The organism is Pseudotamlana haliotis, from assembly GCF_008806375.1.
GTDB lineage: Bacteria > Bacteroidota > Bacteroidia > Flavobacteriales > Flavobacteriaceae > Pseudotamlana > Pseudotamlana haliotis.
Map to the genome: position 1 here is coordinate 323,049 of NZ_WAAT01000050.1, position 55,892 is coordinate 378,940.

38 protein-coding genes (1 of these 38 only partly in view) are annotated in these 55,892 nt (G+C 35.4%); 26 read left to right on the plus strand and 12 right to left on the minus strand.

Annotated elements, in window-relative coordinates:
- The 4 genes from F6U93_RS12745 to F6U93_RS12760 form a co-directional block, all read left to right on the plus strand.
- Positions 1 to 750, plus strand: partial view of a YbbR-like domain-containing protein gene (locus F6U93_RS12745; RefSeq protein WP_150940415.1) — the 3' portion only. 210 nt of this gene lie to the left of the window's left edge; only the last 750 of its 960 coding nucleotides appear in the window; its start codon lies off the left edge, out of view; it ends in the stop codon at positions 748 to 750.
- On the plus strand, positions 747 to 1,337 hold the full coding sequence (gene coaE, locus F6U93_RS12750) for a dephospho-CoA kinase (RefSeq protein WP_150940417.1): 591 nt from the start codon (positions 747 to 749) through the stop codon (positions 1,335 to 1,337). The genes F6U93_RS12745 and coaE overlap by 4 nt, the downstream gene beginning before the upstream one ends.
- A gap of 63 nt (positions 1,338 to 1,400) precedes the next feature.
- Positions 1,401 to 2,969 carry a sensor histidine kinase gene (locus F6U93_RS12755; RefSeq protein ID WP_225312695.1) on the plus strand — a complete coding sequence of 523 codons (1,569 nt, stop codon included), beginning with the start codon at positions 1,401 to 1,403 and terminating at the stop codon, positions 2,967 to 2,969.
- 4 nt (positions 2,970 to 2,973) lie between these two features.
- Positions 2,974 to 3,678, plus strand: coding sequence for a response regulator transcription factor (locus tag F6U93_RS12760; protein ID WP_150940419.1), 705 nt, complete (start codon positions 2,974 to 2,976; stop codon positions 3,676 to 3,678).
- A gap of 472 nt (positions 3,679 to 4,150) precedes the next feature.
- On the opposite strand, the gene F6U93_RS12765 is transcribed toward F6U93_RS12760, so the two are convergent.
- A complete protein-coding gene (locus F6U93_RS12765) occupies positions 4,151 to 8,086 on the minus strand; it encodes a hybrid sensor histidine kinase/response regulator transcription factor (RefSeq protein ID WP_191963511.1) in 3,936 nt (1,311 codons plus the stop codon).
- A gap of 150 nt (positions 8,087 to 8,236) precedes the next feature.
- Here F6U93_RS12765 and F6U93_RS12770 point away from each other — a divergent pair, with 150 nt between their 5' ends.
- Together F6U93_RS12770 and F6U93_RS12775 are read left to right on the plus strand one after the other, a co-directional pair.
- On the plus strand, positions 8,237 to 10,681 hold the full coding sequence (locus F6U93_RS12770; RefSeq protein ID WP_150940422.1) for a helix-turn-helix domain-containing protein: 2,445 nt from the start codon (positions 8,237 to 8,239) through the stop codon (positions 10,679 to 10,681).
- A gap of 71 nt (positions 10,682 to 10,752) precedes the next feature.
- Positions 10,753 to 11,253: a hypothetical protein gene (locus F6U93_RS12775; protein ID WP_150940424.1), complete on the plus strand. Its 501-nt coding sequence runs from the start codon at positions 10,753 to 10,755 to the stop codon at positions 11,251 to 11,253.
- Here the strand turns inward: F6U93_RS12775 and F6U93_RS12780 are convergent, their stop codons facing one another.
- From F6U93_RS12780 to panB, 6 genes are all read right to left on the minus strand, one after another.
- Positions 11,254 to 11,484 carry a DUF6095 family protein gene (locus tag F6U93_RS12780; protein ID WP_225312697.1) on the minus strand — a complete coding sequence of 77 codons (231 nt, stop codon included), beginning with the start codon at positions 11,482 to 11,484 and terminating at the stop codon, positions 11,254 to 11,256.
- Positions 11,471 to 12,292 carry an N-acetylmuramic acid 6-phosphate etherase gene (gene murQ / locus F6U93_RS12785; RefSeq protein WP_150940427.1) on the minus strand — a complete coding sequence of 274 codons (822 nt, stop codon included), beginning with the start codon at positions 12,290 to 12,292 and terminating at the stop codon, positions 11,471 to 11,473. The genes F6U93_RS12780 and murQ overlap by 14 nt, the downstream gene beginning before the upstream one ends.
- Positions 12,293 to 12,456: 164 nt before the next feature.
- Positions 12,457 to 14,667, minus strand: a complete 2,211-nt coding sequence (locus F6U93_RS12790) for an NADP-dependent isocitrate dehydrogenase (RefSeq protein ID WP_150940429.1) — start codon at positions 14,665 to 14,667, stop codon at positions 12,457 to 12,459.
- A gap of 796 nt (positions 14,668 to 15,463) precedes the next feature.
- A complete protein-coding gene (rplS, locus tag F6U93_RS12795; protein ID WP_150940500.1) occupies positions 15,464 to 15,814 on the minus strand; it encodes a 50S ribosomal protein L19 in 351 nt (116 codons plus the stop codon).
- Positions 15,815 to 16,680: 866 nt separating this feature from the next.
- Positions 16,681 to 17,385: an RluA family pseudouridine synthase gene (locus F6U93_RS12800; RefSeq protein ID WP_150940431.1), complete on the minus strand. Its 705-nt coding sequence runs from the start codon at positions 17,383 to 17,385 to the stop codon at positions 16,681 to 16,683.
- A gap of 154 nt (positions 17,386 to 17,539) precedes the next feature.
- The gene (gene panB, locus F6U93_RS12805) at positions 17,540 to 18,358 is read right to left on the minus strand and encodes a 3-methyl-2-oxobutanoate hydroxymethyltransferase (protein WP_150940433.1); all 819 of its coding nucleotides are present in this window, start codon (positions 18,356 to 18,358) and stop codon (positions 17,540 to 17,542) included.
- A gap of 48 nt (positions 18,359 to 18,406) precedes the next feature.
- On the opposite strand from panB, the gene F6U93_RS14675 reads away from it, so the two are divergent.
- Positions 18,407 to 18,568, plus strand: a complete 162-nt coding sequence (locus F6U93_RS14675) for a hypothetical protein (RefSeq protein WP_191963512.1) — start codon at positions 18,407 to 18,409, stop codon at positions 18,566 to 18,568.
- Here the strand turns inward: F6U93_RS14675 and F6U93_RS12810 are convergent.
- Both F6U93_RS12810 and F6U93_RS12815 read right to left on the minus strand, forming a co-directional pair.
- Positions 18,565 to 19,986, minus strand: a complete 1,422-nt coding sequence (locus F6U93_RS12810; protein ID WP_150940435.1) for an L-serine ammonia-lyase — start codon at positions 19,984 to 19,986, stop codon at positions 18,565 to 18,567. The two genes, F6U93_RS14675 and F6U93_RS12810, sit on opposite strands and share 4 nt — an antisense overlap.
- A gap of 150 nt (positions 19,987 to 20,136) precedes the next feature.
- Positions 20,137 to 23,991, minus strand: a complete 3,855-nt coding sequence (locus F6U93_RS12815) for a T9SS type A sorting domain-containing protein (RefSeq protein ID WP_150940437.1) — start codon at positions 23,989 to 23,991, stop codon at positions 20,137 to 20,139.
- Positions 23,992 to 24,231: 240 nt separating this feature from the next.
- On the opposite strand from F6U93_RS12815, the gene F6U93_RS12820 reads away from it, so the two are divergent.
- From F6U93_RS12820 to F6U93_RS12830, 3 genes are all read left to right on the plus strand, one after another.
- Entirely contained in the window at positions 24,232 to 25,773 is a 1,542-nt protein-coding gene (locus F6U93_RS12820) for a DUF5458 family protein (RefSeq protein WP_225312700.1), read from the plus strand.
- Between the two features lie 246 nt (positions 25,774 to 26,019).
- Positions 26,020 to 26,667 (plus strand): TetR family transcriptional regulator C-terminal domain-containing protein, encoded by a 648-nt coding sequence (locus F6U93_RS12825; RefSeq protein ID WP_150940439.1) that lies wholly within the window; start codon positions 26,020 to 26,022, stop codon positions 26,665 to 26,667.
- 17 nt (positions 26,668 to 26,684) lie between these two features.
- On the plus strand, positions 26,685 to 27,989 hold the full coding sequence (locus F6U93_RS12830; RefSeq protein WP_150940441.1) for an ABC1 kinase family protein: 1,305 nt from the start codon (positions 26,685 to 26,687) through the stop codon (positions 27,987 to 27,989).
- 170 nt (positions 27,990 to 28,159) lie between these two features.
- Here the strand turns inward: F6U93_RS12830 and F6U93_RS12835 are convergent, their stop codons facing one another.
- The 3 genes from F6U93_RS12835 to F6U93_RS12845 are packed head-to-tail and all read right to left on the minus strand — an operon-like array spanning position 28,160 to position 35,257.
- Positions 28,160 to 29,602: a DUF5689 domain-containing protein gene (locus F6U93_RS12835; RefSeq protein ID WP_150940443.1), complete on the minus strand. Its 1,443-nt coding sequence runs from the start codon at positions 29,600 to 29,602 to the stop codon at positions 28,160 to 28,162.
- Between the two features lie 12 nt (positions 29,603 to 29,614).
- Positions 29,615 to 32,734: a carboxypeptidase regulatory-like domain-containing protein gene (locus F6U93_RS12840; protein WP_150940445.1), complete on the minus strand. Its 3,120-nt coding sequence runs from the start codon at positions 32,732 to 32,734 to the stop codon at positions 29,615 to 29,617.
- A gap of 42 nt (positions 32,735 to 32,776) precedes the next feature.
- Positions 32,777 to 35,257 carry an AAA family ATPase gene (locus F6U93_RS12845; protein ID WP_225312702.1) on the minus strand — a complete coding sequence of 827 codons (2,481 nt, stop codon included), beginning with the start codon at positions 35,255 to 35,257 and terminating at the stop codon, positions 32,777 to 32,779.
- A 251-nt stretch (positions 35,258 to 35,508) separates the two neighbouring features.
- Here F6U93_RS12845 and tssD point away from each other — a divergent pair, with 251 nt between their 5' ends.
- The 16 genes from tssD to F6U93_RS12925 form a co-directional block, all read left to right on the plus strand.
- Positions 35,509 to 35,898 carry a type VI secretion system tube protein TssD gene (gene tssD, locus F6U93_RS12850; protein ID WP_150940447.1) on the plus strand — a complete coding sequence of 130 codons (390 nt, stop codon included), beginning with the start codon at positions 35,509 to 35,511 and terminating at the stop codon, positions 35,896 to 35,898.
- A 153-nt stretch (positions 35,899 to 36,051) separates the two neighbouring features.
- Positions 36,052 to 36,504 (plus strand): hypothetical protein, encoded by a 453-nt coding sequence (locus tag F6U93_RS12855; protein ID WP_150940449.1) that lies wholly within the window; start codon positions 36,052 to 36,054, stop codon positions 36,502 to 36,504.
- 12 nt (positions 36,505 to 36,516) lie between these two features.
- Positions 36,517 to 37,869, plus strand: a complete 1,353-nt coding sequence (locus tag F6U93_RS12860; RefSeq protein WP_150940450.1) for a DUF5458 family protein — start codon at positions 36,517 to 36,519, stop codon at positions 37,867 to 37,869.
- Between the two features lie 108 nt (positions 37,870 to 37,977).
- Positions 37,978 to 38,409, plus strand: a complete 432-nt coding sequence (locus F6U93_RS12865; RefSeq protein WP_150940452.1) for a GPW/gp25 family protein — start codon at positions 37,978 to 37,980, stop codon at positions 38,407 to 38,409.
- A 41-nt stretch (positions 38,410 to 38,450) separates the two neighbouring features.
- Complete coding sequence (locus F6U93_RS12870) at positions 38,451 to 40,253, plus strand: type VI secretion system baseplate subunit TssF (RefSeq protein ID WP_150940454.1); 1,803 nt, start codon at positions 38,451 to 38,453, stop codon at positions 40,251 to 40,253.
- Positions 40,254 to 40,266: 13 nt separating this feature from the next.
- Complete coding sequence (locus tag F6U93_RS12875) at positions 40,267 to 41,259, plus strand: PKD domain-containing protein (protein ID WP_150940456.1); 993 nt, start codon at positions 40,267 to 40,269, stop codon at positions 41,257 to 41,259.
- 2 nt (positions 41,260 to 41,261) lie between these two features.
- Positions 41,262 to 42,410 carry a hypothetical protein gene (locus F6U93_RS12880; RefSeq protein WP_150940458.1) on the plus strand — a complete coding sequence of 383 codons (1,149 nt, stop codon included), beginning with the start codon at positions 41,262 to 41,264 and terminating at the stop codon, positions 42,408 to 42,410.
- A 31-nt stretch (positions 42,411 to 42,441) separates the two neighbouring features.
- Entirely contained in the window at positions 42,442 to 42,951 is a 510-nt protein-coding gene (gene tssO, locus F6U93_RS12885) for a type VI secretion system TssO (protein WP_150940460.1), read from the plus strand.
- 29 nt (positions 42,952 to 42,980) lie between these two features.
- Positions 42,981 to 44,807 (plus strand): type VI secretion system Vgr family protein, encoded by a 1,827-nt coding sequence (locus F6U93_RS12890; RefSeq protein ID WP_150940462.1) that lies wholly within the window; start codon positions 42,981 to 42,983, stop codon positions 44,805 to 44,807.
- 255 nt (positions 44,808 to 45,062) lie between these two features.
- On the plus strand, positions 45,063 to 45,659 hold the full coding sequence (gene nrfH / locus F6U93_RS12895) for a cytochrome c nitrite reductase small subunit (protein WP_150940464.1): 597 nt from the start codon (positions 45,063 to 45,065) through the stop codon (positions 45,657 to 45,659).
- Between the two features lie 14 nt (positions 45,660 to 45,673).
- Complete coding sequence (gene nrfA / locus F6U93_RS12900; protein WP_150940466.1) at positions 45,674 to 47,170, plus strand: ammonia-forming cytochrome c nitrite reductase; 1,497 nt, start codon at positions 45,674 to 45,676, stop codon at positions 47,168 to 47,170.
- 257 nt (positions 47,171 to 47,427) lie between these two features.
- Entirely contained in the window at positions 47,428 to 50,559 is a 3,132-nt protein-coding gene (gene ccsA, locus F6U93_RS12905) for a cytochrome c biogenesis protein (protein ID WP_225312704.1), read from the plus strand.
- A gap of 166 nt (positions 50,560 to 50,725) precedes the next feature.
- The gene (locus F6U93_RS12910) at positions 50,726 to 51,169 is read left to right on the plus strand and encodes a hypothetical protein (protein WP_150940468.1); all 444 of its coding nucleotides are present in this window, start codon (positions 50,726 to 50,728) and stop codon (positions 51,167 to 51,169) included.
- Between the two features lie 372 nt (positions 51,170 to 51,541).
- Positions 51,542 to 52,858 carry a hypothetical protein gene (locus F6U93_RS12915; protein WP_150940470.1) on the plus strand — a complete coding sequence of 439 codons (1,317 nt, stop codon included), beginning with the start codon at positions 51,542 to 51,544 and terminating at the stop codon, positions 52,856 to 52,858.
- Positions 52,859 to 53,078: 220 nt separating this feature from the next.
- Positions 53,079 to 54,548, plus strand: coding sequence for a T9SS type B sorting domain-containing protein (locus F6U93_RS12920; RefSeq protein WP_150940472.1), 1,470 nt, complete (start codon positions 53,079 to 53,081; stop codon positions 54,546 to 54,548).
- A 1-nt stretch (position 54,549) separates the two neighbouring features.
- The coding region (locus F6U93_RS12925; protein ID WP_150940474.1) for a PorP/SprF family type IX secretion system membrane protein at positions 54,550 to 55,892 on the plus strand (1,343 nt) is incomplete at its 3' end.

Sequence of the window (55,892 nt, forward strand, 5' to 3'; positions counted from 1 at the left end):
TTAAAAACGCACGGATTTAGATGGATGAAGTACTATTTTACTGAACCTAAAGTCGTGGTAAATTTCACCAATGATGTGCGTAAAGAACCCGAGGTTTTTGTTTATAATAAAACCAAATCCTACTTAAAGAATACACAATTTGATAAGGAAGTTGAACTTTTAAGCATAGCACCCGAACGCATTGCTTTTAGGTATGGGGTTAATTTGGTAAAAAAGGTTCCTGTTAAGATAAAAGCAGACATCAATTATAGTTTAGGTTATAATGCTTCTACCGAACTTACTTTAGAACCAGACTCTGTGGTTGTGGTTGGAGCTGATATTTTGGTAAATAAAATTAACTTCTTAGAAACAGAGGCTAAAAAAATGAACAATGTGAGGTCTAATTTGAACGAGCGTTTATCATTAAAGCTTCCGAAAAATGTTTCAGATTTAGATTTTTCTGTGAAAGAAGTTGTTTTAAAAGGAACTGTTGAAAAATTTACAGAAGGGACCTTAAAAATTCCAGTTCGTGTTATTAATGCGCCTAAAGATATGGCTATTAATTATTTTCCAAAGGAAGTTAACGTGTCATATTATGTTAGTTTATCTGATTTTGAACGTATTTCTGAAAAAGATTTTGAAGTTATCTGTGATTTTAAAAAATTAAATACTGATCAATCTTTCCTTATTCCAGAGTTGAAAAAAGTGCCAAAAATCGCTAAACACTCCAAAATTAATCAGCAACGTATAGAATTTATTATAAAAAAATGATTGTAGTCGGACTTACAGGAGGCATAGGCACAGGGAAAACCACCGTGGCAAAAATGTTCAAGGATTTAGACGTTCCAGTCTATATTGCAGATGTAGAGGCTAAAATATTAATGGCCGAATCTACAATCATCAAAGAAGAATTAATTGAATTATTTGGAGAAAAAGCTTATCTTAATAACGCTCTAAATAAGGCATTTATAGCAGATATCATTTTTAACGACCAGTCTTATCTGGAAAAAATGAATGCTATTGTACACCCACGAGTTGCTGAACATTTTAAAACCTGGGCTACAAAACAGAATACCGCTTATGTGATTAAAGAAGTGGCTATATTATTTGAAAATGGAGGCCATAAGACCTGCGATTATGTGATTAGTGTTACGGCTCCTAAAGCATTGCGTATGGAACGCCTTTTAAAGCGTGATGATACGACCGTTGAAAAGATAGAGGCTATTATGAAGAATCAATGGCCTGAAGAAAGGAAGTGCGAACTTTCAGATTTTGTAGTTTTTAACACAGTTTTAGAAGAAACTAGAATGAAAGTCATAAAAATTAATGAAGAAATTTTAGCAAATCTTAAATTTTAACATTTTTGTTAATGTAAGGTTAAATGATAAGATTTTTAATGTTAAAATGTTAATTTTGACCGAATGAGTAAACGGATATTTATCTTACTAATCATACTGATGAGTTTATCCTTAATTGGTATCATTAGTATTCAGGCTTATTATATTAATGATTCTGTTAAGAATGAAAGGAATCGTTTTAAATCAAATGTGGTAACTGTTTTAAACAATGTATCCAACACGATTGAAGAAAACGAATTTGAAAAGTACTTTACAGAATACTTAAGCCTAGATAAAGAAAAGAAAGCAGATGAAGAGGCGGTATCGCAATTGTTAATTTATAGAAAAAATAACACGACCAAAGAAACACTCATTTATAAAAGTAATGTATTGCAGGAAGACTTTAAATTGTCTTCATCGCTCTTTGATATTGGCTTAGATAGCCTTGATATAACCAACATCATAGGAAGTTCAAGTACTGAAATTTATAGTAATAGTGAATCGACAGATCGCGAATTGAAAAGTCCGATTTCAAAAATTATTAGAAGTGGTACCATTGATGAAGCTCAAAAATTAAGTTTTGAAAAGAATTTTAAGGAAGTCCTAAAAAGAAAACCTGTACATAAAAGAGTTTCAGAGGAAGAGATTAGAGCTTTATTAGCTGAAAAACTTGAGAAGTATGGTATAGGAATCGATTTTGAATTTGCCATTTATGGTAATGATTTAGCTACCAAGGTACATAGTGATAATTTTGAGTATCACGAAGACGCTACTTTTGGAGTTCCTATATTTTATGATGAAAATAACCGTAGCCTTTACAGGTTATTAGTGAATTTTCCAGATGATAGAAAGTTTATCCTATCGGGTGTTTTAGGTATGATTTCTTTATCGGTCGTGTTTACGCTAATTATAATTTTGGCTTCTGGTCTAGCGCTTTACCAACTCGTGAAACAACGTAAAATTTCGGAAATTAAAACCGATTTTATTAATAATATGACGCATGAGTTTAAAACGCCTATAGCAACCATCAATTTAGCATTAGATGCGATTAAGAATCCTAAAATCATAGATGATAAAGAAAAGGTGGTAAGATACCTTTCTATGATTAAGGAAGAAAACAAACGCATGCATGCTCAGGTTGAAAATGTATTAAGAATTTCGAAATTAGAGAAAAATGAGCTTAATATTAATAAAGATAGAGTTGATTTACACGACCTTGTTGAAGATGCGCTTACGCATGTTGAGTTAATTGTTGAAGATAGACAAGGTTATATTAAAACGTTTTTAAATGCTGAAAAAACCTCGGTTTTAGCCAATGAAACGCATTTTACAAACGTAATAGTCAATATGCTGGATAATGCTATAAAGTATTCTCCGGAAGCGCCACAAATAGAGGTGTATACTGAAAATGTAGGCACCAACGTATTATTAAAAGTGAAAGATCACGGTAGCGGTATGAGTAAAGCAGCCGCGAAGAAAGTGTTTGAAAAATTTTATAGAGAACACACCGGAAATATACATAACGTAAAAGGTCATGGCTTAGGTCTGGCTTATGTTAAAAGAATTGTTGAAGACCATCAAGGTCATGTATCAGTAGAAAGTGAAAAAGACAAGGGAAGCACATTTACCATTAAGCTTCCGTTAATATCGTAATATCATGGAAGAGCAAAAAAAGAGAATATTATTAGTTGAAGACGATCCTAATTTTGGAACAGTTCTTAAAGATTATTTAATGATGAATGATTACGAAGTTACACATGCCAAAAATGGTATGGAAGGTTTCGAAAAATTCAAAAAAGATGATTTTGATTTGTGTATCTTAGATGTTATGATGCCTTATAAGGATGGCTTTACATTAGCCAAAGAGATAAGAGAAAAAAACACTGATGTGCCAATCATTTTCTTAACGGCTAAAACCATGAAGGAAGATGTTTTAAAAGGATATAAAGTGGGTGCTGATGATTACCTAAACAAACCTTTTGATAGTGAAGTATTGCTTATGAAAATTAAGGCAATCATTCAACGTAAGGCTACAGAAACCATTTCTGATAGTAAACAGTTTGAATTTAAAATTGGTGATTTCGATTTAAATTCTAAATTACGATTTTTAAAATTTCAAGGAGGTGACCCTGTAAAACTATCACCTAAAGAAAACGAATTGTTACGTTTATTAGCCTTGCATGAAAACGATCTAATGCCTCGTGAATTGGCACTAACCAAAATATGGCGTGATGACAATTATTTTACATCACGTAGTATGGACGTTTATATTGCAAAACTACGTAAGTACTTAAAATTAGATGAAAAAGTAGAAATACTTAACATACACGGTGAAGGTTTTAGGTTAGTTGTGAATAGCTAAAAATTTGATTCCGTTTCAATATAAAAAATCCAGCTTTATGCTGGATTTTTTTTGCAGAGAGACATAACCTAATATAGGTTTTTCAACACTATTTTTTTAATGATATCTTGGGGTTAAATAGTGATAATAGACAGTATGTTTTTGTATTAGCCTTGTGTTTTTTTTGTTTTTGACAAAACCAAAAGTAATGAGGTTCTCCAAATGACTTTAGTTTATTATATACCGTATATTATTTATTAATTTTGACAGACTTAACAACCTTATTTTTTAATAAGATTTTGAGTTCATATTTACCTTTTCTAAGGTGGTCAATACTCATAAAAATAACGACTTCCTTTTCAGATTGCGTGGTATTACTATCCATTGATCTACAAATTGCTCTATTGTAAAATTATTGGATATCACTTGTAAGTGGTGCTATATATGTTCCAATTGATAGAAGAAATGTTTCAATAGGTTGAAAAATGTAGGTTTATTGCTGTTTTGAAATAAATTCGTTTGGTGTACAATTATAAAGCTCTTTAAAGCATTTTATGAAGTATGAGGGGGTGTTAAAACCAATTTGATAACCAACTTCTGAAATAGTAGCATCTGATTGACTCAATAAGTTTTTCGCTAGTTTTAGGCGCTGCAATCTAATAAGCTCACTTGTAGTACAATTTGTAATGGCTTTTAACTTCCTATGTAGTTGAGTTCGACTCATATTCATGTGCTCAGCAAACTGTTCACTATTAAAATTGGAATCGGTTAAATGGGTGTCGACAGTTTCCTGCAGTTGTTTTAAAAACTTGGACTCTGTTGAAGAAGTTGCTATTTTCGGACTCACGCTTAGGCTATTACTAAAGTGTTTTTGAACTTGTTTTCGGTTTTTAATTAAATTTTCAACAATTATTTTAAGCTTATCAGCATTAAATGGTTTGGTTATGTAGGCGTCGGCTCCAGTTTTTAAACCTTCAATTTCATGTTGCTCAGCTGATCTTGCAGTTAATAAAATAACTGGGATATGGCTTGTTATGGGGTTGGTTTTGATCGCATGACATAAATCAATTCCAGAGCTAATAGGCATCATAATATCGCTAATTACTATGTCTGGGCTATTTTTTAAAGCGTTTTCCAATCCTTCTTTTCCGTTTGTAGCTTGGGTTATTTCATAAGTATTAATAAAGATTGTCTTAATGAAATCTAATATGTCAGGCTCATCTTCAACGATGAGAATTTGAGTTTTTTCGGTTTCAGATACTTCTTGGTCTACAAGTGTTATTTGTTGGTTTTTGTTAGTTTCAATGAAAGAATTAAGAATTTCATCATCATGAAACGATTCTCTGTCTATAGGAATAGAAACTGAAAATTGAATATTGTTGTCACCCATATTATTTGCAACAATACTACCTCTAGTTAAGCTAACGAGGTCTCGTACTAAAGCGAGCCCGACGCCAACACCATCAGACATTTTATTGTCCTGATAAAAGCGTTGAAATAATTTACTTAGGTCTTTACCTTCAATGTGGTCACTCGTATTTATTATGGATAAAACCAAAAATTCACCTTGCTTACTAGCTTCAAAAATAATATCACTTTTATTGGTGGTATATTTAATGGCATTGGTGAATAAGTTAGCACAGATTTTTTCTATCACGTCGTTATCATACCAAGCTTCATTCAGGTTTTCAATCTTTGACTTTATTTTTAAATCCTTTTTAAGTGCACTATACTTAAAGGCATTTACAATCTGTTTTAGGAGCAGTCCTAAATTCCCTTTACAGACTTTTAATTTGGTTTGCCCAGAATCAATCATGGAAAGGTTTAGCATTTGGTCAACAAGATTTAATAGCCTATCGGCATTTTGCTTGACCAAAGTGAGTTCTTTTTTGTCTTTAGCAGAGAGGTCTACTTTATTTAATTGATTGGTTACAGGGCCTAAAATGAGTGTTAATGGGGTTCTAATTTCATGTGATATATTCGTGTAGAGCTTCGTTTTATATTCGTCTAGTTTTTTTAAACGGTTGGTTTCGGCATTTTCTAATTGAAGTTGCATTTTCATATGCCAACGTAATTTTGCGTAATAATACACGATGTAGCTTAATAGGATAAATATTAAATTATATACAATAATAGCATATACATTGGCATACCAGGGGTCTTTAATTTCAAAAGTGTATTGCGCGGGTGTTTCGTTCCAAACCCCATCATAATTACTAGACATTACTTCAAATGTATAGGTGTCTGGTGGTAAATTGGTGTAGTGTGCTAAGTTGTTATGTTTAGAATCAATCCAGTCTTTATCGTGGTTATTTAATTTATATTTAAAAGAACTTCGTTCAGGTATTGAGAAATGGAGGCTTGAGAAGGTAAAGGTTATGGTGTTCTCATTATATTTTAATTGTTGGTTTTCAGTCATTTCTCGATTTTCAGAAAAGATTTCAAAAGAAGAAATGATGGTTTTTGGTTTTACAGGATTGTAATTAATTTGATGGGGCTTAAACCAATTTATGCCTTCAAGTCCTCCAAAAATCAAGGTGCCGTCTTCAGTTTTATGGTAAGCTCCAGAATTAAATTCCGTGCCTTGTAAACCATCATCAGCACTAAAGTTTTCAAAAGCATTTGTTTTTTTTGATGGGGTGAATTTCGAAATGCCATTATTTGTGCTTAACCATAAATTCTGCTTAGTATCTGGTAAAACACCATATACTACTTGATTAGGTAAGCCGTCTTTTTGCGTGTACACATTAGTCTCATCGTTTGAAGTATTATATTTTATTAACCCCGAACCATTGGTGCCTACCCAAAGAGTATCCCCTTGAATTAATAGGGACTTTATCTTGTAATTTAATTTTGAAATTTTCTTGGTTTGATTGGTTTTATAATTTAACCGGTAAACGCCAACATTATCTGCGCCTAACCAAATTATGCTATCATTTTGCTTGGCCAAGGCTCTAATGTTATTTGTAGGTAAGTTGGTATTACTTTTATTGAAAGCTTTAAGAATGCCTTTGTTTTTTTCGTACAATATAACACCATGCTGCTCAGTACTAAACCACCGTTTATCACCGGTTTCAGCAACAATATTCCAAATGGTATAGTTTTGTAATTCAGGATGTTTAACGAATTCACCTGAAGGATTTAGAGTATTGAGTCCATGTACTTGATGTCCAACCCAAAGTTCATTATCAAAATAATTCAGGCTGATAATTCTGTTGGTTGAAAGTGATGAGTTTTTTGTTGTAAAGGTTTTACAGGTTTTATCTTTTAAATTAAAACGCGTAAGTCCTGTGCTGTATGTCCCAATCCAAATATTATTTTTGTCATCAGCACTGAGTGATCTTACCATATCCACATTAATATGTTGTGGTACTTGTTTATTGGTGAGGATATTAAATTTTATAAGGTATTCATCGTAATAACTCGCTCCTGTACCATCTGAGCCACACCAAATAACTCCAGTGTTGTCTTCAAACAAGCTTAGCATGTCGTTGTATTGTAAGGCAAAAGGGTTGCTTTTATTGGCTTTATAATTTTTAACCTCTTGAGTTTCTTTGTTTATAACAAAAATACCATCGCCATAGGTGGCTATCCATAAACGATTTTTACGGTCAACTAGTAAATCTTCAATATTTAGGTTTTCTGGAAGTTTAGGATGTGTAAACTTTTGAAATGTATGAGAACCTGGTGGTTTAAAAAATAAGCCAGCGCCATAAGACCCTAACCAAACCGTTCCATCCTTTGAGCTTTTTAAAGCACTGTAATTTGTAGTATTTATATGGTCAACAGCTATGGTGTTTAATGCTGTTGTTTCAGAATAACTAAAGACTGCTCCTGAGCTTGCCATGATAATACCTTCTGTGGTTTCTAAAAAATCATAAATGGTTCGGTTTTTTATTTCAGGCTGATTCAGGTGAATAGTGTCTTTTGTTTCTGAATCTATTTTTAAAACGCCCTGATTGTAGGTGCCTAAATAAATATTAAATGCTTCATCTTGAAAAAGGGAACAGATGGGGTAAGGTGTTTTAATAGGGGAGAAGTCATCTGTTTTTTGATTGTAACGTTCTAATTGGCCATTGTAAGTAATAATCCATAAGTTATTTTGTTTATCAATATGTACTTTTCCTAACTTGCTAAAAGTAGTTCGGGTAATGTTTTCAAATTGTTTGTCGTAATGTGTAAACTTTCGGCCGTCATATTTATTTAGTCCATCTTGAGTCGCTAACCACAAGTAACCAATACTGTCTTGTGCTATGCTTAAAACACAGTTTTGTGACAAGCCTTCTTCTATGGTAAGGGCTCTAAAAGCAAATTCTTTTTGAAGTGTATTATTGAAGGTTTCTTTTTGACAGATGCCCACAGTAGAATACAGCATCACTAGAATGATGATGTTGTATGTTTTTATGGTACGAGCACGTAATATTTTCAACAATATTTATGTTTTACATAGGTACGGCTTTGATATGTAGTGTTTTTGGGGAATAGTATAATGAAATTAATAATTTTTTATGACTTAATTGATTTATTTTAAACCTGATATTTTATTATCTTCAAATCTGAATTTTTTTTACAACACTTAATGGCATTAAATAAAGAGCTAGAATTGGCATGGTCGTTCGTTAATAATACAAACCGATCAATATTTTTAACAGGAAAGGCAGGAACAGGAAAAACCACATTTTTACATCGTTTAAAAAAGGAAAGTTTAAAGCGTTTGGTGGTGGTGGCGCCAACAGGTGTTGCAGCTATTAACGCTAAAGGTGTTACCATTCACTCGTTCTTTCAAATGCCATTTGGGCCTATTTTACCAGAAACCGATTTGAATAAACCTCAAGGGTTTAATAGAAGATTTACTAAAACGAAAATCAACATTATTAAGTCGATGGACTTATTAGTGATTGATGAAATTAGTATGGTACGTGCCGATTTACTTGACGGCATTGATAAAACCCTACGCCGTTTTAGAAATAGAGAAAAAGTTTTTGGTGGCGTTCAGGTGTTAATGATTGGTGATTTGCAGCAGCTTTCTCCAGTAGTAAAGGAACAAGAATGGGAACTGTTAAAACCTCATTACAGAAACGCTTTCTTTTTCAGTAGTCATGCTTATGCGCAATGCCAGGCGATTTGTGTTGAACTGAAACATATTTACCGACAAGAGAACCCTAAGTTTATTCAGATTTTAAATGAAATAAGAAACAATGCCTTAACGGAAGCTTCGGCGTCAGAGCTCAATAAACGTTACATTGCCGATTTTACGCCTAAACCAGATGCAGGCTATATTTCACTTACTACGCATAACAATAAAGCTGAAGCTACAAATAAAGCAGAACTCGATAAATTAACCACCAAAACATTTACCTATCAGGCAGAAGTAGAAGGGAAGTTTCCTGAGTATGCTTACCCCAATAACGAATCATTAGATTTAAAAGTAGGAGCACAGGTCATGTTCGTGAAAAATGATAGCGACCCTGCAAAACGTTATTTTAACGGCAAAATAGGAAAAGTAGTGTTTTTAGACAAAGATGAGGTCGTGGTGCACTGTCCAGATGATGATTTTAATATTGAAGTCAAAACAGAAACCTGGGAAAACATCAATTATACAGTTGATAAAGACACTAAAGCCATTTCAGAAGAACGCATAGGGGCTTACAAGCAAATGCCTTTACGTTTAGCTTGGTCGATAACCATTCATAAAAGTCAGGGTTTAACCTTTGAAAAAGCCATTATTGATGCACAAGGGGCTTTTGCCCACGGACAAACCTATGTGGCTTTAAGTCGCTGTAAATCTTTAGAAGGCTTGGTGTTGAAAAGTAAAATTCATTCCAATCAAATTATTAGCGATAGTAATGTGATTACTTTTAATGAAAACGCCGAACAAAATGCGCCTGATGATGCCGAATTAGAAGCTTCAAAAAAACGATTTCAGCTGGATTTAATTCATGAGATTTTCGATTTCTATGCCTTTTTATATCCTATAAACCGAATTCTAGATATTTATTATAAAAACAGAACCATTGTTGAAGGTAAAGTTGAAGAGACTTTTCGACCAATAAAAGACCAGTTGGCTAACTTTTTAAAAGTGAGTAATGGTTTTAAAATTCAGCTTAAACAATTAGCGGAAGAAGAAGGCTTGCCAGAATCCAGTGCCATGGTTCAAGAACGTTTTAAAAAGGCAATCAGCTATTTTAAAACCGAAACAGCAAACACGATCATCACACCTTTAAAAACGTTTGGTTTTACTACCGATAATCAAGCGGTTGTAAGTGATATCACTAAAAATCTAGATGCTTTTGAAGAGTTGCTAGCTGTAAAACAATTGTATTTTAATAACTCAGAAAAGGGATTTAATACCTTAAGTTTTCTAGAATTACGAGCTAAAGCTGTTTTTCAAGCGAAGGATAAACCTAAAAAATCAAGAAAAGCGGTTGCAGAAGGGACGAGTCATGTCGAATTGTTTGAAACATTACGATTACTTAGAAATGATATTGCTGAAGACAAAGGCTTAGTCCATTTTCAAGTGTTTACTCAAAAAGCACTTTATGAGATGTGTGAAACCCTGCCTACCAATAAGCAAGAATTACTTGAAGTCAATGGTATGGGGAAAACCCGTGTTGAAAAATATGGAACTGCCATATTAAAAGTCATTCGCGAATACTGTGAAGAAAACGATTTGGAGGTCGCTGAAGATCTAGCAATAGAATTTTCAGAAAAGAAGCCTACAAAGAAAGGGGATACCAAAAAGGAATCGCTTCAATTGTACCAATCGGGTAAAACGGTTAAACAAATAGCAGATTACCGTGAGTTAAATGAAAATACTATACTTGGGCATTTAGCGAGTTTTGTGTCTACCGGAGAAGTGCAATTATTTGATATCATTTCCGAAGCACATTATAAAGAACTTAAGAAAATCATTCCGAAGAAAACATTTGAAAACCTATCAGATTTAAAACATCAATTGGATGATAAATATTCTTACTTTGAATTGCGTTTGGTGCTGGAGGAGTTAGATTTAGTCAAAAATTAAAAAGTCTTGAAAGTTAAAGAGAGGAACAAAGTTTTGTTTGTTCAAATAATAATTTATCTAAATTAATGATCATGGATATAATCATGAAATCGGTAATAAAAACCTTAGAAAATGTTGAGGTTGTATTAACGAATCTTACCAATGAACATTACTCAAACGCCTCAATTGGACCTTACCATACTTCAGTAGGAGCACATATTCGGCATATTTTAGATTATTATATGTGTATTTTGTCTAAAAATGAAGCCGGAATGGTCGATTTAACAGCTAGACGACGTCAAGTTGCTGTAGAAGAAAATTGTGTGATTGCATTAGATTATTATGAAACTATAAAAGAATTGTTAGTTTCAAGTAGATTACCACTAAATGACCGAGTGGTTGTTATAGATGATTTAGGTTTAGGTAAAATAGAATTGGATTATACTTATGCTGCTTTGTTATCGCAAGCTAATAGCCACACTGTTCATCATTTTGCTATTATCAATTATATACTAACACAGCTGAACGTTCAAATAACAGATGCTAATTTTGGATATAACCCATCTACTCCAAAATATAAAAAGGCTGAATAGTTATTTCTTAAACATGCTACTCATTATCGTTTTCAGGCCTTTAAAGATCATAAAAACAGCCATAGCACAAACAGCACAACCAATAATTAGAAGCGGTAAATAGTACGGAGATTCGGGTTTACTAAAAGCAAAACTTAGTAGTATGGGGCCCATAAAAAGACTTAATACTGAAAAGATTAATATTTTAATTCCCTTAAATAATACAGCTTTGTCTGTTCTATTTTCTTCCATCTGCATAATTTTTAATAGCGTTTCTAACGCTTTTGTGTTCGGTTAATAAGGCTAAAGCGGTGTCTTTTGAAACATCAATTTCATTCATAATCATTCGAACACCACGATCAACGAGCTTGTTATTGCTTAGTTGCATATCAACCATTTTATTTCCCTTTACGTGACCCAATTGAATCATGCTGGTTGTAGAAATCATATTAAGTACAAGTTTTTGGGCGGTACCAGCTTTCATTCTGGAACTTCCTGTAACAAATTCCGGACCTACAACGACATCTATAGGGAATTGTGCAGTTTGCGATAACGGACTACCTTGGTTGCATGAAATACTACCAGTAATAATGTTATTAGCATTACAAGCTTTTAAAGCAGAAATCACATAAGGTGTGGTTCCTGAGGCTGCAATACCTACTACAACATCTTTTTCGGTAATATTATAATCTTGTAAATCCTTCCAACCTTGATTTTCAGAATCTTCAGCAAACTCTACAGCTTTTCTTATGGCCGAATCACCTCCAGCAATAATACCAATAACCAGGTCATAAGGGACTCCAAAAGTAGGAGGGCATTCCGAAGCATCAACAATACCTAAGCGTCCACTTGTACCTGCACCCATGTAAAATAAACGCCCTCCAATTTTTAGTTTTTCAACAATTTGAAACACTAAAGCTTCAATTTGAGGTAAGACTTTTTCAACAGCCTTAGGAACACTTTGATCTTCTTTATTGATATTCTGTAGTAATTCTGCAACCGACATCTTTTCCAAGTGGTTGTAGTTAGAATCTTGCTCGGTGGTTTTTGTGAAACTCATGGTTCAAAAATACGGCTTTTTAGTTTGAAGCAGAAAACTCAAGACTACTTTATTGAGGTCAGCTTCGTTGAGGTATTGAATTTATCTGATGATTTCTTTTTCTGTTTAAACATAAAAAAAGCCCCTAAAAAGGAGCTTTTTTATATATGTGAGACCAATGTTTATTAGTCAATAATAGCATTAAATGTAGTACTTGGGCGCATTACCTTGCTCACTAAAGCATCATTTGGTTCGTAGTAACCTCCAATATCAGTTGGGTTACCTTGAATTTCGTTAAGCTCAGTAACAATTTTAGATTCGTTAGCTGCTAATTGCTCAGCAATTGGTGCAAACTCAGCTTTTAAATCGGCATCAACATTTTGATTAGCCAATTCTTGAGCCCAGTATAGTGCTAAGTAAAAATGACTTCCTCTGTTATCTAACTCTCCGGCTTTTCTTGAAGGTCCTTTTTTGTTTTCAAGTAATGTGCTTGTAGCATCATCTAGAGTTTCTCCTAAGATCTTAGCTTTAGGGTTGTTGTTTACATTACTAAAGTGTTCTAATGAAACGGCTATGGCTAAAAATTCACCTAAAGAATCCCAACGTAAGTGGTTTTCTTCAACCAGTTGTTGTACGTGTTTAGGAGCAGATCCACCAGCACCAGTTTCAAATAAACCACCACCATTCATTAAAGGAACGATAGATAACATTTTTGCACTAGTTCCAACTTCTAAAATTGGGAATAAATCTGTTAAGTAATCACGTAATACATTTCCTGTAACAGAAATAGTATCTTCTCCTTTAATAAGACGTTCACAAGTAAATAAAGTTGCTTTAACAGGAGATAAGATTCTTAAATCTAATCCGTCAGTATCGTGATCTTTTAAATACGTGTTTACTTTTTTAATGATTTCAGCATCATGCGCTCTGTTTTCGTCTAACCAGAATACAGCAGGTGTTTCAGAAGCTCTAGCACGTGTTACAGCTAATTTAACCCAGTCTTGGATAGGGGCATCTTTAGTTTGACACATTCTCCAGATATCACCTTCTTCAACAGTGTGCTCTAATAATGTGTTTCCAGCCGCATCGATAACTTTTACCGTTCCGTTTGAAGCGATTTCAAAAGTTTTATCGTGAGAACCATATTCCTCAGCTTTTTGAGCCATAAGACCAACATTAGGAACTGTTCCCATAGTTGTAGGGTCAAAAGCACCATTCTTTTTGCAGAAATCGATAGTAGCAGAATAAATTCCAGCATAACTACTATCTGGAATCACAGCTTTAGTATCTTGAAGATTTCCAGCAGCATTCCACATTTGACCAGAAGTACGAATCATGGCAGGCATAGAAGCATCAATAATAACGTCACTTGGTACGTGTAAGTTTGTAATACCTTTATCAGAGTTTACCATAGCAATAGCAGGCCCATTGGTGTAAGCTGCTTGAATGTCAGCTTCAATGGCTTGACGCTCATTAACTGGTAAGTCTTGGATACGCTCAATAACATTTCCAAAACCAGAGTGTACATTTACACCTAATGTCTTAAAAGTTTCAGCGTGTTTAGCAAAAACATCTTTAAAAAATACTTCAACCGCGTGACCAAAAATGATAGGATCACTCACCTTCATCATGGTTGCTTTCATGTGTAATGAAAACAAAACACCTGTTTCTTTAGCATCTGCTACTTGCTCTTCTAAAAAGCTTAATAAAGCCTTTTTGTTCATGACAGTAGCATCTATAATTTCACCTTGAAGCAATTGTAAACCATCTTTTAAAACAGTAGTGTTACCGTTAGCATCAGTATGTTGAATGCTTACGCTTGTTGCTTCAGGAAGTGTAGTTGATTTTTCATTGTGAGCAAAATCACCATCGCTCATTGTTGCTACGTGTGATTTTGAACCACTTGTCCATGCACCCATAGAGTGTGGATTCTTTTGCGCGTAATTCTTTACGGCTTTAGGCGCACGTCTATCACTGTTTCCTTCACGTAAAACAGGATTTACAGCACTACCTTTTACTTTATCGTAACGTGACTTAATATCTTTATCTTCTTCAGAAATCGCCTCGTTAGGGTATTCTGGAAGTTTATAACCTAAACCTTTCAATTCTTTAATCGCAGCTTTAAGTTGTGGTACTGATGCACTAATGTTTGGTAATTTGATAATATTAGCCTCAGGTTGTTTTGCTAATTCTCCAAGGATAGCTAAATCATCAGATATTTTTTGATCTTCCGTTAAGAAATCAGGAAATACGGCTAGAATTCTTGCGGCTAAAGAGATGTCTTTAGTTTCAATGTTAATTCCAGAAGACTTAACAAATGCTTTAACAATAGGTAAAAGAGAACGTGTTGCTAACGCCGGAGCTTCGTCCGTTTTTGTGTAAATTATTTTAGACATTAGTGTCAGATTTTTTTAATGAATTATTAAGATGCTAAAAATGAGTAGTTACATTGGTTCTTTTTTAGCGTTGCGAATATACAAAAATAGATATGTATTTTACCGCCAATAAACAAGTGAATATTTTTTTGCGTGAATTTTTTATAATAATGATAATAATGCCATTCAAAAGTATGAATTTGGCAATATAATTGTGAAGAAGTTGTTAAAAAACAAAAGCCATATCCCGGCAGAATTTAATCTACTTTGACATGGCTTTCCTGAAATAACGCAACGTGACTTAATTTTAGTAAAACACTAAAAACGCTTAAAATTTTCAATTAAACATTCAGTTCAAGTGTTGTTATTTCAATGAAACATTTCTTTAATTTTCAAAATGTATTGACTTATTAATTAAATGCTTCAGTTAATTGTTTTTTTATACTAATAAATCCTTACACGCTTACACGATGATTTATCTAGTAATACTCTTATCAGCATCTGTATGTCGTACTGTTTAAAAGCCTCATGATTTTAATCCTTATCTGCTACAAAAAAAATATCTGTAACGATTAAAAACATGCAATGGGTTTTATGTATTCACTATTCATGAAGTACTAAACCTAAAAAAACAACTATTTAATATGTATGAACGTTTATTTCTGTTACTAAATTACAAAAAATAACCCTGTATAGCAAATATTTTAACATATTATATATCAACGGGTTATAAACAGAGGTTATTAACGATTGTTCATAAAAAAAGCCTTGATAAAAATCAAGGCCTTTTAAATCTGCTAATGCAGTTGTATTGTTCTTAGTGTCTACGCTCAGTAATTCTGGCTTTTTTACCAGTAAGACCTCTAAAGTAGTAGATTCTTGCTCTACGCACTTTACCACGTTTGTTAACTTCAATTTTCTGTAATGCAGGTAAATTGATTGGGAAGATACGCTCTACACCAACAGTTCCTGACATTTTTCTAATTGTAAAAGTTTCTGAAGATCCAGATCCTCTTCTTTGAATAACAACACCTCTAAAAAACTGTGTTCTAACTTTTTCTCCCTCTCTAATTTCGTAGTATACTGTAATAGTATCACCAGCTGCAAATTCTGGGAATTCCTTTTTTGTTACAAATTCGTCTTGTACAAATTTTACTAAAGATTCCATATCTTTAAATTTTATATTGATTAATTCAGAACAACATTCACGATTCTCGCCAGAGGTTAACCCGAAATTGGCTGCAAAATTAATCATTAATTACTTATTCGCAATCTTTTTATTGATTTATTTTGGTGTTCCTTCCAGGCCAGGCTATCCGCTATATCTTTTTTGTTAGAAGTGTAATGCGTTTTTACGAAACCTCTACTAAACTTAATGTTTCCTATGATATAGCAATTTCAAGATGACAAAAAAGGATGCCGCTGCTATCCTTAACACGGGGTTTTCGTTTCTTTAAAAAGTGTTATATTAAATTGACTATTGACTACTTGTTGAAATGTTTATTTGTTTAATCGTTTATGCGTTGAATTAAAAACCTTGACGGAAGACAGAAGTCAGAAGACCAGGGATGACGTTGAAAGGTTTATGCGTTTATTTGTTTATTCGTGTAACCGGTATTAAATGGGTGAAAGATTCTTGTTAGCGTCGCAATATCAACTTGAAACGCTGTAAAATTTTTCACTTTTCATTATTCATTATTAATTGAAATGCTTTGTCATGCAGAAGGAGGCATGACTGAAGCATCCCTTGGTTTGTAGTATTGATAAGTTTGACAGAAGACCAGGTATGACGTTGAAAGGTTTATGCGTTTATTCGTGTAACCGGTACTAAATGGGTGAAAGATTCCTGCGAGCATCGGAATATCAACTGGAAAACTGAAACGCTGTAAAATTTTTCACTTTTCATTATTCATTATTAATTGAAATGCTTTGTCATGCAGAAGGAGGTACGACTGAAGCATCTCTTGGTTGGTATAATTGAAAACGATTCTGTCTTTCAGAGCAACGAATTAACCTGAAACCTAAAACCAACAACTAACTATCACATGCCCTCCAAATCACATCATCAGTCAGTGGTGCATCGATAGCAAGTGGTTCTTTTTTTACGGGGTGAATGAACTCTATGTGCTTGGCGTGTAAATGAATACTAGCATCTTTATTACTACGGTCGAAACCGTATTTTAAATCGCCTTTTATGGCGCAGCCAATGGCTGCTAATTGCGAACGGATTTGATGATGCCTGCCGGTTTCTAAATTGATTTCTAAAAGATAATAACGGTCTAGTTTTTTGAGGACTTTATAATGAAGAATGGCCTTTTTACTACCGGTAACCTCTCGATTGTGTGCTTTTGACTTGTTGTTTTTAGGGTTCTTTACCAACCAATGGGTTAAGGTATCGGCCGTTTTTGGAGGCTCATTTTTTACTACGGCCCAATAGGTTTTTTGAATGTCTTTTGAGAGGAATAATTTATTAAGCCTAGGCAATACCTTACTCGTTTTAGCGAAAATAACCAGGCCTGTTGTCGGTCGGTCTAAACGGTGAACCGTACCTAAATACACATTACCTGGTTTGTTGTATTTGTCTTTTATGTATTCTTTAACGACATCACTTAAAGGTTTGTCGCCCGTTTTATCACCTTGAACAATATCACCAGCTCGTTTGTTAACGATAATGATGTGGTTGTCTTCGTAAAGTACTTGAAGATTGGACCTGTTGGAAAGTATTTTTTCGGTTTTCAAGGGTAGAGCGTTTTTAAGGCTAAATTTGCAGACCCTTCAGGTTTCATAAACCTGAAGGGTCTCATTATATCAATGATAGCGCAGTCGAGATTATTTTTTAGATATTAATTTCAATATAATATGTGCTTGAAAATATTAACCTCTAAGTCAATATTTAATATTTCTCTTCTTCGTTTGGAAAATCTTGTTTTTTGACATCATCAACATATTGACCGATTGCCGAAGTCATATCGTCATATAAATTCAAATAGCGGCGTAAAAATCTTGGGTGAAATTCATGAGTCATGCCTAGCATATCGTGTAAGACTAACACTTGGCCGTCAACATCTGGTCCAGCACCAATACCAATAATTGGGATGCTTACACTTTCAGCTACTTCTTTGGCTAGAGCCGCAGGGATTTTTTCTAAAACAATGGCATAGCAACCAATGCGTTCTAGCATTTTAGCATCGGCGATGAGGCGTTTGGCTTCTTCTTCTTCTTTAGCACGAACCGTGTATGTACCAAATTTGTAAATAGATTGTGGTGTAAGGCCTAAATGCCCCATAACAGGAATTCCAGCGTTTAGAATTCGCTTTATAGATTCTTTAATTTCTTTACCACCTTCAAGCTTTACGGAATGCGCACGACTTTCTTTCATGATTCTAATGGCAGAACGCAGAGCTTCTTTGGGGTCACTTTGGTAGCTACCAAAGGGTAAATCGACCACAATTAGAGCACGATTTGCTGCGCGTACCACAGAAGAAGCGTGGTAAATCATTTGGTCTAAAGTAATGGGTAGGGTGGTTTCATAACCAGCCATCACATTACTTGCAGAATCGCCAACAAGAATGACATCAACGCCAGCGCCGTCAACAATTTTTGCCATGGTAAAATCGTATGCGGTAAGCATCGATATTTTTTCGCCACGGGCTTTCATATCTACTAATGTTTTTACGGTAACGCGTTTGTATTCTTTTTTTGCTGTAGACATTGTTCTATTTTAATTTTATGAGGTGTAAAAATACTAAATTAAGCAGATATGGCTAAACTTTTCTTGGTTGAAGGGACTGGTATTTACCGTTTGGCTAAAATAATGGCAGATAGTCGCGCAAGGGATAGCAGTGGAAAGCCCACAGGGAAGCATGACCGCGGACTTGCAACGGATAGCCCGACCCTTGTGGTTGCGCCCTTATTATACTAACAATCGGTGAGATTAACACCCACGGCTAGGCCGCCTTCACTGGTTTCTTTGTATTTGCTACTCATGTCCTTGGCGGTTTCCCACATGGTAGAAACGACTTTGTCAAGGGGTACTTTAACGTTTTCGGGGTTGGTGTCTAGGGCTAACTCAGCCGCATTAATGGCTTTGATAGCACCCATGGCATTACGCTCGATACACGGAATTTGAACGAGTCCGCCAATAGGATCGCAGGTGAGACCGAGGTGATGTTCCATAGCAATTTCGGAAGCCACTAAAACTTGTTCGGGAGTCCCGCCTAGCAGTTCGCATAAAGCGCCGGCTGCCATGGCTGATGATACGCCAATTTCGGCTTGACAACCGCCCATAGCCGCACTAATGGTGGCGCCTTTTTTAAAGATGCTCCCTATTTCGCCAGCAACGAGTAAAAAACGCTTGATATCTTCAAAATTACCATCGTGGTTTTCTATAACCAAATAGTACATGAGTACCGATGGAATCACGCCTGCGCTTCCGTTGGTGGGTGCCGTAACCACACGACCTAAGGCTGCATTAACTTCGTTAACGGCCAAGGCGAAACAGCTGACCCATTTTAGGATTTGGCGGAATTTCACTTCGGTTTGCCTGATGGAATAAATCCACTCCACCGGTGTATTGTAAGGGGTGGTGCCTTTAATGTTTTCATGCATATCGAATGCGCGACGTTGCACGTTTAAACCTCCAGGTAGTTTACCTTGGGTATGGCAGCCCAGGTACATACTTTCTAGCATGGTGTCCCAAATGCGTTTTAATTCGAAATCAATGTCGTCTTCGCTACGAATGGATTTTTCGTTTTCTAGAACGATTTCTGAAATGGATTTGTTCCATGTTTTACAAAACTCAAGCAGCTCGGTTCCTTTATCGACAGGATAAGGAAAACTGCATTTTATTTCGAAATTCTTTTTACTGTTGTTTTTAGTTTCTTTAACCACAAAGCCACCGCCAATCGAGTAGAAGGTAGACCTGTGTTTTTTACCATTAATAACGGTTGAAAATGTGAGTCCGTTAGCATGAAAGGGTAGAAATTTTTTATTGAAAACAATAGCGGTACTTGGGTTGAAATCTATCGTTTTTTCATCATTTAAAGCTAGGGTATTACTGCTTTTAATATCGGCTATAATTTGATTGATGTTTTCGGTAGGAATGGTTTCTGGGTTGGCACCGGTAAGCCCTAACATAACCGCAAAATCGGTAGCATGCCCTTTTCCTGTAAGGGATAAGGAACCGTATAAATCAACCTGAATGCTTTCAACTTGATTGAATAAATTAGCTTTTTTTAATTCGGCTAACCATTGTTCGGCTGCACGCCAGGGCCCTAAAGTATGGGAGCTTGACGGGCCAATACCAATTTTAAGCATGTCGAAAACAGAGATACATTCCATAGGGCAAAAGTTTTTGTAAATATATTGTTTTTTGCAGTGGTTGTGAGCTGCAGGAGACTTTTGTATTTTGAAATGCTTGAAAATAGAAAGAGACTGTCTAGGAGGGGTACTCCTTAGACAGTCTCTTTTAATTAAAATCTATTAAGTTGCTTATTTCTTTACAATCTTAATGGCTTTATTTAAAGCTGCAATACGTAAAACATAGATTCCTGAAGGTAGGTTTGAAACAAAATCAAGTGTTGTTTTTCCACTTGAAAGTTCCATAGTTTGGTTATAAACCGAAGTTCCTAAAAGATCTATAATTTGAACGTTTGATGTTACAGGCGCTTGTAAGTTTAACTGAAGGTGTAAAGCATCATTAAACGGTACAGGGAATACTTTTACGGTATTCACTTCTGCAATGTTTTCTTGATTGCTTAAAAGCGGTCCTTGGTTTCCTGGGGATCCTACAGCAGCTTCGTTTGCATCATTAACATCGGTGGCTACAGGTTTGTACATGGTTTCGTCAATTACACTAAACGCTCCTTTTTCTACATCATAAGAATGTCCTGGAGCAGCAGCCGTATCAGGGAAAGCTTGCACATCAACAATATTACCTACGGTAGTTGGCTCACCTATCCATAGGGTTACCATGTCACCACCGCCACTTAAACCAGCACCGGCATAAGTACCAATTTGTACATCGGTAAGGTTGTAGTAAGCACCCCAAACGGCGATAAACTCATCGGCATTAGCATCATCAATTGCAATTACTGATTCACCTGGTTGGATAGACGTAATACCACTAATTAACACGGCTGAAGCAGGGTCTTGAGAATCATCGTCAAAATATAAACCACCAGAAGCTGGTGTCCATGCTAGAGGTCCGTTATTTGTGATTTCAAACCAATCTGCTGTTAAGTTACTGCCTTGGTCGTTTCCAGCCCAGATTTCGGTAATACTTAATACAGGTCCAACAAGTTTGTTATTGGCTAGAGGTGTATTTAAAGCTTCACCATCAACAGGAGTTCCTGTCATACCTGAGAATCCTTCACCATCAAAATCATTTCTAACCCAGTCGTTAGGGGTATCTGTATCTAAACCATTTGGTATACGAGAGGCTCCACCATAAGTTGTTGAACCGCCATCAAAATTAGGTACTAAAGACACAACATATGCAAAGTCATTTAGCCCACCATCTATAATTCCAATACCATCAACAATAGTACTCCAGTATACGGTATCAATAGAGCCATCATCAGCGGTATCAACATCGTTTCCTATAGTTCCAGTGTAGTTTTCAACAAGTAATAGAGAGATGCTTCCGTTTCCGATCACATCATTAAGGAAACCTGTACTCCAAAAACCATTTTCGTCTGTAGTTCCTAGGTTGTGGGAAGATGTAATTTCACCAGTATGGCCTTCATCAGCTTGAACAACAACTACCGTAAAAGCTGAGTAATCAGTGAAAGGAGCTCCAAAAATTTCAATAAATTCATTGGTATTGCTATCGGCATGGTTTGCTACAAATTCATTTATAACAGGTGTTTGAATTACTGGTTGCGCTATTGGACCTAAAGTCACGACATCAGTTCTAAATTTTTTCCACTGTACACGTTGGTCTTTGTTTTCGTTACCATCGTTGTAAATTACTGTGGCTCCGAGGTCAACTAATAATTTAATTGTATCAGTATCACCATCAGTACCTAAAAATGTGCTGTTTGGTAAGTCTGCAATACCTTCAAAAGAACCATTAGAGTTTAGCGCAGTTAAATCAGCACTACGCATTTCAGGCGCATCGGTCGCAAGACCTGTCCACGTGTATAATTTAAAATCATTTTGGATGTTAAACGGTCCGCCGATTAAAACACAACCACCGTCGTTACACTCCATACTTCTTAAAGATCTTCCGTTAAGGTCTAAAAATATTGGCGTTCCAAAAGTTGCAGAGCCTGCAGCCATTCCAGGTAAGCTAGTGAAATTAGTAACAGGAATTACAATGGCTTTATTTTCTGAAGTAGAACTTCTTAAACCTAAATAAGCTGTAGTTGTACTGCTAGGTGCTAAAGCTAAAGCTTCAATTTCGATAACGTTAGCTAATCCGAAATAATGAGCACCTAAACCGTGATCGTTATTAGTGTCCCAAGCCACTAAATCGTCGTGTAAGCTGTTGTATTTATCACCGTAAGTTAAGGTTGAATTTGCTCCTGAACCAGAAACTTCGGTAGTAAAGATTACCGATCTATCTGCTTCTGAAGTAGAACCTGTCCAATAAATCGTGTTATTTAATCTGAAAGAACCTTCTAAGTCAGCTTCTTCGGTAGAACCTAAATCCGCATTAAAATCGATAGCTTTTACAGGTAAACCAGATTGGTTACCGTTGTATAATCTAATGGTTTGGTCTTCATCATCACCAATCCAGATGTAGTCATCTTCAACGGTGATTGCAGTAGAACCATCTGAAGCCCCGGTATAAAAGTGACTTGTTGTAGGCGACACAGAAGCACCAGAAGCTGCATAATTGATGGTGTAAGTGGCTGTGTTTAAATCGGTGTCTTGCACCGTTACCGAGATGGTTGTAAAACCTAAAGCAACTGGAGTGATTTTTAATAAACGGTTGGCATCAGCACCTGTTAAAACTAAGTTCGCATTAGGCACCACAGATTCGTCGCTACTAGAAACAGATACTTGTAAATCAGCTACAGGCGTTTCAACATCTGAAACAATGAATGGAATTCCGTAGATGCTAGCAGGGTCAGTAGGGTCGTGAACCACACCACTCGCAGAACCTATATTTTGTTCTGGTAAATCTAAGAAGTTGGAAAGGTTAGCCGTATCAACGGTAATTGTTAATGTAGGGCTAGTAAATGCTAAAGGCCCTTGATTTCCAGGGGAAGCGATTGCCGCTTGGCCTTCATCATTAATTGTTGTGTTGGTTGCTCCAGCCTGAGAAGCATTACCAACAGTGCTATAGGCACCAAATTCAACGTCGAATGATTGTCCGCCAAAACCATTAGTGTCTGGGTAAGTCGCATAATCAATAATATTTGCAGTTGCTAAAGGATCACCTAAGAATAGGGTCACTCCATCACCACCTTTACCAAGACCGGAACCGTCATTATACCCCACTTGAATATCGGTCATATCGTAGTCTAAGGTCCAAAGGTTTTTAAAATCGTTGGCTTCAGTAGCGTCACCTAAAATCACGATAACACGTTCGCCAGGTTGAATTGATGTAATCCCTTCAATAATAGCCGCATTTGCAGGATCTTGAGAATCGTCGTCGTAGTATAGGTTACCATCGGTACTAGCTGTCCATGCGGTTAAACCGTTGTTTTTAATTTCAAACCAATCTGCAGTTAAATTATCACCAGGATCATTTCCTGGCCAAATTTCAGTTACGATTAAATCAAAATCAGCAGCTAAAGGTCCTTGATTACCAGGAGACCCGATAGCTGATTGGCCCTCGTCGTTTACCGTTTTTGCGGTAGTTGCAGCATTGTTAGCGTTTGCCGCTGTACTAAAAGCAGCTAGGGCTACATCATACGGTTGTCCGCCATTTGCATCAGCATCAGGGTAAGCTTGAAAGTCAATAATCTTACTTATTACTGTAGGGTCACCTAAGAATAAAGTCACACCATCACCGCCTCCACCAAGACCAGGGCCATCGGTATAACCGATTTCAATACCTGTCATGTTATAATCTTGAGCCCATACGTGGTTAAATTCATCAATATCTGCGGTTTCTCCAATGATTACAATAACATGGGCACCAGGTTGAATTTCTGTAATCCCTTCAATGATTACAGCTTTAGTAGGATCTTGAGAGTCGTCATCATAGTATAAATCGGCATCAACACCAGATACCCAAGCAGATGTTCCTTCGTTGGTAATTTCAAACCAATCGGATGTTAAATTATTGCCAGGTTCGTTACCGGGCCAGATTTCGGTTACTTTTAAAGACGCTTGGGAGCTCCCAATAAAGTATGTCAGTAAAAGTGCGCTAAATAGCGTAATTTTTTTCATGTTTATATAAAATGGTTAAGGGCGCAAAGTACTCTTCCAAGTTTATGAACATAAAAACTAAAGATTACAAAACTGTTACCAAGAGTTGTTTAATATTAACGCTATGTTTTGTGATTAATATCTATTTAGAGTAGATAACAACATTAATTTAATACTTAAAAGTTGGATTGCAAAAAGTAGGAAAATATCTCTTTTTTTGATTGTAAAATGATATATTTAAAGTTTTAAAACCAAGAATATATGGCTACAGGATATCGTTTAGATGGGCGAAGTAAATCTCAAGAAGGCGTTCAAGAACTCCCAACAAATAGAACACTTTTAGTATATCAGTTTACGGATATCGCTCCTTTACTTCCTGAAATCGTAGAAGGTTTACAAACGCCTCAGGCTATTTTTGAACATTTTAAACCGCAAATTCATGTGGTTTTAGAAGGTTTAGGTGGTGAGCAGGTGAATGAAACCATGGTTTTTAGAAGCCTGTCAGATTTTGATGTGTCGCGTTTGGCTTTAAGAAGTTCTTTTTTGAAAGAGTTACGACATAAAATCAATAGTTATTTTGATGTGTTAAAAACCCTGCAGTCAGGTAGGACTTTTAATGTCGCTAATCAAGAGGATACTTCGGAAGAACCTTTTTCAAAAACAATTGAACTGTGTGGTGGTTTAAAAGAAAATTTTAATGATCTCACAGAAATGGTTGCAGAGATAACGCGGAAGATGAATCGGGCTCAAAATATCTATCAAAGCAGCTTAAAGCATCTGGTGAATAAAGCTAAAACTTTAGAAGCTACTTATCAGGGAATCACTTTGTTTTTTGATAACGCTGAAGCGGAAGTAATTAGCAACTTGAGTCTCATGAATGCCGAGATAAACCAGCTTAAAGATTTAGATAATCCTATTTTTATTGATACGGTGGCAAAAACCTTTAACGAAGCCTATGATCGTTTGGATTTGAGCGAGCATTATGCGCTTTTAGTGATTCCTGAATATTTGGGGAGTTCGATTGTATTAGATCAGTGGGCAAAAATCGCACATGTTAACAAAGTATTGTTGCTTACTGATTTTGCTCATTTGGATGGTCCAGATGATGTGGTAGAGCTTTTTGAAACCTCTAGCCATGTGCGTCCGGAAACTTATTTGTCTAATGTAATCATGACCTGTAATTGGTTGGTAGGTCGAGGAAAATGTGATACAATTGCTGAGGTAGATGATTTGTTTATTCCGCCGTCATTAGCCTTAGCAGGGAAAATTTACCGTAATACCATATCGCAGTCTAGTGCGGGAGCAAAATTTGGTGTCTTGAATCAAGTAGGTGGGGTGCGTTTTCAGCTCAAAAAAAATGATTTAGCGGTTATAGAAGGTCTTGGTTTGATACCAATGTATTTTAAAAACGGCGAAGTGATGGCATTTTCGGCCAAAACCTTGTTTAATGGTGAGAATTTAGGCTTGCAAACGTATTCTGTTGTCCGAGTTTTCGATTATGTGAGTAAGGTGCTCATCGATTATTTTAACAGGAAAACCTTCGAGAATTTTAATGTCCGCACCCGGAAAACCCTCATGCAAGACATTGTAGATTTCTTAGATCGTCATACCGGACCAAAAAAACTCATAGAAAGCTTTGCTATAAAACGCTTAGAACAAGATATGCAGCAAAAGGATCGTGTGCACCTTGAATTGCATATGGAACCTTACTTTCCAGCTAAAAACTTCTTAATTCGTATGGATGGGAAAATAGGAGATTCAGGAAAAGCAAACACCTGGGAAGCGGCTTATGAGCAAGGGTAATATTACTATATAGCCTAAAACAAAATAAATCCTGAGTTTTATGATATTAGTTAAGTTAAATGGTCACTTTAATTTTTGAAAAATAAATTTTATGAATTATGCGGTTAAAATATTTTTCAGGGCTTTACAATGTTAAAAGAATCAAAAAATAGCGTTAAAACTTGGGTTTACCCGGTGTAGTTTTCTGTTTAATTTAAATTAAGGTCGTAAATTTATACGAAACTGGTTTAAATAAACTTACATGATATGGCAAAAAAGAAAACACTTACCGAAGAACAACTTATCAAGACGTACATGGATTATGTTTTAGAGCATGATAAACAGCCTAAAACAGTATATGCTTTTGCAAAACACTATAATTTTGAAGAGCAGAAATTCTATTCCTTTTTTGGATCATTTCAGGCACTTGAATCACATATATTTAAAGTGTTTTTTGATAATACATTAAGCTTGCTTCATGAAAGTGAAAACTATCAATCTTTTGGTGCGCGAGAAAAATTATTGAGTTTTTACTTCACGTTTTTCGAAAACTTAACAGCCAATAGAAGTTTTGTTTTGTTTGCATTGACTAAGCACGAAAACAAGTTGAAAAATCTAAAATGCTTGTCTAAATTAAGACAAGTTTTTAAAGAATATATTAGTGGTTTAGAGATTGAAACCATTGAAACCAAGCAAGAAAAAATAGATAAATTTCAGCAACAAAGTTTACAGGAAAGTGCTTGGCTACAACTTTTAGTCACTTTAAAATTTTGGATGGACGACAGCTCTCCTGCTTTTGAAAAAACAGATGTTTTTATTGAAAAGGCGGTGAATACAAGTTTCGACTTTTTAGATACGGCACCACTTAAAAGTTTGATGGATTTAGGGAAGTTTTTATTTAAGGAAAAAGTTTAAATGGAATAAAAAATGATATGAAATCAATTAATAAAATTCCTGTGTCTAAAATAGAGCGTGCTTCAAAATTAGTGTCCACAGGTGCTAAAATTGGCATGAATTACATAAAATATTATGGCGATAAAATCACGAAATCCGAACTTGAAGCAAAAGATAAATTAAATGAAAACAATGCTTCAGATATCTATGATGGATTAAAGCAACTTAAAGGAAGCGCCTTAAAGGTGGCTCAAATGTTAAGTATGGAAAAAAGCATTATGCCTCAGGCTTATGTAGAAAAATTTTCATTAGCTCAATTTTCTGTACCGCCATTGTCACCACCGTTAGTCTTAAAAACTTTTAAAAAATACTTTGGTAAATTACCAGAAGATTTATTTGATACATTTCAATTAAATTCCGTTAACGCGGCAAGTATAGGTCAAGTTCATATTGCTGAAAAAGATGGTAAAAAGTTAGCTGTTAAAATTCAATATCCTGGAGTTTCAGATAGTATAGCATCGGATTTGGCGATGGTTAAGCCGATCGCTATGAGTATGTTTAATATTAAGGGAGAAGGTTCTGAAAAATATTTTAAGGAGGTAGAAGATAAGCTTCTAGAAGAAACAGATTATATTTTAGAAGTAAAGCAAAGTATCGAAATCTCTGAAGCATGTCAACACATTCCACATTTAAAATTTCCTAAATATTACGAGCAATGGTCTTCTGAGCGCGTTATCACTATGGATTACATGGAAGGCGAACATTTGTCTGAATTTACAGCCCATAACACCAATCAAAAGTTGGCAAATCAATTAGGGCAGGCGCTTTGGGATTTTTATATGTTTCAAATTCATAAATTAAAAAAGGTTCATGCAGATCCACATCCTGGGAATTTTTTAGTGTCTAAGACTGGAGATTTAATTGCGTTAGATTTTGGTTGTATGAAACAAATTCCTGAAGATTTCTATGGGCCTTATTTTGAATTGGCAGATAAAGAAAACATGAGTAATCCGGAGAATTTTAAAACGAAGCTTTACGAACTTGAAATTTTAAGAGCAGATGATAAAGCTGAGGAAGTTGTCTTTTTTACAGGTATGTTTCATGAGATGTTAAGCTTATTTACACAGCCACTACATGAAGATCATTTTGACTTTTCTGATGACAAGTTTTTTGGGAAGATAGCAGATTTGGGTGAGAAGTATTCTAAAAATACTCAATTGCGAAAATTAAATGCAAATAGAGGTTCGAAGCATTTTATTTACATGAATCGTACATTTTTCGGTCTTTATAACTTAATGTTTGATTTAAAAGCAAAAGATATAGAAATTAACAAATGGATTTAAAGAGAATTCCTGGGTTAAATTTTACTAAAAGATGTATCTCATTAAGAGATATATCATTTGTCTATTCAAGTTCATATTTCAACAAAAAAACAAAGCTATTTTGATGATTTTGTTGGATTCTGAAAAGTAAAAAACCTTTATCCATTTCGATAAAGGTTTTTTTATTTTTGTTATTCTGTTTCAGTAATTTCAATATTATCAATTTGATACTCTGTTGTCGCAGCAGTACTGCCTTTTTGATATCTAAAACCGATTCTGAAATGTTCTAATTCTTCAGGAATCGTTATTATTGTTTCTGTTGTAGTAAAGCCTTCTGTTTCGTTTAAAGGTACTAAACCTTCAATTTCGTTATTCTCTTCATCAAAATCAATGGTTTCTCCTGTTACTTCGTTAATGATAAATATTTTGAGGCTATTACTATTGTGTTTATTAACATTTATATCTAATGCTACTTTTAATGTACGAATATCCCCGATTTCTATGGTTTCAGTAATTAGCCAGGCATCATAAGTTGAGCTAGAGCCTCCTTGTTCTATTTCGGCATATATATTAGAATCAGATATTTTTGCTTTCCAAAAAAGTAGAAGTTCTGGATTTGAGATGTTAATGTTTTCCCAACCAGTCATTGCAATTATATCGTTGATTTTAGAAATGTTTTGAAAATCTTCAGAAAGCAACTCGCCGTCATTCAGAACATCTTCCTGAATTGTGCAACGCGTTTCTTCAAACACAATATCATAAACATCTCTTATAATTAGAGCGTTTGAAGATAGAATAGCGGTAATCGTACCTTGTCCTTTAGGGAAGGGTCTAAAGTTAAATTTTGAATTGGTGTTGTTTTGTAGCTCAATTGTTAATGAATCCTCACAATTCATTAAGGTTTTATTGACTTTAGAGTCCTCTGTATTTGAGTTACCCTCATCAGCAAAAGTAGCACCTAATTGGACTTCATTTAGTTGTACCTTTTCTATAGCCACTAAAATTGTTGGAATTGTTTCTTCTTGAATTTGTTTAATGGTTAGAAGTTTTGGGATAATGTCCTGAACGTTATCTGTTGCAATAATAAAGGTTTCAAAGCTTTCTTTAGAAATCGGACTAATAGATTGATCGGTTTCGTTATAGAGGCCAATATGATAGGTGTTGTCTATTTTTTGCATGCCAAGTCCATCTAGTTTCACTTGAATTTCTTGACCTATACTTAGTGTTCGGTAAATATCATCAACGGCTACGTCGATAACAAGACCGGATGTAGCGTTTTCAGCTTGATCTTGAATGTAGATTTGATGGTTGATGTTCTTATCGTAATCACTAGAAATTACAAATCCAGAGGTCATTAATTCATAGGCTAGAAGTGGGGTGTCAGCAAAAGCGATGACTTCATCTTCATATAAGCTTATTAGTTGCGTAAGGTTTGTGGTGCTAAATTCAGTAATTTCTTCGCCCCCGTCTTCCTGGGTGTCATCCTCTATTTTGTCAGGCTCATCCTCTATGATGTCTTCATTTTCAAAATTTAGATCTTCATTAGATAATTCGTCATCAGCACAAGAGTATGCTGTTACCATGATTAGGCAAAGGGTAATTGTTTTAATAATTGATTTAAAGGTGTTTTTCATGTTAAAGGGTATTTAAAATCTATAATAAATATTTACAAAAGAAGTAGCACCATAGCCTTTCCAGTAACGGTTACCGTAAATCGGGTGTTGGCGTTTAGCGTCTTCTAGCAGGCTGTCGTATTTTAACTGACCCGGTGTTTCAAAACTTGCGATATCGTGATTTTGACCAAGCGCATTATTAATTCCTGCTTTAAAACCAATATGGTTTGTTTTAATTCTCCAATACTTACCACCAAAAAGATTAAGACTGAAGTAGTTTTCTAAGCGGTCTTGTTTTAGCAGTATGGCTGCATTTTTAGGGTTATAGTTTGAAAAAAGATCACCATTTGAGTCTAATGTAAAATCACGAGTTCTGAAATACGGATTGATGTCAATGTAATGGTTAGCAAAAAAGTTACCTGTGGCTTCAAACCACCAATCGTCTTCATCTCTGTATTCAAAACCCAATGCAAAGGCTTGAGATGGAGTGTTTGAAACGCGGTAGTCTTTTAAGTGAACTTCCCCAAGGCTAAGGACTTCACTTTCAGAAATAACATAGGCTAATTCTGGGTTGTCCGTGTACCTGAAATCACCCATAGCTACAGCTGTTTTTAAGCGAATTGATTTTAGAACTTGGTAAGAAGCACCAAACTCTAAGCCCATGTAACGCTTGTCAATGTTACTAAGCACTTCTTGAATGGTTGATGCACTATAATTGTTGATTTGATTGCTTACAAATGGACGGTTAGACATGCCATCGGTATGTGTGTTGTAATAACCTGTAATCTCAGCTTTAAACAAGGTGCTCTCATAATTGTATTTTAATTCAGCAGAAAAACTTTTTACTGAATTAATGGCTATAAGTTCAGGTGATTGGTTTAGTTCAGAAATTGTTGAAATTCCTTGAAAATCTACAGGGTTGTCACTCTCTTTCGCGTTTAAAAACATGTGGTTGAGTACAGGTGCGTTCTTGCCATAAAACGCACGGACACCAAACTTGTGTTTAGGGTTTATTTGAAGGTCTAATCCGCCTTTAAAATTATAATCTAAAAAAGTGTAGTTGCGACCTGTTCCGTACGATAAGTATGGTGAGTGTCCGTTTTGATAGTAACCCACTCTGTGATTGCTGGCATGTGTGATATCGGCTCCTAAAAAGGCATCTAAATTATTTTTATGAAATTGTACTTGTACAAATCCGTTATAGGCCGTATGTTTTAAATCGTAGTTATATCTAAATGTATCACCATCTTGAACGAAACGATTCGGGTGAAGCAAGTCAGATTGTACGGCATCACCTGTGCCATCTGCGGTATTGACATCGAGGTATGCAGCCCCTGCTAGCGTACTATTCATTTGGGCGTAATGGTGTGTTGTGTTGTTAGAATATCGGAAGGCAGCGTTTAAACTGAGCTTTTTGTTTAAGTATATATCGGCTATGATATTTGCTCTAAAATTAGAGTGGTCAACAACATGATCATAAAGGGTGTAGGTCGCCGTTTTAAAGCCACTATTAAAATTATACTGCATGAGGTCTCTCCAGTCTATTTGTCCGTTTTGTTGAAAAGATTCTTGAGCCAAAACAGCGCCTTCATAATCTGGATTGTTTGCATCAGCTAAAAAGTAACTCGGCAGTTTGGTGTAATAGCTGGGGTTTGGGTTTTCAGCGGTTGAAGGTATGATTTGATTTGATCCATCAATACTAGCGCCATGATAATCGATGCGACTTCTAGAACTAGAACCGAAATTATAGGCCAGATTGGTTTGTAATTTTACACGAGCACCAAGGTTCAGGTAGTAGTTAAGCATTAAAAAAGGCTGATAGCTATTTTGTTCTTTTGAATTTTTAATGTCATCCTTGATATCGCCCCAGTAACTATTGTACTTATGATCTTTCAGGTTAAAAACCTCATTGGTGTTTGCTGCGCGTTCAGCGCGGTTGGTGTTATTAAAAAAACCAGTAAAATTAAGGATACTACTACTGTTAATACGCGTTTCAGCACTAATATAAAACGAGTTTGAATCGTAAGGCGTACCATCAAAATAGCCTTCTGTAAAAGCCGTTCGTTTTGAAGCTGAAACCGCTAAGGAAAAACCTTTAGGGGATACCCCCGTAGCATAAGTGGCTTGAAGTCCATGGGCATAGCGTCTGTTTGAAGATAAATAGGTTATTTTACCGCCTTCTCGTTGCGAAGAAGCTCTGGTATTCATGTTTAGGCTTCCTAAATGCCCACCTAAGCTATATTTTGAGGCTGTTAAACCATAGCTCAAATCGCTGTCTTGAAAAACGTCATCTAAGCCACCAATAGCATTCCAATCGGCTTCACCGTTTAATGGACTATTATAACGCACCCCATTAATCATGACATCACCTTCTATGGCATCTTGACCTCTAGCTTTGAAAAAAGCAGGACTAAATTGATAGGCCGCCGTGTTTAAAAAAGTATTGTTAGACCCTTGGTAAAAAGCAGAATTGTTGGTCAGCGTTTCATGGTCAGTGTATAACTGGTCTTCAGCATAAGTGTTTATTTGTTGGTTTTCTATGTCGTAAAGATCATTTCCAAGGGTAATACCGTCAATATTGGCAATTTTTCCTGGACTAATAAATACATTATATGTTTTAGTACTGTAATTGTCTTTTGATACCTTTAGTACAATAGGGCCCTCAGGAACATTATTATTAAAAACAAAACGCCCCGTGTCATCGGTTAAGGTGGTCATATAAGCATCAACGATATTCACTCGTGCCCCGGCTATAGCTGTTTTTTTCTGTTTATGAGTGACAATACCGGTTAAAGAAGTGCCGTGAAGCTGGAGTTCAGCTTCAGTAGAATCTGGTGATTTTCTAGGGTATAAGATGATATTTTTAATGGTGGCACGCTTGCCCTCTAGAATATCGACATCAAATTTTCTAGAAGAATAGCCTTTCATCTCAATAAACACGGTTATTTTGCCGAGTGGAATATGATGTTCTATTAAAAATTCACCAGCCTCATTGGATTGCTGGGCAATCTCGGAGTCTTTAATAAGAATACGTGCACCAGCTACGGGTTCTTTTGTATTGTGATTGATGATATTACCTTGTATGGAAGCTTCTTGAGACCAAACAGAACTGCATAGGCTCATAAATAAAAGGGTATAAAGAATTCTTGTCATGCGTTGGGGATCGGTACTATTTAGGTTGGTTAGTTATATGGGTTATGTTTCAGGTGTAAAAGCCACTTGGTTGTTCTCTAGAGTTACCTGAACTACCTGTGGTGGATTAATGCGGTTAGAAATAATCATTTTGGCCAATGGCCTTTTCAATTGATTGCGTATAACCCCTTTTAAAGGGCGCACACCATAAACCGGAGAAAATCCGTTTAAAGCGAGGTGCTTTTTCGTGTTCTCATCAATCTGTAGTGTGATGCCTAGCTGCTCCGCTGTATTTAGTAGCTCTTTTTGTAGGTGTAAATTGAAAATTGAAACCGCTATGTTTTCAGAAATAGGAGCGAAGGGAACGATTTCGGTAAGTCTTCCTAAAAATTCTGGACGAAAATATGAACTCATAATTTCGTTAAGCTCATGAGTTGTTGGTAGTTCATCCTTTTCCATGGTTTTAGAAATGTAATCAGATCCAATATTAGAAGTGAATAAAATGACGGCATTAGAAAAATCACCTACTTTACCTAAACGGTCATGGAGTTTACCTTCATCTAAAATTTGTAAAAAAACATCAAAAACCGAAGGATGGGCTTTTTCAATTTCATCAAATAAGACAATAGCGTAAGGCTTCTGTCTGATTTTATTCACCAAAACACCACCTTCTTCATAACCAACATAACCTGGAGGGACACCGTATAAAAGCGCTGCCGAATGGGCTTCTTTAAACTCAGACATGTCAAAACGGATGATGGCATTTTCATCATTAAATAAAAAGGATGCTAAGGACTTGGCGAGTTCGGTTTTTCCAGTTCCTGTTGGTCCAGAAAAGAAAAATGATCCTATGGGTTGCCCCGGTTTTGACAATCCAGAACGGGATTCTACAATGGCATCAGCAATGGTTTTTATAGCGTAGTCTTGACCAATGACCCGTTTTTTTAGAGTGTTTTCTAGCTCTAATAATCGTCCTTTTTCTTGAGCTTGTACTTTCCCAGCAGGAATACCCGTGATTAATGACACTGTAGCCGCTAGATCACGTGCCGTAATTTCGGTGATTACTTTTTCAGCATGAACTTTTATTTTTTCTAATACAGAAATAATATGAGCTTTTTTGATTTCAACGCTATGCTGGGGTTTAAGGTCTTCTTCTAGATATTGATCAACTATAATGGGACTCAACTTGTAGGTCATGGTCTTATAAAATTGATCAAGAGCTTCTAGTACTTCTGTTTGACTTAGGTCAGTGGCTGCCGTTTCGGTTTCTAAAGTTTTAAATTCTAGTGTTAAAGTCTTAATGTCTTTAGGAAGGGATTGTGTAGATACTTTTACGGCCGACATGCTGCGGTCGATGAGGTCAATGGCAGAATCGGGGAGGCTCTTTTCTTTTAAATAGCGTTTCGCTAGTCGGATGTTTTCTTTTATCGCTTCGTCTGAAATATTAAGTTCATGGTGTTTGGTGTAAATTTGAGCGTGGGTTTTTACAATGTCAAAAGCCATAACATCATCAGGAGCCTCAATGTAAACGGGTTCCATGCGTCGTGCTAAGGCCTCATTGGTAGCAATATGTTTTCTGTAATTTTCAGAAGTTGTAGCAGAAATTAAAATAACACCTCCAGTGTTTAATTCAGATTTTAGGGTGTTTGCAATACTTTTACTTGTTGCTTTATCTTCTAAAAGACAATGCATATCATCGATGAAGATAATAGCTTTTTCTTGCTGTCTTGCTGCTTTAAATATGTTAGTTAAGCGGTCTTCAACTTCACCTTTATATGATACTGTAGCTAGTAATTTAGCCGTGTTTAATTCAAAAATTTGAACAGCTTTTAAACTATCCACAATAGTTTGATTCTGTACGGCAGATGCAAAGTATTTCACGAAAGCGGTTTTTCCAACACCAGACTCGCCTAAAAGAATCAAATGAGGTTTTGACCTTCGGTTTAATATTTCAGAAACCTGTATCATTTCCCGATTACGCGCAATAATAAAATCATAAGTACCTGTTGCTGCTTCTGAAATCATAGCGCTTGTGTAGCTGCTAAGTAGGTTGTTTGTTATTGGTGATTCTAATTGAGAATTGGTTTTAACCGCTGTAGACTCTTGTTGATTAAAAAGGGCAAGGACCTGAGTATGTGTAACCGGTAAAGATTTTAGTTGATCAAAACTAAAGCCTACGCCAGGTGTTATGGCTGAAATAAAAAGTTTGAGTAGGTTGGCGTAGTCATGCGTTAAGTTTAATTCTGAATTTTCGGCTTCTTCCAGAATCGTTTGCGCTTGATCATCAGCAGAAACCTTAAGCTGTTGCCTAGAACGTTTGGGGTAGTTTTCTAAATGGACTTGTGCCCATTCTTCAATAAAAAATACATCAATATCCTGATTAAAAAGAATCCGGTTTAAGTTGAAATCTTTATGCAATAAAGCTTTAACTAAGTGACTTGCACCGTAGTTGGCATGTTGATATTCCTGAGCAATTTGGCTTGCGATGTGCATGACTTTGTTGAGGTCGGTCATCTGATTATTCTGAATTAATTGGTCTAACATCTACAAAATTTATTCTTAAAAGATGCCAAATGTATGATAAAATTGTAAGAAATATCATATTTGTTTTATGATAAATTATGATAGTTGTGAATTATTATTCTTACGTATTGATACTCTTAAAGTTAGGATTTGGATTACATTTTATGAAATAAAATTCTTGCAAAATTTAGGATTTTTTATAGCTTTGTCCGTGGCTTTTATGCCGTTATATATATTTAATCAGGTATTATTTACCACAAAAACAAGTTATTATGGCTTTTAAAACCAAATTAAAAGTAGGCGGAAACGAGTACAACGTATTAAGTTGTAGTTATGCGCTAAAGCAAGAAACAGATGCCACTGGAAGACCTTCTTCTGTAACTAGAGGAGGTGAAGTAAAAGTTGTTATCGAATCAACCGGGGGTACTGAGTTATTCGAATGGCAATGCAGTAGTTTCGAACGTAGGGATGGATCAATTGAATTCACAAAAAGAGACACCGATGCGAAACTAAAAGAAATCACATTTGAAGAAGGTTACTTAACCTACTACAGAGAAGATTTTGATGCTTCAGGAAGCAATCCTCTAACACAAACTTTCACTATTTCGGCTAAGGTGCTTTCTAGTGGAGGTGGGATTCATGAGAATGAATGGCCTGTTTAATGCAGAAAATTAGTCGTTTTTAAAGCGCTAATACAATGTTTCTACAAAAAGGGGGTGTTTATGATTTTTTAGACATGCTCTTTTTGTTCTTTTTAAATTAAAACAAAAAGCCGTTGTGGCAAGGTGAAAATTAAACTTTTAAATATATAAATTATGGCATCCAATACCGTAGGACTTGGTGGAAATGTAACCGACATTGATGCAGGAGAGGCATTAAATGAAATTCCACAAAATAGAACACTCATAGCAGGAAAACTCACTCCCAATACACCAATTAAACCTGAAGCTGTTCAAGGCTTAAGAACTGTTGAGTCTGTTTTTGAACATTTTCAACCTGAGTTAAATATAGCCTATGAAGACAAAGACGGTGGTACGGTTAATGAGGTCACAAAATTTGAAAACTTAGGTGATTTTGGTAAAAAAGGCATCACAGAAAATAGCGATTTTCTAAAAGGTCTTGAAATTGAAAGCGCACAATATCAAAAAATTATCAAGCAACTCAAAACCAATAAGGTTTTAAAGCAAGCCTTACAAGACGAGACATCAAAAGCAGGGTTGATTGCAACTTTAGAATTGTTAATTGAAGAGTTAAGCGCTTCCAAATAAAAATAATGAGTTATGGCACAATTAGAAAATAGTCAGCAAGGGGTTTTAGAAAAACCGTATGGACAGCAGGTTTTAGAACAGGCTGATGCATTAGCGAAATTTGGCGGATTTGATCTTTTAGAATCTGCTATTGATGATATCCAAAATTTAAATCCGCAGCGTAAAGCAAGACGAAAAATATTTCTGACCGAAACCAATAAGAAACAAGAACGCAACGATTTACTGAAAGTATTAAAGCTTTGGAAGGAAACTTTAAGTTCTGACGGGGATTTAATGGATGTTATTGAAGAAACTAGTGAAAAGGAGGTGCATGCGCAAAACGTTTTAAAGAAGAATTTAAAAATAGCTTTAGATGAAACTCGTGAACTTGAGGCTTCTTATCGTTCTGTAGCTTTATTTTATAAAAACACCGATGAAGCTGCTGTTAAAAATGTTTCTATAGTCAATGCAGAACTAGAGCAATTAGCAGATCTGGATAATACTCGTTTTTTTGATTATATCCGTGAAGAAATTGTTTCGAGCTACGATCGTTTAGATTTACGAGATAATTATGGATTATTAGTGTTGCCAGGGTACTTAGGAAGTAAATCTGTTGTAGACAAATGGGCTAAAATGGCGCATGGTAATAAAGTGACTATGGTCACTGATTTTATGCATTTGGATGAGTCAGATGATGTTATGGAACTGTTTGAATCTGCTAATTTAGCTAGTGGAGACACTTATTTGTCTAATACGATAATGACTTGTAATTGGTTGGTAGGACGCCAAAAAGAAGTTGATTTAGGTGAAGATGAAGATCTTTTTGTGCCACCTTCTGGAGCGCTTGCGGGTACCATGTATAAAACCCTAATGTCACAAGTGACGGCAGGTAAAAAACATGGTGGACTTAGCGAAGTTGAAGCGGTAACTTTCGATTTAAAAAAGAGTGAAATTGCTATTTTAGAAAACCTAGGCTTAGTGCCTATGGTGAATGAATATGGTAAGGTGATGGCCTTTTCGGCTAAAACTTTATTTAATGGCGATAATATTGGCCTACAAACCTATTCAGTGGTACGTGTGTTTGATTATATCTCCAAAGTTTTAATGGATTTCTTAAACCGTCGCGCTTTTGAAAATTTCAATACCAAAACAAGAAATGAAATCTTAAAGCAAATCGTGAAATTTTTAGATGGTGTTACGGGGCCAGATAAGCTTATTGAAAATTTTGATATTAAACGTTTTGAACAAGATCAGGTTCAGAAAGATAAAATTCACGTTGATATTCGCTTAAAACCTTATTTTCCAGCTAAGAACTTCCTGATTTCTATGGACGGACAAAAAGGAGATGAAGGTGCTGAATGGGATACCGATTATGCTGAACAATAAAATAGAATAATAGATGATTAAAAGCTGCCTAGTCACACCTAGGGAGCTTTTTTTAGTCTGAAAATGAAATTTATACGGTTTTAATCACCCATTTCACTTTAAATAATCATGCAGCACACTTATTACAAGCTCCCATTAAATACAAGCGCTTTAATTTCAAACAAACCAGTAGAGAAGATTCAAATAGAGGCTTCCATAGCAAATTATCTGCACTTGATCATGACAACACGTTTTGGTGAATGTCACTTTGATCCCACTTTTGGAACGGCAGTTTGGGACGTTGATTTTAATAACATTGCTTCCGATAATAAGCTTCGTGGTATTTTGATAGATTCTCTGGTGAAATCATTAAAAACCTATGAAATTCGACTGTCAAATCTTGAGTTTGAAGTACACATCGAGCAGGAGGAAATAAATAGTAAAGGTCAAAAGAGCAAAATTAAAAAAGGTGTTTACATTCTGGTAAAAGGTGTGATTAAAAAAATAAATGAAAATTTCAGTTACAAGGAGCACTTTTATATCGCCCCATTATCGTATTAATAATGATGAGTTATAATACCCAATCGGAGATAAAAAATCGCATGATGAAAAAGGCAGCCAGCCTTTGGAATATTCCTGTTAGTGAGGTTGCTGATTCTATTGATCCACTCGTTTCTTTATTGCTTTCGGCTTGTGCTTCAGAATTTGAAAAGATTTCAGGTGATGTTAACGATGCTCAAAACCGAATTACTGAGCGGCTAATTCAGCTCATGACACCACAATCAGCTTGTGAAGTGAAACCTGCACATGCCATGGCGTATTGCGAACCTGTAGAACCAAAAACGACTATCACAGCTGAGCATCAATTTTACTGTAAATTGAAGCCTAGTAAGCAGGATATTGATGGCGATTCGAAAACAGCTTTTTTTACACCTACTAAAAAAACAAACCTCATTGGGGCTAGAATTAAGCATATGCTAGCTGGAAATAAATTGTTTAGTTTTTCAGAAGGAAAATCTAAAGATCTTACCAAGATTATTGCTAACCCAGTTGATTCAGAGGCAACCCACCTTTTTTTGGGGATTGAAACAAATCATAGTCAATTAAATCTGCAAGATGTTTCTTTTTATTTTGAACATCTTGGTTTGTCAAATTCAGAACTTTTCTATCACCATCTACAACAGGCTTCATGGTATATCGGAGATAAAAAAATAAATACAGTTCATGGTTTTAGTCAACAAAAAAGCATAGATAATAAAACGCTTGAACAAATCATTGAAGGTGAGTTTAGTGTGTCAGATAGCTTGTGTGCTGATATAAACAATTATTATAAGAAGCATTTTGTGACCGTAAAGTTGGAAGATAGCGTATCTGATTTTCCGAAATATTCAGAATTTGAAAACTTAAACATTGAAGATCAAGAGCTCTTTTTAGGGTCTAATATTTTATGGATTAAAGTTCAATTTTCTAGCGTCATCAGTTCAAAAACTTTAGAGCAGTTGTACTGTGCAGTTAATGCTTTTCCGATATTAAATAGAAAACAGCATCAGTTTACGTATCAATTAAAAAATTTCATTGATATCATTCCCGTACTTTCGGAAGCTCCTTTTTTTGATATTCAATCCATTGAAAATTCAAACGGACAACCCTATAAACCAGATAATATTAATGCTGCATCAAGTGCTGAAGGACGTTATTTTCTTAAGAATGCTAATGTGGCCAAGTTGGACTCTAGAAAAGCGTGGCGTTATATTGTGCATTTATTGGAGCTGTTAAAAGATGAGAGTGCGGCTTTCAATTTTTTTAATCGGGAATTTTTACAACATAATTTGAACAGCTTAAACCAGACTATGGCTTCCATTGAAAAAAAACTAGGAGAGGTTTATAATCATGGAATTTACAGCAATTATGTGTATTTGAATCCGTATGCCAATAACGAAAATGTAAAGGTTCGTTATTGGACAACAGATGGTGAAATTGTAAATCATATCAATTCAGGACAAAACCTAGAGGTTTACAAAGGTGGGCAGCTAAAGTCTAAAAGTTGCTATTTATTACGCCCCGTTTTTGGTGGAACAAATAGCCTTTCTATGGAACAACGGCTTCAGGCTTATCGCCGACAAAGTTTATCAAAAAATAGAATTGTTACCGAAGAAGATGTAAAGGCCTTGTGTTATGAATTATACACGAATAATATCCAAACCATTGAAATAAAAAAAGGGTTTGCGACCGATTTGTCTGTAAATAAAGGCTTGATTCAGTGTATTGAAATCATCTTGACACCAAGTGATGACTCCGAGTTAAAACCTTATGAATGGGACTATCTAAACGATAATTTATTGGCTGTTTTAGAGAAACAGTCCGTTAATATTTTTCCATATAAAATCATTAAAAGAGCATCCTAAAATTACCACGAATATGAGTAAGAATAAAAATATAAACGAAACAAAATATCTAGATAAAAATGTGATACACCTGTTTCTTTTAGTACTATTTGCTTCAGGAACGGCTTTGGGTTATAAAGTTTATACCGATGTGCCATGTGAACAAATAACTATGGATATTCATGCAAAATCATATCGGGTAGGCGAATTAATAAAATTTACGGACCTCACTGAACAAGGCGAACACTGGGCGTGGGATTTTGGAGATCATTCAGCAATTTCTAATAAAAGGAATGCCTTGCATATCTATGCTAAACCGGGAACATATGAAGTGAACCTTAAAGTGAATCATACCTGTGAAAGCACAAGGTCTATAGTGATTAAAGAGAAAGCGTTCGTTTTAGACCCAAGTAAAATCCCTAATTTGGTGGTGCCTGATAGCATTACTGCTGGTCAGAAGTTTATAGTATCTGATAGTACTAGTGGAGCCTATAGTTGGGAATGGCGTTTTGGTGAAACTGCCAAGGCAAATGCTATAACACAAAGCGCTGAATATACTTATACTGAATACGGTTTAAAAACGATTACTCTAGTGGTTAATGGTGATACAAAACATATGGCTAAAAAACGTATTCGAGTTTTTCCTAAACCAGACGAAGAAGAAACCCCTGTAGAGCGTATTACAGCAAAACCGCGGGAAATAGGTTGGGACATTCCTTATGAACCTGTTGTTGATGAAGAAGAAGAAACTCCAGAGAAAGTCATTCCTTATATAAGTGATATGGATTTTACAGAAGCCCTTTTAAAACTTGCCGATAAAGAGATTACTGAAAAGAATTTTGAGGTGTATTTCTGTGGAAACATCAATAAAACCATTGTTGTAGATGGTAAAAACACCAGTTTTTTAGCCTTTTGTCAGAAAATTAGAGGAAAGAATATAAAAATAAAACGATTAGCCATTTTTAGAATTGAAGGTTCTAATTGTATTGAGAATATAAACCTAGAATATAACAGAAAGATCTTTTAAATATGAACTATAAACACAGGGTAAATTGGGTTGATGGTATGAAAATCAATAAAGATCACTTTATAGGTTTTGAGGATGCCATGATGCAGCAATTTGCAAGCATACAAAGCTCTTATGTCCATCATAACAATTATGGTTTAATACCTGGTATTGAAAATCAAGATAAGTCTGTTGATCTAACTGTCTCAATCGACGGGCAAGAAAGTATTCACGTCGTGATAAATAGATGTATGGCAGTTACTTTAGGCGGGTATCAAATAACAATCAATGATAAGGTTAATGACTATTTAAGTCAGTCGGGACAACTTATTAAAAACGAATTCGATTTTCTTAAAACAGAGGGTGCTTATTACGTAGTCGTGTCTGTTAATCCGTATAATCGTGTGTCTATTGGTTATGCCGACCCAAATGAAACGCCTGCAAGAAAACCTTATGTAATTAGCGGCTATCAAATTTCATTACAGCCAGAAAGTCAAGTGCAAAATCATGAAATAGGGGAAAATAGTATGGTTCTGGCTAAAGTGATTTCAGATGGCAGTCATGTGGATCTTGTGGATGATTTTATACCACCTTGTACTTCCATGCAAAGTCATCCTGATTTGAATCACGCCTATAATGAAATAGGAAGTTTTTTCAATAGCATAGAATTTTATTGTACATCAGTTATTCAAAAAATACATCAGAAGAAGCAAACCAATGAACTCGCTAAAATGGTACGCGTCTTAGCGCTTGATATACTCACTTATTTAAGAGGTGCAATACCTACCTATAGAATTAATGATAAATATGGTTCGCCAGTTGAAATGATTATTAAACTCATGAGCTTGGCACGAACCATCAAAGGGAGCTTAGATTTACACGCAGGAACGGGTAAAGAAAATCTACTCAATTATTTAACAAATTGGTGTGATGTGAATCAAGGTGCTTTTGAAAATGTACTCGATGAGATGATTCATTTGGAGTATGTGCATCATGATGTTAATGAAGCCCTTCAAAAAGTAACTTCTTTTACGGCGCTTATGAATGCCTTATTTAAAAAGCTGAATGAATTGGAATATATAGGGAAGAAATCAGACTCTAATATTTTTGTAAAAGAAGATGTCGTTACTCAAGAACCAGTGAAAAAACGACGTCGTTTCTTCATGGAATAAACTCAAAATAATTACTTTAAAATCACCTACAATGAAACCCGAAAATATCAAAGCACGCCGTTCTAGTTTTATTAAATTTTTGCTCTTATTTATCTTAACCACGACCATTATCGTTGTGGCTGTATTTTTCAACTTTAGAGTCCCTCAAAAGGAAAACGCCTTATTAAAAGAACGGGCCAAAAACGTAGAGCGCGAAATGGCTTATCAAAAAGAATTTGCAACGGAAGTTATGGGCTTACAGGCTATGATAGACTCCTTGGATACACCAGGGCAAAATCTACCATTTACTAATACTTTAATACATAGTAAATTGGCCGATTTGCAAAGTTCGATTCCTCGGAAAGACTCGACGTATCGCTACAACATGTATACAGGCATTATTGAAACTTTAGTGGATTTACAAGCCACAAAAAACGAGCTCCATAGTTTGGATGATGCTAAAGCCCGTATCGCTGAGTACAAGGCTGTTTTAGCCCAAACAAGAAATGAACTAGAACAAACTAAACGCGACCTTGATATTTTGAGAATTTCAAGAAACTAAAAGAACCTTTAATCAAACGTGAATATATTATGGCACTACAATCAGTTACAGAGATTTATATTGGCGATACAGCCATAAATGCTTTTAAGAGTTTTAATTTAATTCAAAATATAAACGCTCATCATGAATTAAGACTGGAATGCAGAACCGATGTATTGGAAACGATTAGTGGTGAAATTGCCAATACCTCAAAAAAATATTTAGGAGAGGTTTTAACTTTGAAAGTGTCTTCCTTAACAGCATATTCAGCTTATAAAGTTTTAGAGTTTAAAGGTGTTGTCACTTCGGTGTCCAATAAAAGAGGGCGAAATAGCGAACATATTGTCCTGATAAAGGCTCAAAGTCCGACGATTTTATGTGATGATGGTCCGCATTATAATTCATATTTAAATCAGAGTTTATCTGATGTGTTGTCTGATACATTAGATGGTTACGATACGGCTAAATTGAGTGCTAAAATCAATCCGAGAAATGCTGCACCAATACCTTATACCGTACAGCATCATGAAAGCAATTGGGGGTATATGAGTCGATTGGCGATGCAATATAGTGAGTGGTTGTTTTATAACGGAAAGCAGCTCGTTTTTGGAACGCCAGAAAACGGTGAGGATATCGTGCTTACTTATGGTCATGACCTACAAGGCTTCTCATTAGATTTAGTACCGCTACCAAATAAATTCAATTATTTTACTCAAGATTATCTTACGGACGAAAAACACGAGGTTAAAACAGATGACATTAACACCGGAGCTAGTGGTTACCACGGTTTTGTTAGCGAGCGCAGTGCTGTTTTGTATGCCAAAGAAACTCAGGTTTTAGTGAATGATTTAGATGTTACTGATTTGAAGCAACGTATGGATACCCAAACTGAGCTTCAGAAAAAAGCTGTAGAAAGCCAACAGGTATGGTTGAGAGGTGAAAGTGATAACCCTGGTGTAGGAATAGGTGAAATTATTGAAATCAAAGATGAGCATGGAAGTCATGGTAGGTTTCGTGTCATTAGCGTAGGGCACTCTAATAATGAAAATGGCCAGTATCGAAATACTTTTGAAGGGTTAAGTGCAGATATAGATGTCTTTCCAGATACCAATTTTGAAGCGACTCCAAGAAGTAGCACACAAACCGCTGTAGTGGTTGAAAATGTAGACCCAGATGCCTTGTCACGTATTAAAGTGCAGTTTCCTTGGCAACAAATAACAGGAGAAAGCACACCCTGGATTCGCATGGTAAAGCCTCATGCTGGTAGTGAAAAAGGTTTTCATTTTATCCCTGAAATAGGCGAGGAGGTTTTAGTAGGCTTTCAAGGTGGTAATGCTGAACGTCCTTATGTTTTGGGAAGCTTGTACCATGGCAGCATGAAAGCAGAATCATGGAAAACAGATGCCAATGATATTAAAGCCATTCGTACCCGTAGCGGACATACCATTGAATTGAATGATACTGATGGTGCTGAAAAAATTAATATTTACGATAACAAAGGCAGTATCATTACTTTTGATACTCAGGAGAAATCGCTGTACATTACGGCGACTGAAAATTTAGAATTTCAGGCTAAAAATATTAAAATAACTGCGGAAGAAAACATCGCTTTGGAAGCGAAAGGTGATATCATAACAGCTTCAGAAGGTGATACATCAATAGTGGCTCAAGGAGATGCTAATCTTCAATCTGAAGGAGACGCCACAATAAGTAGTCAAGCTAGTATTACCCTTGAATCCACTAAAGATACTAGTGTAAAAGCACAAAACATAACCACTGAAGCTCATGTATCTAACAAAACTAAAGGCCAACAAACTCAGATTCAAGGGCAGATTACGGCAGTTCAAGGGGCGTCAGGGAAAATCGAAGTAATGTAGTTGGTTAGGTATTTTTTGAAGTTGAGAATTTTTGTTTTAACGTACTTTATAAGTAAGTAATTAAAAACGATTCTTGATTAGCTTAATTTTGAAGATTTTTACCTCCTTAAGGTTTGAGTACATATAGAAATTAGTTAAATTTAACATAAATTAACAAGAGTGATTTTAGACACCTCCTTAATTCTTTAGTTAGAACGGTTGATGTTTGTAAAAATTAAAGTGCTTGTTTAAGTTAATTTCTAGTCAACGAAAGAGATGCTTAATAAGAATATTTTTCCTCCTAAAAACTCCAAATGGCGCACCACGGCAGTGTTCTTGATTGCCGTGCTTATTGGTTTAGGGCTTTTTATGGCTAGGGAATCCAAAATAGTTTCTTATATGTCTGATGATCCTCAGGCTTGTGTAAATTGTCATGTAATGACTCCAGTTTACAACAGTTGGATGCATAGCTCACATCGCGAGTGGGCCAACTGTAATGATTGTCATGTTCCTCACGATAACGTTTTTAATAAATATTATTTTAAAGCTAAAGATGGTTTGTATCATGCTTCGGTATTTACCATGCGTGCCGAACCTGATGTGATTGAAATGAAAGAAGCTTCTCAAGAAGTGGTTCAAAGCAATTGTATTCGTTGTCATGTTCAGCAGGTCACTCAGGTAAAATATGATGGCTGGATTGAAGGACACCGTGAAAATAGAACCGGCCGTCAATGTTGGAGTTGTCATAAACAGGTACCACACGGTAAAGTTCATGGCTTGTCAACTATAAAATTTAATATAGCACCTATACCTACAGATCGCGAAGATGAACTTGTTATTCCTGAGTGGATGCAAGAGCAGATTAAAGAATAATAAAATTACAGCAGATGAAAAACAAAGTCTTATTTATCGTAACCATTATTGTCGTTTTTCTTTTGGGGCTTTTGGCCTCAAGTATTGTGAATAGAAAATCTGAAGCCAGGTATAAATATGTACCTCAGGTTAATATCGCTGAAAACGAACCGAGAAATGAAGTCTGGGGAGAGAATTTTCCTTTAGAGTACCAGTCTTACATGCAAACTTTAGATACTACTTTTGCTTCTATGCAAGGTGGTTCGGTCATGCGTGATGTACTTGAAGAAGACCCTAACCTTGTGATATTATTTGCTGGATATGCTTTTTCTAAGGAGTATAACCAAGGTCGTGGTCATGCTTATGCCATTGAAGATGTTCGTAATATTTTAAGAACAGGTGGGCCTAAGGGTGAAGGTGACGGGCCAATGCCTTCTACATGTTGGACCTGTAAAAGTCCAGATGTACCGCGTTTAATGAATGAAATTGGTGTGGCTGAATTTTATAGCGGAAAATGGGCAGATAAAGGTGCCGAAATTGTAAACCCTATTGGTTGTGCCGATTGTCATAATCCAGAAACCATGAAACTACGCATTACCAGACCAGCGCTTGTTGAAGCTTTTGATGCTATGGGTAAAGATATCAACCAGGCTACTCATAATGAAATGCGTTCCTTAGTTTGTGCCCAGTGTCACGTAGAGTATTATTTTAATAAAAATTTACCAGGAAAAGAAGGGGTGCCTTATTTAGTGTTCCCATGGGAAAATGGTACAACCGTGGAAGACATGGAAGATTACTATGACAATATTGAGTTTTCAGATTGGACACACCAGTTAAGTAAAACACCAATGTTGAAAGCACAACATCCAGGCTACGAAACCTTCACAACAGGGGTTCATGCCGATCGTGGCGTATCTTGTGCCGATTGTCATATGCCATATAAAAGTGAAGGCGGACAAAAATTTACAGACCACCATATCCAGTCACCTTTAAATAATACTTCAAATGCATGTCAGGTTTGTCATAGAGAGGAATCTAGCAAGCTTATCGCGAATGTGTATGACCGTCAAAGAAAAGCGACTGAAAATCGTTTGAAATTAGAAGCACTATTAGTTAAGGCACACGTTGAAGCTAAAAAATGCTGGGATTTAGGGGCTACCGAAGAACAAATGAAGCCTATCTTAATCGATATTCGTCACGGACAATGGCGTTGGGATTATTCGGCAGCAGCTCATGGTGCTTCATTCCACTCGCCAGTTGAAACGGCAAGAGTTATTGGTGGTGGTTTAGTGATTGCTCAAGAAGCTCGTGTTAAATTAGCACGATTATTAGCTGAATTGGGTCATAATAGTCCTGTAGAAATGCCTGATATTTCAACCAAGGAAAAAGCCCAAGAATATATTGGTTTAGATATGGATAAATTAAGAGCTGAAAAAGAAGCCTTTAAAAAGAACTTGTTACCTAAATGGCTTGAGGAGGCTAAAGAACGTGAATCAAAAATGCCAATAAATGCGGTTTCTACAGCCAATTAAAAATCAATATTAATTTCGTAAAATATATTAGAAAAGATATCTTGTTTTTATAATAAGGTATCTTTCCCTTTAATAACACCCATTTAATTGTATAAGTCGTATTTTTAATTTGAATTATATTTTTGTTCAGATGACATAGTAAAATTCAAGCATAGCAATAGCTACGGTTTTATTTTATATTGAAATATGAGCGAAACAGAAACAAATTATATGCGATATTACATGGTTAAAATGGCTTAAGCCGACCCTAAATTTATATGAATAAAATTTATCGCCTATTTGCTTCACCTGTATTAGCCGTAATACTTTTATTTGTTTTTGCAATATCTATGGCTACAGCCACTTTTGTAGAAAATGACTTCGGAACAGCTACGGCATGGAAAATGATTTATGATACTTGGTGGTTTGAAGTGGTCATGCTTGGTTTAGGACTTTGCTTTGTGATGAATATTTATAAGTATAAGTTGTGGCGATTGGAAAAATGGCCCTTGCTTATGTTTCATCTCGCCTTTATCATAATTCTATTAGGGGCAGGGATAACACGATATGCTTCTTATGGTGGAATCATGCGAATTAGAGAAGGTGCAAGTTCTAATATGATTATTTCTTCAGATAATTATTTGCATGTACATTTATCTAGCGGAAGCGAAAACAAAACACTTCGAAAGAAAATAAATTTTTCGCCACTAAGTAATAATAATTTTGAGTTGAATACCGATTTCATCGGCAAAAAAGTTTCTGTGTCATATAATGAGTTTATCGCTGATGCCGTTCCCGAAATTGTTGATGGTGATCCCGACGGTAAACCATTCATTCAAATGGTCGTTTCTGCAGGAAATGGGCGAGAAACGGTTTTCTTAGAAAAAGGAGAAGTTGAGGCTATTGGTCAACATCAGCATAAAATTGGCTTTGAGGTCGAACAAGAGGGGGTTATTAATATAGAGGAAGAGGGTGGTGCTTTTCAAATCATTTCACCTAGAAATCTGAGCACTTTTGTTATGGCTACCGAAACTGCTGGTACTATTGTGAAAGATAGTTTGTATACCATGAGTTTACGCACCTTGTACCGTGATGGTGATGCTTCTTTTGTGCCCTTGTCATACCACCCTAAAGCAAAAATTGGATTAGTAAGTGTTTCTGAAAAACCAAAAGATAACGATGAACAAAAAGATGATGCCTTGCTTGTTGATGTCCAAGTTGCCGAAAACACAGAAACCGCTACCTTATTATATAGAGAAGGTTTTTTACCAACAACTCATGATGTTGAGGTAGGTAGTGTGAAAGTAACCCTGTCTTATGGTGCTGAACCTATAACTACACCATTCTCCATAAAATTGAATGATTTTCAATTGGAGCGCTATCCAGGTTCTACGAGTCCGTCGGCTTACGCCAGTGAAGTTTCTGTAATTGACGGTGAAGATGTTATTCCATATCGTATTTATATGAATAATGTATTGGATTATGAAGGCTATCGATTTTTTCAAGCGAGCTATGATACCGATGAACTCGGAACGGTTTTAGCCGTAAATCACGATGCGCTCGGAACGAATATTACCTATTTAGGCTACTTTTTGATGACTATTGGCATGTTCTTCACCTTGTTTAGTAAAAATTCACGCTTCACCTTAATAAATAGGAAACTGAAAAAACTGAAGTTAAAAACAGCAGCGGTTATTATTACTTTTCTGTGTAGTTCAATGTTTAGTTTTTCGCAGAATATAGCGCCTGAAATTACCATTCAAAGAATAGAACAGTTACGTGTTGATGAACAGCACGCTGAAATGTTTGGTAGATTAATGGTTCAAGATTTAGACGGACGCATAAAACCAATGAATACTTTGGCCTCCGAGTTTCTTAGAAAACTAACACGCAAACCTTATTTTCTATTTACTCAAAATGACGAGCAAGTCAAATTCAATGCGAATCAAGCTTTTTTAGCCATGCAATCAGCTTCTAATATTTGGCAGTTTGTACCATTAATTAAAGTAGACGATGAAAAAGGGGGAAAGCTTTTTAGCAATTTAGAAATTAGTGAGGATGGTTTAGTGTCTTTTGTGGGCTTACTAGATGAAAATGGAAAATATCTTTTGGGTGAAGTTGTTGAAGAAGCCAATAAAAAGAAACCTGCTGAACGCAATGAATTTGATAAAGAAGTTATAAAAGTTGATGAGCGCTTTAATATATTATATAATGTTTTTGCAGGAAACTATTTGAAAGTGTTTCCTAATAGTAATGATGATAATAACAAATGGCACAGTCAAACGCATGACTTTTCAGATTTCCCTGAGGAAGATGGGCAATTTGCTCAAAAAATAATTCCTACCTATTATAATAATGTCAATAAAAAAGATTGGGTCGCGGCCAGTGAGAATTTGGAATACATCAAAACCTTTCAAGATATTCTAGGTAAAGAGATCATTCCATCTCGAAAAAGGGTAGAAGCTGAGTTGTGGTATAATGAGCTCAATTTAAACTTTTGGCTTTTTCAAGTTTACTTTACTTTAGGCTTGGTGCTTTTAGTTTTAGCTTTATTTAAAATCTTTACTAAGAAGAGGCTAATTGATGTATTATGGGATATTAGTGTATTGCTAACGCTGGTAAGTTTTTTAGCTTTTACAGGAAACATTATATTAAGATCGTATGTGGCACAGCATGCCCCTTGGAGCAACGGTTATGAAATGCTCGTTTTCGTGTCATGGGTATTATTATTGTGTGGTCTTTTATCTTTTAGAAAATCTGATTTTGCTTTACCGTTGGCAACCTTGTTTTCTGGAGCTTTGTTATTTGTAAGTTATTTAGATTGGTTGAGTCCGGAAATCACCAATTTAATGCCGGTATTAAAATCGTATTGGTTAAAAATTCACGTAGCCACCATAGTAAGTAGTTATGCCCCTTTAGCTTTATCTGCAGTTTTAGGGTTTATGGCTTTGATTTTAATGATTTTTAAAACGGAAAAAACGAAAAAAGCCATTGATATTAGAATCAAGGAACTGACTTATATAAATGAGATATCTATGACTATAGGCTTGTTTGTTTTAGCCGTAGGAACTTTTTTAGGTGGCATTTGGGCTAATGAGTCTTGGGGCCGCTATTGGGCCTGGGATCCTAAGGAAACTTGGGCCCTTATTAGTATTATTGTTTATACGATTGTATTGCACTTACGTTTAATTCCTGTTTTGAAAAGCAACTATATACTAAATACAGCTAGCGTTTTTGCATTTGGCTCTATTATAATGACGTCTTTTGGTGTGAACTATTATTTGTCAGGATTACATAGTTACGCCGCTGGAGATCCATTGCCTATTCCTAATTTTATTTATGTATTAGTCGTTGTGGTGGTTCTGGTTTCAGTTTGGGCTTATTTTAGGTATAATAAATTTAAGAATTAGAAATAGAACATTTATAAACGTTGTTCGTCTGTAATTATTGTGATTTAATCGAAAATATTTAATTAAAGGCACAAAATTCGCAAAAAAGCGTAAAAAAAATCGACAAAACGCTTGTTAATTTCGGTTAATTACATAAATTTGTCGAACTAACCCTAAAATCTTACACATGAAAATAAAATTATTTTTATTAGTTTTTTGTCTCTCACTTGTTTCAAGCATAGGTTTCGCACAGAAAGATGGTGCAAAAAGTATCATTAGTGATAAAGTTAAGATAAAGAAATATCATACTATTGATGAGCTTGAGCGTATGCCGAAGGGTGAGGTTTTAGCACTTTATAGAGAAAGAAATACGGTGTTGACTAGAATATTACCATATATTGCTTTAGCAACTAAACCAGGAGTTACAATGGTTACTATAGGTATTCCTACAAACAGTGATAATATTAAGGCCTTAGATACTCAACATGAAGCTGCGGATGAATATGTAAATAGTACTACTTTTTTCTTGAATGAATATTTACCATATGCAGATACAAGAAATATTATATCAGGTATCTTATTTTACGAGGAAATTATGAAGTCACTACATACATTTAATGAATATCGTTAACGTGATGTAGTACTTATATATTATAAATGCAAAATTTGATGCTAACAAAATGTTTTAAACAGTAAGTGTTTATAATGTTTGTTAGCATTTTTTTTATTAAAAATTACTTCTTGAGCTTGTTAATCGAATTGTAATAATTTAACTAAGTTCGATTAGTAATTCTGATTTTTTTTATAAGATTGAGCTTTTGAATGAGTTATTAAGAAAATCTCAATTTTTATTTGTGTATTTCATCGATAGAATATCTGTACAAAAGCCCTTATTTTGTGTATTTAGTCGAAATAATTGGTATTTCGTGGATTTTTTGTTAAATTTGATTAATAAATCATTTGAAAGCTTTACTTTAGGTTCTAACCCCCAAATCGATTAACTATGAAGAAAATTACACTTACTGTTTTCATATTCCTATTTGCGCTAGCAAATGTTGTTGCTCAACAAGAGAAAGGAATTATAGGAAAGGATAACTGGCTTAATAATTGGACAGATTTCCAATCAAATAGTCAATCTGAACATATTGAACCGACACAAATCTTAACTGGAAATATTACTGAAGATACTCGATTGGTAAAGAGACATGTGTATTTATTAGTAGGGAGTATTTTTGTAACTAATAATGCAGTTTTAACTATTGAACCAGGAACAGTGATTATTGGAGATTACGAGAGTAAGGCTTCTTTAACTATTGCTAAAGGTGCTAGCATTGTTGCTAATGGGTTAGAAACGGATCCTATTATATTTACTTCTAACAGACGCGTTAAGAAAGCAGGTGACTGGGGAGGAATTATTGTTCTTGGTGACGCTGCAACTAATAGATTTGGAAACGGATCAGTTTCTCCATTTTATACGCGACTGGCTTCAGAAAATTATGCTTTTACTAATTTTGGAGGGGAAAATCCAAATTCTAATTCTGGTTTGTTAAAGTATGTGCGTATTGAATATGCTGGGAGTCGAGTGAGTTCAGGTTTATATTTTAATGGTTTGTTATTAGCTGGTGTTGGCCGTGAAACTGTTTTAGAGAATGTAATGGTTAGTAATTCTGGTGGGAATTCAATTGAAGTATGGGGTGGAAAGGTTAACTTAAACAAGTTTGTTTCGTACAAATCAAGTAAAAGCGATTATAAATTTAATTATGGTGCGCAAGCTGAATTGATTAATTCATTAGCTGTAAGATCTCCATATGTATCAAGTAGTAGTGGAGCCAGAAGTTTAGAGGTTGTTGCTTATAGTCAGAGAGAAGATATTGATTTTTCAAAACCATCAACGTCTGTAAAAGCTCAAAACATTACGGTTCTTAATGCTTCTAAAGATTTAAGAGAAGACATTAGAATGGGGCTTGTTAAAGAAGGTGTTTATGTTGGGGAACATGCATCACTTGCTATGAATAAAAGTGTGATCTCTGGATTTAATCCAGCAGTTATTTTTGAAAGTAAAATTCGAATTAACCAAGAGAGCTTAGATAAAATTAAATTTACAAATATGTATTTCAATAACTGTAATGGAAACATTTTTGTTGAAAATAGCTCGAATAATGAGGACTTAGAAAATTGGTATGGAAACCATGCTTTCTTTAATGTTTATTCTAAAGGGCATGATGCAGAAACATTTATTGAAATAAATAATCCAAGAAGACCAGATTATAGATTGCGTATCAATAAAATTATTGCGTCAAACGAAGCTGATTCAAATTAAAAAAAAGAAATACTTTATATTTATTCATATATTAAGGTAATAATAGATTACAAACTAACTAACCCCAAATCATTCTACATATTTATCTGAAACTTATACTTTTCATTATATAATTTGTTACTGTTAGCGGTGACGAATTATATAATGTTTAGGTTATTATTATTCCTCCTCAAATAATAACTATAAGATGCTTAGGACTTCGAATGTGGGAAATTTTCAGATGAAAAACTTTACGCTTATACATATTATTGCTTTTTTTCTCTTTATTTTTTCGAATACAGTACAGGGGCAAATAGTTATAACAAAACCTAATTTAGTCAGATTTACTCAAGCCTGTGCTAGTGATAGTTTTAATTCTTATAGTGTAACTTTTTCTTTCTCGCCTGATACTGGTATCAGTGCTTCCAATCAATTTATTTTAGAACTTTCTGATGCAGATGGTAGTTTTGCTAATGCCGAAGTAGTCTATACTTCAGGGGAAGGTGAAATTGTGACCACGCCTGCAACGATAACCTTTGCCGTTCCAGAAACAGTTTCTGGAGAGTCTTATAAAGTAAGAGTAAAGAGTACCTCGCCTTCAGCAACAAGCTCAGGATCTAATGCGTTTCCTGCATATTATAAACTTCAAGATAGTCCATTTACTATTAATAATTTGGTGGAAACGGCTAATTTTTGTTCAGGAGGAAGCTACCTTTTAACTATTGATGATCCAGGAGATGAAAATAATGATTCACCATTACAATACCCTTCTTTAACCTATAATTGGTTTCGCGAAACAAGTGCTACAACTAAAGAGTTTGTTGCTAATGGTGCTAGTTTAGCAGTATCTACTCCAGGGAAATATTTTGTAGAAACGAATTATGGCACTTGTACATCAAATTCTTATTCAAATAGAGTTACCGTATATGAAATATCAACTGGTGTCGTGGTGACTGTAAATTCTAGTTTGGGAAATCCATATTGCATGAGTGATGGACCAACGACCTTGACATCTACAGAAGGAGATGCATACCAATGGAGTAAAGACGGGGAACTGATTGACGGTGCTACCGAGCAAACATATACAACAAACGATTCTGGTGAATATTCAGTAAATGTTGATTTAGGAAGTTGTACGACTTCAGCTTCTATTCTTTTAGATAATTCTGGGTTTTCAAGCAGTATTGATGGCGTAGATTTAGATGAAGATAATGTTTTGGAAGATGACGATTCTTTATTGGCAACGATAACGACAGACGCTACAAACCCTTCTTACGCTTGGTATAGAAATGATGTTCAACTTTCAGATGAAACTAGTAATAGTTTAGAGATTGATGAATTTGGAAGTTATAGAGCAGTGGTGTCTCAGCCGTCTTCTACAGGAGGTTGTATCGCTTCAAATGAGTTTGTTTTTACCGTTTCTGGTGGGGATGATTACTTTCCAGATGTTGCTGAAATACCAAATATTGTAAGTCCTAATGGTGATGGTATAAACGATACATGGATTATTCCTAAAGAATATGTTGCAGGTACTAATACAGAAGTGCTTATTATTAGCGCTCAGGGTAAAACAGTTTTGCAAACAACAGATTATTTGAATAATTGGCCAGAAGATGCTATTAATTTTGAAAATGTGAACCCAGTATATTACTATATAATAACCCCTTCTCAAGGGAGTGTTCGAAAAGGGTCAATAACAGTAATAAAATAACATGAAAAAATATTTACTTTATATTCTGTTGTTTTTAAGTGTTAGCTATCAGTCTGTTGCTCAGGATGATGGTGTTGTTGCATTGAATATTCCTGTTAGGAATTCATTAAAATTTAATAGAACATTTATAAACCCTACTTTCAGTTTTGTGAGGGAAGGACATCGTTATATTTCTTTCAACAATAAAAGAGAGTGGACACAATTTGAAAATGCGCCTCAAACGTATTTATTTGGCTATTCTGGGCGTTTTAGAGAAAGTATTGGGGCTGGTGTTAGTTTATTTCAGCAAAATTACGGTGCTTTAACAACGTTTGGAGGAATGGCCAACTTCGCCTATAATGTCGTTGTTAACCGTTCTGGCAACTTAACTTTTGGTATGAATCTTGGTTTTTATAGAAGCGGGGTTAATGATGGAGCCATTATTAGTAATACTCCAGACCCAGCTTTAGATAACATACCTTCTAATTCTATTATTACAATTAACCCAGGTATTAATTACGGTACTGAGTTTTTTGATTTTGGAGTCTCATTAAATAATATTGTAGCTTATAATTTAACTTCTACAGCTATGGTTGCTGATAATGCAGAACAAGGCATTCAAGTACATGGTATGTACACCGGCTATATAAGTTCTTTTGGATATTTTAGAGATAGTAGATTTTCTGCTCTAGTACGTTCAGAGTTTAAAAAAGAACAAACTATATTTTCAGGTTTGGTGATGCTTACTGTGCCTAAAGGTTTTTGGGGGCAGGCGGGTTACAATTCTTTTTACGGTTTTTCTGTAGGAGCAGGTTTAAACATTACGCCTCAAATTGCACTTGAATATAATTATGAAATGGCTATGGGGGATATTTCTCCTTTAGGAAATTCACACGATTTCACTATAGCTTATAGGTTTAAATCTAAAGAACGTTACGATTATTTTGGAGATGAAGAAGAAGATGGTCTGTTTATTTCTGATTCTAAAAAGAATAAGTCAAGGAAAGTTACCGTTAGTGAAACACCTAAAGATCTGCCAAGAAAATCTGATACTTTAGAAAAGCAACGAGCAGCCGAAGCCGCGGCCGCCGCAGCTCGAGCTGAAGAAAAGCGTGCATCGGAAGCAGCAGCGCTAAACGGAGTAACTGAAGCAGAACGTTTAGCAGAAAAACAGGAAGCCGATCGTATAGCTCATGAAGCTGAGGCAGAGGCCGAACGCCTTAGAAAAGAGCAAGAAGCTATTGTTGCAGCAGAATCAGAACGCTTAAGACAGGAAGAAGAAGCGCGTCAAGCAGAAGCTGCTAGAGTACAGGCTGAACAGGATGCCGCAGCAGCTTTAGCAGAATCAGAACGTTTAAGACAAGA

Excerpts from the sequence above, each read along its gene's own strand:
- ccsA (WP_225312704.1), top strand. The coding sequence starts at position 47,428 with ATGAATAAAATTTATCGCCTATTTGCTTCACCTGTATTAGCCGTAATA.
- murQ (WP_150940427.1), bottom strand. The coding sequence starts at position 12,292 with ATGAGTTTCACAAAAACCACCGAGCAAGATTCTAACTACAACCACTTG.
- F6U93_RS12825 (WP_150940439.1), top strand. The coding sequence starts at position 26,020 with ATGGCAAAAAAGAAAACACTTACCGAAGAACAACTTATCAAGACGTAC.
- F6U93_RS12910 (WP_150940468.1), top strand. The coding sequence starts at position 50,726 with ATGAAAATAAAATTATTTTTATTAGTTTTTTGTCTCTCACTTGTTTCA.
- F6U93_RS12870 (WP_150940454.1), top strand. The coding sequence starts at position 38,451 with ATGATGAAAAAGGCAGCCAGCCTTTGGAATATTCCTGTTAGTGAGGTT.
- F6U93_RS12845 (WP_225312702.1), bottom strand. The coding sequence starts at position 35,257 with ATGTTAGACCAATTAATTCAGAATAATCAGATGACCGACCTCAACAAA.
- F6U93_RS14675 (WP_191963512.1), top strand. The coding sequence starts at position 18,407 with ATGGCTAAACTTTTCTTGGTTGAAGGGACTGGTATTTACCGTTTGGCT.
- F6U93_RS12920 (WP_150940472.1), top strand. The coding sequence starts at position 53,079 with ATGAAAAACTTTACGCTTATACATATTATTGCTTTTTTTCTCTTTATT.
- F6U93_RS12840 (WP_150940445.1), bottom strand. The coding sequence starts at position 32,734 with ATGACAAGAATTCTTTATACCCTTTTATTTATGAGCCTATGCAGTTCT.
- F6U93_RS12780 (WP_225312697.1), bottom strand. The coding sequence starts at position 11,484 with ATGGAAGAAAATAGAACAGACAAAGCTGTATTATTTAAGGGAATTAAA.
- F6U93_RS12815 (WP_150940437.1), bottom strand. The coding sequence starts at position 23,991 with ATGAAAAAAATTACGCTATTTAGCGCACTTTTACTGACATACTTTATT.
- nrfH (WP_150940464.1), top strand. The coding sequence starts at position 45,063 with ATGCTTAATAAGAATATTTTTCCTCCTAAAAACTCCAAATGGCGCACC.
- F6U93_RS12860 (WP_150940450.1), top strand. The coding sequence starts at position 36,517 with ATGGCACAATTAGAAAATAGTCAGCAAGGGGTTTTAGAAAAACCGTAT.
- F6U93_RS12775 (WP_150940424.1), top strand. The coding sequence starts at position 10,753 with ATGGATATAATCATGAAATCGGTAATAAAAACCTTAGAAAATGTTGAG.
- coaE (WP_150940417.1), top strand. The coding sequence starts at position 747 with ATGATTGTAGTCGGACTTACAGGAGGCATAGGCACAGGGAAAACCACC.
- F6U93_RS12880 (WP_150940458.1), top strand. The coding sequence starts at position 41,262 with ATGAACTATAAACACAGGGTAAATTGGGTTGATGGTATGAAAATCAAT.
- F6U93_RS12865 (WP_150940452.1), top strand. The coding sequence starts at position 37,978 with ATGCAGCACACTTATTACAAGCTCCCATTAAATACAAGCGCTTTAATT.
- tssD (WP_150940447.1), top strand. The coding sequence starts at position 35,509 with ATGGCTTTTAAAACCAAATTAAAAGTAGGCGGAAACGAGTACAACGTA.
- F6U93_RS12790 (WP_150940429.1), bottom strand. The coding sequence starts at position 14,667 with ATGTCTAAAATAATTTACACAAAAACGGACGAAGCTCCGGCGTTAGCA.
- F6U93_RS12855 (WP_150940449.1), top strand. The coding sequence starts at position 36,052 with ATGGCATCCAATACCGTAGGACTTGGTGGAAATGTAACCGACATTGAT.
- F6U93_RS12915 (WP_150940470.1), top strand. The coding sequence starts at position 51,542 with ATGAAGAAAATTACACTTACTGTTTTCATATTCCTATTTGCGCTAGCA.
- F6U93_RS12890 (WP_150940462.1), top strand. The coding sequence starts at position 42,981 with ATGGCACTACAATCAGTTACAGAGATTTATATTGGCGATACAGCCATA.
- F6U93_RS12835 (WP_150940443.1), bottom strand. The coding sequence starts at position 29,602 with ATGAAAAACACCTTTAAATCAATTATTAAAACAATTACCCTTTGCCTA.
- F6U93_RS12820 (WP_225312700.1), top strand. The coding sequence starts at position 24,232 with ATGGCTACAGGATATCGTTTAGATGGGCGAAGTAAATCTCAAGAAGGC.
- F6U93_RS12755 (WP_225312695.1), top strand. The coding sequence starts at position 1,401 with ATGAGTAAACGGATATTTATCTTACTAATCATACTGATGAGTTTATCC.
- tssO (WP_150940460.1), top strand. The coding sequence starts at position 42,442 with ATGAAACCCGAAAATATCAAAGCACGCCGTTCTAGTTTTATTAAATTT.
- F6U93_RS12770 (WP_150940422.1), top strand. The coding sequence starts at position 8,237 with ATGGCATTAAATAAAGAGCTAGAATTGGCATGGTCGTTCGTTAATAAT.
- F6U93_RS12830 (WP_150940441.1), top strand. The coding sequence starts at position 26,685 with ATGAAATCAATTAATAAAATTCCTGTGTCTAAAATAGAGCGTGCTTCA.
- panB (WP_150940433.1), bottom strand. The coding sequence starts at position 18,358 with ATGTCTACAGCAAAAAAAGAATACAAACGCGTTACCGTAAAAACATTA.
- F6U93_RS12760 (WP_150940419.1), top strand. The coding sequence starts at position 2,974 with ATGGAAGAGCAAAAAAAGAGAATATTATTAGTTGAAGACGATCCTAAT.
- F6U93_RS12810 (WP_150940435.1), bottom strand. The coding sequence starts at position 19,986 with ATGGAATGTATCTCTGTTTTCGACATGCTTAAAATTGGTATTGGCCCG.
- nrfA (WP_150940466.1), top strand. The coding sequence starts at position 45,674 with ATGAAAAACAAAGTCTTATTTATCGTAACCATTATTGTCGTTTTTCTT.
- F6U93_RS12875 (WP_150940456.1), top strand. The coding sequence starts at position 40,267 with ATGAGTAAGAATAAAAATATAAACGAAACAAAATATCTAGATAAAAAT.
- rplS (WP_150940500.1), bottom strand. The coding sequence starts at position 15,814 with ATGGAATCTTTAGTAAAATTTGTACAAGACGAATTTGTAACAAAAAAG.